This window comes from Thermocatellispora tengchongensis (assembly GCF_014202315.1).
GTDB lineage: Bacteria > Actinomycetota > Actinomycetes > Streptosporangiales > Streptosporangiaceae > Thermocatellispora > Thermocatellispora tengchongensis.
The window spans coordinates 285162-342157 of the sequence record NZ_JACHGN010000012.1 but is presented as its reverse complement, the minus strand read 5'-3'; the positions used below and the strand labels follow the sequence as shown (position 1 = coordinate 342157).

The 56996-nt window shown below is 73.2% G+C and carries 53 protein-coding genes (2 of these 53 cut by a window edge); 34 read left to right on the top strand and 19 right to left on the bottom strand.

What is annotated here, in order from left to right; genetic code table 11:
* The 7 genes from HNP84_RS28000 to HNP84_RS27970 form a co-directional block, all read left to right on the top strand.
* A protein-coding gene (locus HNP84_RS28000; protein WP_246518746.1) for a hypothetical protein crosses the window boundary here: on the top strand, positions 1 to 150 show its 3' end. The gene continues 795 nt to the left of window position 1, outside the view; only the last 150 of its 945 coding nucleotides appear in the window; its start codon lies off the left edge, out of view; it ends in the stop codon at positions 148 to 150.
* Between the two features lie 13 nt (positions 151 to 163).
* Positions 164 to 1843, top strand: a complete 1680-nt coding sequence (gene murJ / locus HNP84_RS27995) for a murein biosynthesis integral membrane protein MurJ (protein ID WP_185052896.1) — start codon at positions 164 to 166, stop codon at positions 1841 to 1843.
* The gene (locus HNP84_RS27990; protein ID WP_185052895.1) at positions 1836 to 2939 is read left to right on the top strand and encodes a glycosyltransferase family 4 protein; all 1104 of its coding nucleotides are present in this window, start codon (positions 1836 to 1838) and stop codon (positions 2937 to 2939) included. Before murJ ends, HNP84_RS27990 begins: the two co-directional genes overlap by 8 nt.
* 375 nt (positions 2940 to 3314) lie before the next feature.
* The gene (locus HNP84_RS27985) at positions 3315 to 4406 is read left to right on the top strand and encodes a TerC family protein (protein ID WP_185052894.1); all 1092 of its coding nucleotides are present in this window, start codon (positions 3315 to 3317) and stop codon (positions 4404 to 4406) included.
* 155 nt (positions 4407 to 4561) lie between these two features.
* Positions 4562 to 5173 (top strand): phosphatidylserine decarboxylase, encoded by a 612-nt coding sequence (locus HNP84_RS27980; protein WP_185052942.1) that lies wholly within the window; start codon positions 4562 to 4564, stop codon positions 5171 to 5173.
* Positions 5160 to 6017 (top strand): CDP-diacylglycerol--serine O-phosphatidyltransferase, encoded by an 858-nt coding sequence (pssA, locus tag HNP84_RS27975; RefSeq protein WP_185052893.1) that lies wholly within the window; start codon positions 5160 to 5162, stop codon positions 6015 to 6017. The genes HNP84_RS27980 and pssA overlap by 14 nt, the downstream gene beginning before the upstream one ends.
* A 401-nt stretch (positions 6018 to 6418) precedes the next feature.
* Positions 6419 to 6727 carry a hypothetical protein gene (locus tag HNP84_RS27970; protein WP_185052892.1) on the top strand — a complete coding sequence of 103 codons (309 nt, stop codon included), beginning with the start codon at positions 6419 to 6421 and terminating at the stop codon, positions 6725 to 6727.
* Positions 6728 to 7088: 361 nt separating this feature from the next.
* Here the strand turns inward: HNP84_RS27970 and HNP84_RS27965 are convergent, their stop codons facing one another.
* Positions 7089 to 7733, bottom strand: coding sequence for an MBL fold metallo-hydrolase (locus tag HNP84_RS27965; RefSeq protein WP_185052891.1), 645 nt, complete (start codon positions 7731 to 7733; stop codon positions 7089 to 7091).
* Positions 7730 to 8485, bottom strand: a complete 756-nt coding sequence (locus HNP84_RS27960; RefSeq protein ID WP_185052890.1) for a maleylpyruvate isomerase family mycothiol-dependent enzyme — start codon at positions 8483 to 8485, stop codon at positions 7730 to 7732. Before HNP84_RS27960 ends, HNP84_RS27965 begins: the two co-directional genes overlap by 4 nt.
* A gap of 198 nt (positions 8486 to 8683) precedes the next feature.
* Between HNP84_RS27960 and uvrA the strand changes: the two genes are divergently transcribed.
* The 13 genes from uvrA to HNP84_RS27895 all read left to right on the top strand — a co-directional run bounded on the left by uvrA (position 8684) and on the right by HNP84_RS27895 (position 23656).
* On the top strand, positions 8684 to 11524 hold the full coding sequence (gene uvrA / locus HNP84_RS27955; RefSeq protein WP_185052941.1) for an excinuclease ABC subunit UvrA: 2841 nt from the start codon (positions 8684 to 8686) through the stop codon (positions 11522 to 11524).
* Between the two features lie 1466 nt (positions 11525 to 12990).
* Positions 12991 to 13395: a Rieske (2Fe-2S) protein gene (locus HNP84_RS27950; protein WP_185052889.1), complete on the top strand. Its 405-nt coding sequence runs from the start codon at positions 12991 to 12993 to the stop codon at positions 13393 to 13395.
* Positions 13396 to 13540: 145 nt separating this feature from the next.
* Positions 13541 to 14044 carry a Rieske (2Fe-2S) protein gene (locus HNP84_RS27945; RefSeq protein ID WP_312925832.1) on the top strand — a complete coding sequence of 168 codons (504 nt, stop codon included), beginning with the start codon at positions 13541 to 13543 and terminating at the stop codon, positions 14042 to 14044.
* Between the two features lie 128 nt (positions 14045 to 14172).
* Positions 14173 to 14649 carry a Rieske (2Fe-2S) protein gene (locus HNP84_RS27940; RefSeq protein ID WP_185052888.1) on the top strand — a complete coding sequence of 159 codons (477 nt, stop codon included), beginning with the start codon at positions 14173 to 14175 and terminating at the stop codon, positions 14647 to 14649.
* A 137-nt stretch (positions 14650 to 14786) separates the two neighbouring features.
* Positions 14787 to 16718, top strand: a complete 1932-nt coding sequence (gene uvrC, locus HNP84_RS27935; RefSeq protein WP_376771969.1) for an excinuclease ABC subunit UvrC — start codon at positions 14787 to 14789, stop codon at positions 16716 to 16718.
* Between the two features lie 64 nt (positions 16719 to 16782).
* Positions 16783 to 17658, top strand: coding sequence for an RNase adapter RapZ (rapZ, locus tag HNP84_RS27930; protein ID WP_185052886.1), 876 nt, complete (start codon positions 16783 to 16785; stop codon positions 17656 to 17658).
* Between the two features lie 11 nt (positions 17659 to 17669).
* A complete protein-coding gene (locus tag HNP84_RS27925) occupies positions 17670 to 18614 on the top strand; it encodes a gluconeogenesis factor YvcK family protein (protein WP_185052885.1) in 945 nt (314 codons plus the stop codon).
* An 83-nt stretch (positions 18615 to 18697) separates the two neighbouring features.
* Positions 18698 to 19678, top strand: a complete 981-nt coding sequence (gene whiA, locus HNP84_RS27920; protein WP_185052884.1) for a DNA-binding protein WhiA — start codon at positions 18698 to 18700, stop codon at positions 19676 to 19678.
* A gap of 220 nt (positions 19679 to 19898) precedes the next feature.
* Positions 19899 to 20903, top strand: a complete 1005-nt coding sequence (gene gap, locus HNP84_RS27915) for a type I glyceraldehyde-3-phosphate dehydrogenase (protein ID WP_185052883.1) — start codon at positions 19899 to 19901, stop codon at positions 20901 to 20903.
* Positions 20903 to 22090 carry a phosphoglycerate kinase gene (locus HNP84_RS27910; protein ID WP_185052882.1) on the top strand — a complete coding sequence of 396 codons (1188 nt, stop codon included), beginning with the start codon at positions 20903 to 20905 and terminating at the stop codon, positions 22088 to 22090. Before gap ends, HNP84_RS27910 begins: the two co-directional genes overlap by 1 nt.
* Before the next feature lie 6 nt (positions 22091 to 22096).
* Positions 22097 to 22876 carry a triose-phosphate isomerase gene (gene tpiA, locus HNP84_RS27905; protein ID WP_221336802.1) on the top strand — a complete coding sequence of 260 codons (780 nt, stop codon included), beginning with the start codon at positions 22097 to 22099 and terminating at the stop codon, positions 22874 to 22876.
* Between the two features lie 132 nt (positions 22877 to 23008).
* Positions 23009 to 23239, top strand: coding sequence for a preprotein translocase subunit SecG (secG, locus tag HNP84_RS27900; RefSeq protein WP_185052881.1), 231 nt, complete (start codon positions 23009 to 23011; stop codon positions 23237 to 23239).
* A gap of 69 nt (positions 23240 to 23308) precedes the next feature.
* Positions 23309 to 23656: an RNA polymerase-binding protein RbpA gene (locus HNP84_RS27895; protein ID WP_185052880.1), complete on the top strand. Its 348-nt coding sequence runs from the start codon at positions 23309 to 23311 to the stop codon at positions 23654 to 23656.
* Positions 23657 to 23834: 178 nt separating this feature from the next.
* On the opposite strand, the gene HNP84_RS27890 is transcribed toward HNP84_RS27895, so the two are convergent.
* The 4 genes from HNP84_RS27890 to HNP84_RS27875 form a co-directional block, all read right to left on the bottom strand.
* Positions 23835 to 25283, bottom strand: coding sequence for a hypothetical protein (locus HNP84_RS27890; RefSeq protein ID WP_185052879.1), 1449 nt, complete (start codon positions 25281 to 25283; stop codon positions 23835 to 23837).
* Positions 25284 to 25605: 322 nt separating this feature from the next.
* Complete coding sequence (locus HNP84_RS27885; protein WP_185052878.1) at positions 25606 to 26343, bottom strand: response regulator; 738 nt, start codon at positions 26341 to 26343, stop codon at positions 25606 to 25608.
* Positions 26344 to 26420: 77 nt separating this feature from the next.
* On the bottom strand, positions 26421 to 28049 hold the full coding sequence (locus tag HNP84_RS27880; RefSeq protein ID WP_185052877.1) for an amidohydrolase: 1629 nt from the start codon (positions 28047 to 28049) through the stop codon (positions 26421 to 26423).
* A 141-nt stretch (positions 28050 to 28190) separates the two neighbouring features.
* Positions 28191 to 29615 (bottom strand): NAD(P)/FAD-dependent oxidoreductase, encoded by a 1425-nt coding sequence (locus tag HNP84_RS27875; RefSeq protein ID WP_185052876.1) that lies wholly within the window; start codon positions 29613 to 29615, stop codon positions 28191 to 28193.
* Positions 29616 to 29803: 188 nt separating this feature from the next.
* Here HNP84_RS27875 and HNP84_RS53515 point away from each other — a divergent pair, with 188 nt between their 5' ends.
* Positions 29804 to 31015 carry a GNAT family N-acetyltransferase gene (locus HNP84_RS53515; RefSeq protein WP_246518745.1) on the top strand — a complete coding sequence of 404 codons (1212 nt, stop codon included), beginning with the start codon at positions 29804 to 29806 and terminating at the stop codon, positions 31013 to 31015.
* Here HNP84_RS53515 and HNP84_RS27860 read toward each other — a convergent pair.
* Positions 31012 to 31227, bottom strand: a complete 216-nt coding sequence (locus HNP84_RS27860; RefSeq protein WP_185052875.1) for a hypothetical protein — start codon at positions 31225 to 31227, stop codon at positions 31012 to 31014. The two genes, HNP84_RS53515 and HNP84_RS27860, sit on opposite strands and share 4 nt — an antisense overlap.
* A gap of 321 nt (positions 31228 to 31548) precedes the next feature.
* Here HNP84_RS27860 and HNP84_RS55250 point away from each other — a divergent pair, with 321 nt between their 5' ends.
* The 6 genes from HNP84_RS55250 (at position 31549) to HNP84_RS27835 (ending at position 37189) form a co-directional block, all read left to right on the top strand.
* A complete protein-coding gene (locus HNP84_RS55250) occupies positions 31549 to 31671 on the top strand; it encodes a hypothetical protein (protein ID WP_281396281.1) in 123 nt (40 codons plus the stop codon).
* A 69-nt stretch (positions 31672 to 31740) separates the two neighbouring features.
* Positions 31741 to 32604: a shikimate dehydrogenase gene (locus tag HNP84_RS27855; protein ID WP_185052874.1), complete on the top strand. Its 864-nt coding sequence runs from the start codon at positions 31741 to 31743 to the stop codon at positions 32602 to 32604.
* Positions 32597 to 34330 carry a bifunctional sugar phosphate isomerase/epimerase/4-hydroxyphenylpyruvate dioxygenase family protein gene (locus HNP84_RS27850; RefSeq protein WP_185052873.1) on the top strand — a complete coding sequence of 578 codons (1734 nt, stop codon included), beginning with the start codon at positions 32597 to 32599 and terminating at the stop codon, positions 34328 to 34330. Before HNP84_RS27855 ends, HNP84_RS27850 begins: the two co-directional genes overlap by 8 nt.
* A 9-nt stretch (positions 34331 to 34339) precedes the next feature.
* Complete coding sequence (locus HNP84_RS27845) at positions 34340 to 35008, top strand: TetR/AcrR family transcriptional regulator (RefSeq protein ID WP_185052872.1); 669 nt, start codon at positions 34340 to 34342, stop codon at positions 35006 to 35008.
* A 100-nt stretch (positions 35009 to 35108) separates the two neighbouring features.
* Complete coding sequence (locus HNP84_RS27840) at positions 35109 to 36416, top strand: MFS transporter (RefSeq protein ID WP_185052871.1); 1308 nt, start codon at positions 35109 to 35111, stop codon at positions 36414 to 36416.
* Positions 36413 to 37189 (top strand): N-acyl homoserine lactonase family protein, encoded by a 777-nt coding sequence (locus HNP84_RS27835; protein WP_185052870.1) that lies wholly within the window; start codon positions 36413 to 36415, stop codon positions 37187 to 37189. The genes HNP84_RS27840 and HNP84_RS27835 overlap by 4 nt, the downstream gene beginning before the upstream one ends.
* Here HNP84_RS27835 and HNP84_RS51320 read toward each other — a convergent pair.
* Together HNP84_RS51320 and HNP84_RS51315 are read right to left on the bottom strand one after the other, a co-directional pair.
* Positions 37186 to 37488 (bottom strand): cupredoxin domain-containing protein, encoded by a 303-nt coding sequence (locus tag HNP84_RS51320; protein ID WP_221336801.1) that lies wholly within the window; start codon positions 37486 to 37488, stop codon positions 37186 to 37188. The two genes, HNP84_RS27835 and HNP84_RS51320, sit on opposite strands and share 4 nt — an antisense overlap.
* Complete coding sequence (locus tag HNP84_RS51315; RefSeq protein ID WP_221336800.1) at positions 37485 to 37808, bottom strand: hypothetical protein; 324 nt, start codon at positions 37806 to 37808, stop codon at positions 37485 to 37487. Before HNP84_RS51315 ends, HNP84_RS51320 begins: the two co-directional genes overlap by 4 nt.
* Between HNP84_RS51315 and HNP84_RS27825 the strand changes: the two genes are divergently transcribed.
* On the top strand, positions 37777 to 38394 hold the full coding sequence (locus HNP84_RS27825) for a ThuA domain-containing protein (protein WP_221336799.1): 618 nt from the start codon (positions 37777 to 37779) through the stop codon (positions 38392 to 38394). The two genes, HNP84_RS51315 and HNP84_RS27825, sit on opposite strands and share 32 nt — an antisense overlap.
* Before the next feature lie 130 nt (positions 38395 to 38524).
* Here HNP84_RS27825 and HNP84_RS27820 read toward each other — a convergent pair whose 3' ends face one another.
* Together HNP84_RS27820 and HNP84_RS27815 are read right to left on the bottom strand one after the other, a co-directional pair.
* A complete protein-coding gene (locus HNP84_RS27820) occupies positions 38525 to 38941 on the bottom strand; it encodes a hypothetical protein (protein WP_185052868.1) in 417 nt (138 codons plus the stop codon).
* A gap of 366 nt (positions 38942 to 39307) precedes the next feature.
* Complete coding sequence (locus HNP84_RS27815) at positions 39308 to 40147, bottom strand: hypothetical protein (RefSeq protein WP_185052867.1); 840 nt, start codon at positions 40145 to 40147, stop codon at positions 39308 to 39310.
* A 123-nt stretch (positions 40148 to 40270) separates the two neighbouring features.
* Between HNP84_RS27815 and add the strand changes: the two genes are divergently transcribed.
* Positions 40271 to 41371 carry an adenosine deaminase gene (gene add, locus HNP84_RS27810; protein WP_185052866.1) on the top strand — a complete coding sequence of 367 codons (1101 nt, stop codon included), beginning with the start codon at positions 40271 to 40273 and terminating at the stop codon, positions 41369 to 41371.
* 14 nt (positions 41372 to 41385) lie between these two features.
* On the opposite strand, the gene pgl is transcribed toward add, so the two are convergent.
* Genes pgl through tkt form a run of 6 tightly spaced genes read right to left on the bottom strand, consistent with a single transcriptional unit; the run spans position 41386 to position 49718 of the window.
* On the bottom strand, positions 41386 to 42159 hold the full coding sequence (pgl, locus tag HNP84_RS27805; protein ID WP_185052865.1) for a 6-phosphogluconolactonase: 774 nt from the start codon (positions 42157 to 42159) through the stop codon (positions 41386 to 41388).
* A gap of 48 nt (positions 42160 to 42207) precedes the next feature.
* Entirely contained in the window at positions 42208 to 43113 is a 906-nt protein-coding gene (locus tag HNP84_RS27800) for a glucose-6-phosphate dehydrogenase assembly protein OpcA (protein ID WP_185052864.1), read from the bottom strand.
* Complete coding sequence (gene zwf, locus HNP84_RS27795; RefSeq protein ID WP_246518743.1) at positions 43114 to 44868, bottom strand: glucose-6-phosphate dehydrogenase; 1755 nt, start codon at positions 44866 to 44868, stop codon at positions 43114 to 43116.
* Positions 44869 to 44886: 18 nt separating this feature from the next.
* Positions 44887 to 46506, bottom strand: coding sequence for a phosphoglucose isomerase-related protein (locus HNP84_RS27790; protein ID WP_185052863.1), 1620 nt, complete (start codon positions 46504 to 46506; stop codon positions 44887 to 44889).
* A 6-nt stretch (positions 46507 to 46512) separates the two neighbouring features.
* Positions 46513 to 47616: a transaldolase gene (tal, locus tag HNP84_RS27785; protein ID WP_185052862.1), complete on the bottom strand. Its 1104-nt coding sequence runs from the start codon at positions 47614 to 47616 to the stop codon at positions 46513 to 46515.
* Positions 47617 to 47621: 5 nt separating this feature from the next.
* A complete protein-coding gene (gene tkt, locus HNP84_RS27780; protein WP_312925823.1) occupies positions 47622 to 49718 on the bottom strand; it encodes a transketolase in 2097 nt (698 codons plus the stop codon).
* Positions 49719 to 50094: 376 nt separating this feature from the next.
* Between tkt and HNP84_RS27775 the strand changes: the two genes are divergently transcribed.
* Positions 50095 to 51036, top strand: coding sequence for a heme o synthase (locus HNP84_RS27775; RefSeq protein WP_185052937.1), 942 nt, complete (start codon positions 50095 to 50097; stop codon positions 51034 to 51036).
* A gap of 103 nt (positions 51037 to 51139) precedes the next feature.
* Positions 51140 to 52429: a PrsW family intramembrane metalloprotease gene (locus HNP84_RS27770; RefSeq protein ID WP_185052860.1), complete on the top strand. Its 1290-nt coding sequence runs from the start codon at positions 51140 to 51142 to the stop codon at positions 52427 to 52429.
* On the opposite strand, the gene HNP84_RS27765 is transcribed toward HNP84_RS27770, so the two are convergent.
* Both HNP84_RS27765 and HNP84_RS27760 read right to left on the bottom strand, forming a co-directional pair.
* Positions 52414 to 53067: a SanA/YdcF family protein gene (locus tag HNP84_RS27765; RefSeq protein WP_312925821.1), complete on the bottom strand. Its 654-nt coding sequence runs from the start codon at positions 53065 to 53067 to the stop codon at positions 52414 to 52416. The two genes, HNP84_RS27770 and HNP84_RS27765, sit on opposite strands and share 16 nt — an antisense overlap.
* 181 nt (positions 53068 to 53248) lie before the next feature.
* Positions 53249 to 54262, bottom strand: coding sequence for a COX15/CtaA family protein (locus HNP84_RS27760; RefSeq protein ID WP_185052859.1), 1014 nt, complete (start codon positions 54260 to 54262; stop codon positions 53249 to 53251).
* A 162-nt stretch (positions 54263 to 54424) separates the two neighbouring features.
* Here HNP84_RS27760 and HNP84_RS27755 point away from each other — a divergent pair, with 162 nt between their 5' ends.
* The 3 genes in view from HNP84_RS27755 to HNP84_RS56220 are tightly spaced (each overlapping or abutting the next) and all read left to right on the top strand, a layout consistent with a single transcriptional unit that may run on beyond the window.
* Positions 54425 to 55588 (top strand): NAD(P)/FAD-dependent oxidoreductase, encoded by a 1164-nt coding sequence (locus HNP84_RS27755; protein WP_185052858.1) that lies wholly within the window; start codon positions 54425 to 54427, stop codon positions 55586 to 55588.
* Entirely contained in the window at positions 55585 to 55863 is a 279-nt protein-coding gene (locus HNP84_RS27750) for a (2Fe-2S)-binding protein (protein ID WP_185052857.1), read from the top strand. Before HNP84_RS27755 ends, HNP84_RS27750 begins: the two co-directional genes overlap by 4 nt.
* Positions 55860 to 56996, top strand: the 5' portion of a protein-coding gene (locus HNP84_RS56220; protein WP_185052856.1) for an FAD/NAD(P)-dependent oxidoreductase. The gene runs 261 nt beyond the window's last position; only the first 1137 of its 1398 coding nucleotides appear in the window; it begins with the start codon at positions 55860 to 55862; its stop codon lies beyond the right edge, outside the window. The genes HNP84_RS27750 and HNP84_RS56220 overlap by 4 nt, the downstream gene beginning before the upstream one ends.

The following is a 56996-nucleotide window of genomic DNA, read 5'->3' as shown; positions in this document are numbered from 1 at the left end:
ACGGCGGCGTCCGAGAAGATCAGCTTCACCAAGGTGATCGCGGGCAACCCGCTGCTGAACCGCATCGACATGCTGGGCCGCCGCCCCGCCCCGGCGCCGCAGGCCCCCGTGGTCGCCGCCGCCCCCGAGCCCGCCGAGGCGGGAGCCTGAGCGAGCCGCGCCCGTGACCAAACGCCTCGGGCAGGGGCTCGCCGGGGCGGCGGTGCTGATCGCCGTGATCACGGTCGCCGCGCGCGTGACCGGGTTCGGCAAGCAGCTCGCGTTCGCGCGCACGGTGGGCACCAACTGCCTGTCCACCGCCTACTTCACCGCCAACCAGATCCCCAACCTGGTCTTCGAGATCGTCGTGGGCGGCGCGCTGGCGGGCATGGTCGTGCCCGTGCTGGCCGGGGCCGCCGCGCGCTCGGCCGCCGAGGACGCCGCGGCGGCCGAGCGGGAGGAGGCGCGGCGGCAGGTCGGGTGGATCACCTCGGCCCTGCTGACCTGGGTCGTGATCGTGCTGGTGCCGCTGGCCGTGCTCACCGCGCTGGCCGCCGGGCCGGTGATCGCGCTGTTCGTCGGCCCCGAGCTGCGCGGCTGCAACACCGGCGACGTGCTCGCCGTCGCCACCCGCATGCTGGTCGTCTTCGCCCCGCAGATCCCCCTGTACGGCCTGGCCGTGGTCCTGTACGGCGTCCTCCAGGCGCACCGCCGCTTCGCCGCGCCCGCGCTGGCCCCGCTGGTCTCCAGCCTCGTGGTGATCGTGGCCTACCTGGCGTTCGTGCCGCTGAGCGGCGGCGTCACCGACCCGGGCACGGTTCCCGGGGCCGCCGAGCTGGCCCTGTCCGTCGGCACGACCCTGGGCGTGCTGGCCCTGGTGGTCACGGTGCTCGGCCCGGCGGGCGGGCTGCGGCTGCGCCTGCGGCCCGCGCTGCGTTTCCCGCCGGGCGTGGCGGCCCAGGTCCGGCGGCTGGCCGTGGCCGGGCTGGCCGCGCTGCTGGCCCAGCAGGCGGCGACGGCCCTGGTCGTGGTGCTGGCCAACCGGGCCGTGGGCGAGGGCGCCATCGCCGCGTACAACTACGCCTGGGCGATCTACCAGGTGCCGTACGCCGTGCTGGCGGTGCCCATCGCCACCAGCGCGTTCCCCGTCCTGTCGCAGCGCGCCGCGGAGGATGAGGCGTTCGCCGAGGTCAGCGCCCGGACGAGCCGGGCCGTCATCCTCGTCTCCGGCCTGGCCGCCGGGCTGCTCGCCGCGGTGGCCGTGCCGGTCGCGGCGGTGTTCGTCGAGGGGGCGGCGAGCGCGGTGCCCGCCACGGAGCTGGGCGCGGCCATCGCGCTGTTCGCCCCGGGCCTGGTCGGCTACGGCCTGATCGCGCACCTGAGCCGGGTCCTGTACGCCGCGGGCCGCGGCCGGGCCGCCGCGGCGGGCACGGTCGCGGGCTGGGTGGCGGTGATGGCCGCCCAGACGGCGCTGGTGCTCACCCTGCCCGCCGACTGGCGCATCGGCGGGCTCGGCCTGGGCAGCGCGCTGGGCATGACGGTGGGCGGGGCGGTGCTCGCGCTCGCGGTGGCGCGCGCCCGGGGCGCGGCGGCGCTGCGCGGCGCGTGGCGGGCCACCGCGGCGGCCGTGCTCGGCGGCGGCCTGGCGTGGGCGGCCGGCGCCGGGGTCGTGGCCGCCGCGGGCGCCTGGACCGGACCGGAGGGCGTGTGGCAGGCCCTGGCCGTGGCGTGCCTGGCGGCCGTCGCGGCGCTGGCGGCCGGAGGTGCCGGGATCGTGCTGGTGGCGAGACGGGACGCCGAGGCCCTGCTCGCGAGGCTGCCGCTGCCCCGGGCGCGGCGGGGAAGGGAGCGCGTGGATGGCTGAGCGAAGGCAGGAGGGCCGGCGCATCCTGCTCGTGCTGGGCACGAGCACCGGAGGGGTCGGGCGGCACGTGCGCATGCTCGCCGCCGGCTTCGCCGACACGGGGCACCGGGTGGTGGTGGCGGGGCCGCGCGCCACGGAGGACGCCTTCGGCTTCACCGGGGCCGGGGCCGTGTTCGCCGAGGTCCCGATCTCCGAGCGGCCCAGCCCGGCGGGCGATGTACGGGCGGTCGCCGCGCTGCGCCGCCTCGCCCGCGGGGCCGACGTCGTGCACGCCCACGGCCTGCGCGCCGGCGCGCTGGCGGGCCTGGCCCGCACCCTGCCCGTCCGCAGCACCGGTACGCCGCTGGTGGTGACGCTGCACAACGCCCGCACGGCCGGCGGGGCCGTCGGCGCGGTCTTCGCCGCGCTGGAGCGGGTCGTGGCCGCGACGGCGACCACCGTCCTGGCCGTCTCGCCCGACCTGGCCGCCCGCATGGCCGCGCTCGGCGCCCCCCGCGTCGGGCACGCCGTCGTCCCCGCGCCGCCGCTGCGCCCGCCCGCCCGCACCCCCGCCGAGGTGCGCGCCGAGCTGGGCCTGGCCCCCGGCCGGCCGCTGCTGCTCACGATCGCCAGGCTGGCCCAGCAGAAGGGCCTGGAGACCCTCCTGGACGCCGCCGCCTCCGCCCGCTCCGGGGCCCTGTTCGCCATCGCCGGAGACGGGCCGCTGCGCGAGCCGCTGCGGCGCAGGATCGAGGCGGACAAGCTGCCGGTGGCGCTGCTCGGCGACCGCGGCGACGTGCCCGACCTGCTCGCCGCGGCCGACGCCGTCGTGGTCGCCAGCCGGTGGGAGGGCCAGCCGCTGAGCGTGCAGGAGGCCCTGCGCGCCGGCCGCCCCATCGTCGCCACCGACGTCGGCGGGCTCCCGGCCATGGTCGCCGACGGCGCCGGGCTGCTCGTCCCGTACGGCGACGCCGCCGCCCTGCGCGACGCCGTGGACCGGGTGCTCGCCGACCCCGCCCTCGCCCGCGCCCTGTCCGAGGCCGCCGCCCGGCGCGGCCGGAACCTGCCCGGCGAGCGCAAGGCCGCCGCCTCGGCGCTGACCGCGTACGGCCTGTGAGCCCCTGAGCCTGAGCCCCTGAGCCTGCGAGCTGTGAGCGCTGAACCCGTGAGCCCCCGTGAGCCTGTGAGCCCTGAGCCTGTGAGCCTTGAGCCCCTGAGCTTGTGAGGCTGTGAACCGCGCGCCGGTCGCCCCCGCGATTTAGAGTGGAGGGCGGTTGATCAGGGAGTATCCGCCCAGCGCCGGGGAAGATTAGGTAGCGCCACGGCGTTAACCTATACTGCCTTGATTAGGGGGGGAGTATCCCTTCGCGACAGTCTCGTCATCACGGTGCCGCCTCATCGTGCGAGGCCCCCGGGGCTGTCGGTCCGTACCGTTACGCGGGCGGGAGAGACCTCCGGCCATCTGTCATGCGCGCCGGAGGTTTATACAAAAGTGGACGTATCCGTGTGGGCTTGGGCCGCCGTTATCGGCGGCCTTCTTGTGGTGCTGGCATTCGACCTGTGGATCGTCGATCGCGGGGAGCCGAGGGAGTTCTCCCTGCGGCAGGCCGGCTTCTGGGTGGGGTTCTATGTCACCCTGGCGGTGCTGTTCGGCATCGGGATGTGGGTGGTGGCCGGGCCGACCCCGGCCGGGCAGTTCTTCGCGGGCTACCTGACGGAATACAGCCTCAGCGTCGACAACCTCTTCGTCTTCTACCTGATCATGGCCCGCTTCGCGGTGCCCCGGATGTACCAGCACAAGGTGCTGCTCGTGGGCATCCTGATGGCGCTGGTCATGCGCGGCATCTTCATCGCCATCGGCGCCGCCGCCCTGGCCAACTTCAGCTGGCTGTTCTACGTCTTCGGCGTCTTCCTCATCTACACCGCGGTCAACCTCGTGCGCCAGCACGGCAAGGAGGAGGACCTGGAGGAGAACGTCGTGCTGCGCTGGGCCCGCCGCGCCCTGCCCACCACCCCGGGTTACGTCGGCTCCAAGGTCACCGTCAAGATCGACGGCAAGCGCATGGTCACGCCGATGCTCATCGTGATGATCGCGATCGGCACCACCGACCTGCTGTTCGCGATCGACTCCATCCCGGCGATCTTCGGGCTCACGCAGGACGCGTTCATCGTCTTCACCGCCAACGCCTTCGCCCTGATGGGCCTGCGGCAGCTCTACTTCCTGCTCGGCGGGCTGCTGCAGCGGCTGGTCTACCTCAGCTACGGCCTGGCGTTCATCCTCGGCTTCATCGGCGTCAAGCTGATCTTGGAGGCGCTGCACGCCGGTGGGGTCTCCTGGGCCCCCGAGGTGCCGATCTGGCTGTCCCTCGGCGTCATCATCGTCTCCATGACCGTCACCACGATCGCCAGCCTGCTCAAGTCGCGCCGCGACGCCCGTACGGGGCAGGTGGCCGCCGAGCCGGGCGCGCCCGGCGCTCCGGCGGAGGAGGCCGCGGCCGTGACCGCCGGCGAGGACCGCCAGGAGCAGGCGTCCGGCCCGCAGGAGCACATCGCGAGCCGCGGCCAGGGGCCGGCACAGGGATAACCGATCCGGGACCGGGGCCGGCCGCTTGTCCCGTTGTGCCTAATAACCGGCGCGGGATAGGTAACATCCTCCAGCAAGGCGGCAAACATTTAGCCGGAAGTCATCACAAAAGGTTTCCCGTGTCCCACGATTCAGCAGGGTTCGACACCGGCCGCATGCGGCTGGCACGAGGCGTGTCCCCATGGCTCGCCCCGACCGCGGCGGCCGCCGCGGTGACCTCGCTCCTCGCCACCCGCGACCGGCGCTGGGCGATCGCCGCGGCTCCGCTCGCCGCCCTCACCGGCGGCATGCTCTGGTTCTTCCGCGACCCCGAGCGCACCCCCGGCCCGGGTCGGGTGCTCGCTCCCGCCGACGGCGTGGTGCAGAGCATCGACCCGTGGCCCGACGGCCGCACCCGGGTCGCGATCTTCATGAACCCGCTCAACGTGCACGTCAACCGGGCACCTCTTGCCGGAACGGTCACGTCGGTGCAGCATGTGGCTGGTGGATTCCTTCCGGCTTTCAACAAGGACAGCGACCAGAACGAGCGTGTCGTCTGGCACTTCGACACCGCCCTCGGCGACCTCGAACTGGTGCAGATCGCGGGCGCGGTGGCGCGCCGGATCGTGCCTTACCTGAGGGCGGGCGCCAAGGTGGCGCGCGCGGAGAGGATCGGCCTCATCCGGCTGGGGTCGCGGGTGGACGTCTACCTTCCCGAAGGCATCACCCCCGCCGTGACCGTCGGGCAGCGTACTGTTGCGGGGGTGACCGGCCTTGACAACGGCTGACGCGAGCTGGCCCGTCAACAACCTCGACGGCGCCGCCGACGCCGCGCAGGTGGACGACGAGCCCAAGGGGCCGGTCGGCAAGGCGTTCCGCCTGTCCGCGGCCGACTCCCTGTCGCTGGGCAACGCCCTGTGCGGGTTCCTCGCCGTCTGCGTCCTCGCCTGGTCGGCGATCAGCCAGCTCCAGGCGGGCTTCAAGTTCACGCCCGACCCGCGCTACTTCGCCACCGCGGTCGTCCTGCTGCTCATCGGCGCGACCTGCGACCTGTTCGACGGCCTGGTCGCGCGCCGGTTCCGCGCCTCGGCCATGGGCGCCGAGCTGGACAACCTCGCCGACGTGATCAGCTTCGGCTTCGCGCCGGCGTTCATGGTGGTCATCTGGGCGGGGTTCTCCTCGAACCTCCCGCTGTGGGTGGTGCTGTGCGCGGCCGCCTCGGTGCTGCTCGCCGGCGTCGTACGCCTGGCGCGCTTCGCCTGCGTCAAGACCAAGAGCGGCGACTTCATGGGCCTGCCCATCCCGATGGGCGCCATGACCGTCGTGGCGGTCGTGCTGCTGTTCCAGCCCTCGCCGATCTCCCTGGCCGCGATCTTCGCGACGGCGTGGCTGATGGTCAGCCGCATCGAGTACCCCAAGCCCAAGGGCCAGCTCGCCGCGATCGTGCTCGCCTGGATCATGATGAACGTCGCCTGCCTGACCGTGTGGGCCGCCTGGCCCGAGGGCGGCGACAACCTGATCAAGGTCGGCGCCAGCATGCAGATCGCCCTCGTGACCGCGATCCCGCTGCGCGTGCTGATGTTCAAGCGCTCCCAGCGCAAGGAGCGCCGCGAGCAGCAGCGCGCCTCCTGACGCGCACCCCGCTCCCGAGCGCCCGGCCCACGCCGGCCACCGCCCGCGCCCGGCGCTCCGGCGTGGCCTGGCCTACGGACCTGTGGCGCTCGGGCGTACCGGTGTGAGCCTGCCGGGCCGGTGCGCGGTCGCGGTCGCGCACGCCCGGCTTCCGGGCGTCACCGGTGCGGGCGTGGCCGGGGCCGGGGCACGGTCGCCGAGCATGCCCGAGGCCGGTCGTACGGCGTGAGGCGCGACCGGCCGCGCCCCGCCGCGGGCCCGCCGGTCATGCCGGGTGCGGGGGAGCAGGGTCTCTGCCCGCGTCCCCCTGAGTGGCCCCTGCCGGCAGGCGCGGAGGCCCAGGGCACGGCCGGTCGGGGGGTGACCTGACAGCGTGACCGCGGTGACGTTTGAATGGAGCCATGCCGGCCACGCCGCGGGAGCACACCCGCACCTATTTCCTCGGCAAGCTCGCCCGTGAGCTGGAGCTGCGCGGCCTGACGGCCACCCTGCGGCCGGGCGATCCGCCCTCGCTGCGGGTCAGCGGCCCCGACGCCGCGCTGCTCACCGAGACCGTCGACTGCGTCCCGCTCGCCGAGGGATGGTTCTACCGCTGGTCCTGGGGTGAGGTCCTGGAACGCGTCGAGAACCCCGAGGGCGCGGCCGACCGCGTCACCCGCCTCTTCGCCGGCCCCGACCGCGCCACCGGCCCCCACGGAACACCCGGCTGACCGCACCCACCCCGGTCTCCGGCACCTGTTTGTCCCCACCGGGCCCTGCACGTCCCCGGGCCGGTCAGGAGCTGATCTTCGTGACCGGCCCTCTTCCGATGGCGGCCCGCGCCGGCGGGCAGGCACCGCCGGCGGCGTTGTGGCCGGCCGCCTTCCTCGGCCTGGCCGGCACCCTGGTCGTGGCCTGCGTGTCCCCACTACCCGCGCCTGCGTGTCTCCCGACCCTGCGCGTCCCCAAGGGCCCCGGGCGTCCCCGAAGGGGCCGCGCGTCTCCGGGTCGGCGTCCCCGCACCGGCCCTGCGCGTCCGGGCTGCGCCCCGTAGGCCGGGGCCTGCCTGCGTGTCCCTCGATCGGGGATGCGTTACCAGCCGCGGGCCTCCCACTCCGGGAGGCTGGGGCGCTCGGCGCCCAGGGTGGTGTCCTTGCCGTGGCCCGGATACACCCAGGTGTGGTCGGGCAGCCGGTCGAAGACGCGCTCCTTGACGTCGCCGAACAACTGGGCGAAGCGGGCCGGGTCCTTCTGGGTGTTGCCGACCCCGCCCGGGAAGAGCGAGTCGCCGGTGAAGATGTGGCCGTCCTGGTAGAGCAGGGCGATCGAGCCCGGCGTGTGGCCGCGCAGGTGGATCACCTCCAGCGTGACCACCCCGACCGTGATCCGGTCGCCGTGCTCGACCTGCTGATCGACGGGCACGGGAAGTTCGGGGGCGTCGAGCGGGTGGGCGATCACGGTGGCGCCGGTGGCGCGGGCGACGTCCTCCAGCGCCATCCAGTGGTCCTGGTGCCGGTGGGTGGTGACGATCTTGCTGATCGGGCGGTCGCCGATCAGGGCGAGCAGCCGCTCCGGCTCGGCCGCGGCGTCGATGAGCAGGCCGTCGCCGGTCTCGGTGCACCGCAGCAGGTAGGCGTTGTTGCCGAAGTCACCCACCTCGATCTTGCTGATGGTGAGGTCCGGCAGCTCGCGCACGTCTGCGGGGCCGTCCTTGGTGACATCGCCGGTGTAGCTCACGGATACTCCTTCGGAGGCGTCGCGGGCAGGCGCGGCGGGGCCGGCATGGTCAGCCACGGCGGCGGCGCGACCGCGCCCTCAGGGATCACCTTAAGACCCGTGCCGGGGGCGCGGCCCGTCAGCCAGGCCAGCACCTCGGCCGGGGCGCCGTGCACGGCGGGGCCCGCGCCGAGGCCGGTCCAGCGGCGCCCGCCCGCGTGGATCTCGCCGATCGACGTGTCGTGGGCCTGCGGCCAGCAGGCGAGCGCGTCGTGCAGCTCACGGCGTACGAAGGGCTCGGGCCAGTCGGTCCAGTCGTAGCCGGCGTCCAGATCGACGTGGTGGACCTCCACCTCGCGCACCCGGCGTACCAGGACGTACCAGGCGGGGTGCTCGGGCGGGCCCAGCCCGCGCACGCGCGCCCGCCAGGCGTACGCGGGCATGCCGCGCACCGCTGCCGCGAAGCGCGCCGCGCTCTCCTCCAGGTCGGCGAGCTGCTCGGCGGCGGGGCGCCGCGCGCCCGCCTCGATCGCGGCGGCACGGGCCTCGTGGTCCGGATACTGCGGCGTCTCCACCCCGGTGCGCGCCCACGTCAGCAGGTTGAGGTGGCTGTCGGCGTTGCGGGCGATGTGCGCGAGCACGTGGCCGCGGGTCCAGCCGGGGAGCCGGGACGGCGCGGTCACGTCGGAGTCGGCGAGCCCGGCGACGGTGGCGAGCAGCCGGTTGGTCGCCGCCGCGAGCTCGGCGGTGAGCGCGTCGAGGACGTCGGTCATGGTCGCTCCCTTCACCCCATCCCATCATCGCCGCCCCGGGCATAACTCTCGTCTTCGAGGTTGTTGACCCATGTGACCTGCGGAGGCCCTACTCTGGACGGTGACCGAGACTCCGGTCGCCGGTTTTTGTCGCACCCCCCGGCTACTCTGCCCGTGCAGCAGGTATTGACCTTTTCGACCTTGGACATCGGGACCGCCGTGGCTGACCGCCTGATCGTGCGTGGCGCACGTGAACACAATCTCAAAGACGTCTCGCTGGACCTCCCGCGCGACTCGTTGATCGTCTTCACCGGGCTGTCCGGCTCGGGGAAGTCGAGCCTTGCCTTCGACACGATCTTCGCCGAGGGGCAGCGCCGTTACGTGGAGTCGCTGTCGGCGTACGCGCGTCAGTTCCTCGGGCAGATGGACAAGCCCGACGTCGACTTCATCGAGGGCCTGTCGCCCGCGGTGTCCATCGACCAGAAGTCCACCAGCCGCAACCCCAGGTCGACCGTCGGCACCATCACCGAGGTCTACGACTACCTGCGGCTGCTGTGGGCCCGCATCGGCAAGCCGCACTGCCCCAAGTGCTCCCGGCCCATCGCCAGGCAGACCCCGCAGCAGATCGTGGACCGGGTGCTGGAGCTCCCCGAGGGCACCCGGTTCCAGGTGCTGGCCCCGGTGGTGCGCGGGCGCAAGGGCGAGTACGCCGAGCTGTTCGCCCAGCTCCAGACCAAGGGCTTCGCCCGCGCCCGGGTCGATGGCACGGTGGTCCGGCTGGAAGAGCCGCCCGTGCTGAAGAAGTACGAAAAGCACGACATCGAGGTCATCGTCGACCGGCTCTCGGTCAAGGACTCCGCCCGGCGCAGGCTCACCGACTCGGTGGAGACGGCGCTGCAGTTGTCCGGCGGCACCATCACCCTCGACTTCGTCGACCTGCCCGACGACGACCCCAACCGCGAGCGGTTCTACTCCGAGCACCTGTACTGCCCCTACGACGACCTGTCGTTCGAGGAGCTGGAGCCGCGCTCGTTCTCCTTCAACTCCCCCTTCGGCGCCTGCCCCGAGTGCACCGGCCTCGGCACCCGCATGGAGGTCGATCCCGACCTCGTCGTGCCCGACCCGTCCAAGCCCCTGGGCGAGGGGGCGCTGAGCCCGTGGTCGGGGGGCCACACCAGCGAGTACTTCGAGCGCATGATCGAGGCGCTGGGCCACGTGCTCGGCTTCACGCTCGACACCCCGTGGGAGCGGCTGTCGAAGCGGGCGCAGAAGGCGCTGCTGTACGGCCACGACGAGCAGGTCAACATCCGCTACAGCAACCGCTACGGCCGCCAGCGCTCCTACTACACCACCTTCGAGGGCGTCATCACCTGGGTGCAGAAGCGCCACGCCGACGCCGAGAGCGACGCCACCCGCGAGCGCTTCGAGGGCTACATGCGCGAGATCCCCTGCCCCGCCTGCAAGGGGGCCAGGCTCAAGCCGGTCTCGCTGGCGGTCACGGTGGGCGAGCGGTCCATCGCCGACGTCTCCGCGATGTCGATCGGCGAGTGCGCCAGGTTCCTGTCGGAGCTGAAGCTGTCCGACCGCGACATGCACATCGCCGAGCGGGTGGTCAAGGAGATCAACGCCCGCCTGGGCTTCCTGCTCGACGTCGGGCTCGACTACCTGACCATGGACCGCGCGGCCGGCACCCTCGCCGGCGGCGAGGCCCAGCGCATCCGCCTGGCCACCCAGATCGGCTCCGGCCTGGTCGGCGTCCTGTACGTCCTGGACGAGCCGTCCATCGGCCTGCACCAGCGCGACAACCAGCGGCTGCTGGAGACACTGCTCCGGCTGCGCGACATGGGCAACACCCTCATCGTCGTCGAGCACGACGAGGACACCATCGCCGCCGCCGACTGGGTGGTGGACATCGGGCCGGGCGCGGGCGAGCACGGCGGCCAGGTGGTCGTCTCCGGCACCGTGGACGAGCTGCTGGCCAGCGAGACCTCGCTGACGGGGGCGTACCTGTCGGGGCGGCGCACCATCGCGGTGCCGCAGACCAGGCGCAAGCGCGACCGCAAGCGCCAGCTCGTGGTCAAGGGCGCGCGCGAGCACAACCTCAAGGGCGTCGACGTCGAGTTCCCCCTCGGCGTGTTCACCGCCGTCACCGGCGTGTCCGGGTCGGGCAAGTCCACCCTGGTCAACGACATCCTCTACAGCGCCCTGGCCAAGGAGCTGCACGGCGCCCGCACGGTCCCGGGGCGGCACTCCCGGGTCAACGGCATCGACCTGGTCGACAAGGTCGTGCACGTCGACCAGTCGCCCATCGGCCGCACCCCGCGCTCCAACCCGGCCACCTACACCGGCGTGTTCGACCACGTGCGCAAGCTGTTCGCGGCCACGACCGAGGCCAAGGTCCGCGGCTACCAGCCGGGCCGCTTCAGCTTCAACGTCAAGGGCGGACGCTGCGAGGCGTGCGCGGGCGACGGAACCATCAAGATCGAGATGAACTTCCTGCCCGACGTGTACGTCCCGTGCGAGGTCTGCCACGGGGCCCGCTACAACCGCGAGACGCTGGAGGTCCACTACAAGGGCCGCACGATCGCCGAGGTCCTCGACATGCCGATCGAGGAGGCCCTGGAGTTCTTCGACGCGATCCCGGCCATCAAGCGCCACCTCAAGACGCTCAACGACGTGGGGCTCGGCTACGTCCGCCTGGGCCAGCCCGCCACCACCCTGTCGGGCGGCGAGGCGCAGCGGGTCAAGCTCGCCTCCGAACTCCAGCGCCGCTCCACCGGCCGCACCGTCTACGTCCTGGACGAGCCCACCACCGGCCTGCACTTCGAGGACATCCGCCGCCTGCTAGGCGTCCTCGGCCGCCTGGTGGACGGCGGCAACACGGTGATCGTCATCGAGCACAACCTCGACGTCATCAAGACCGCCGACTGGATCATCGACATGGGCCCCGAGGGCGGCTCCCGAGGCGGCACCGTCGTCGCCACCGGCACCCCCGAGGAAGTGGCCCTGGTGGAGGACAGCCACACCGGCCGCTTCCTCCGCAAGATCCTCGGCTCCTGACGCCGCAAGGCCACCTGACGCGCCCCCGCCCCACCTCGGGGCAGGGGCGCGTCCCAGCCGGCCGGAACGCGCCCATGGACGCGTAGACGGCGGCTGCCGTGCGCGGCCACCGGCAGGCACACGAAGCGTGTAGGCGGGCACACGAAGCGCGTAGGCGGGCGTGTGGTTCGGTCTTGGCGTTCCGCCGCCGCTCCCTCCCTCTGACTGCGACCGAGGGGCGGCGCTGGGCGTGGTCCGGCCACGCGCAGGGCCAGCGGGGCGCAGGTGGTGTCCGTGTTCGGGCGCAGGTGGCGGGAGGGCGTCGCGTGCGCGCAGCTTCCGGCACCCGCCCTCATCCTGTCTTGCGGCTGATCCACGGTTGCCTGGGCACGTCCGTCCGGGCCGCTGTGCAGCGGGCCGGGGCTGGGCGGCGGGCCTGATCGGCGGCGTGCGGGCGGGCGAGGGCGGCGCTCTGCTCTGGCCGCGACCAGGAGGGCTGCCAGGCGGGAAAGGAGCGGAGTGGGCGGGTGCCGCATCCGGCCACGCGTAGAGCGCGGGGTCCGGCGCGTATGGGGGCGTGCGCGTCCACGGCAGGGCGCGTGGGGCGGGTAGGCAACCAGCCCAGTGACGACGGGCGCCATGACCACCAGCGTGGTGGCGAGCGGTGTGGTGGTGGGCGGTGTGGTGGTGGGCGGTGTGGTGGTGGGCGGTGTGGTGGTGGGCGGCGTGATGGCGAGCGGCGTGGCGATGATCGGCGTGGCGACCATCGGCCCTGGCGGGGCCGCGTTCGGGAGGGGCGCGAGGGCGTCGCGGTCGCGCAGGTTCCATTATCCGCCCCCATCCTGTCTGGTGGAGGATTCACCACTGCCTGGACACCTGGCACCTGGGCCGATGCCCGGTGGGCCGGGCCGGTCGGCGGGTCTGATCGGGCGGCGTGCGGGCGGACGAGGGCGCGCTCTGGCCGTGACCAGGGGCCTGCCAGGCGCAGGGAGGCGCGCGTCGGCGCGTGGGTGCCCACGCGCATAGCGCGCGTGCTTGGGTCCTCCGTGGGTGGGCGGGCGGCGGGGTTCCGGGCGCCGCGGCCGGTGCATCCGCGCGGGCCCCGAAGGCGTGGCGCGCCGGCGGGGGTTCGGGGCTTTCGCTTCGGCCGCTGCTGCTCCGGGGGCCGAGGGGATGGGCGGTGGGGAGCCTCGCATTGGCGTCTAAGGCGGCTGGGGGCGGTTGGCGGGCATGTGCTGAGCGCGCAGACGGGTGTGCGCGGTCGGGAGGAGGCGGTGGGTGGGGGCGCTGTCGCGTACTCGCCCTCATCCGTCTTGCGGAAGATCCGCCAGTGGCCTGGACGCCTTCCGGCCGGGCCGCTGTGCAGCGGGCCGGGGAAGGCGGGGAGTGTTCGGGCGGACGGGTGGGGTGGGGGCGGGACCGGGGGTGGGGGTTAATACGCTGGGCGTTCTGTTCGTGAGCCAGGGATATGGAGGCGAGGCAGCGTCATGGGGGTCGGGCGGCGGCAGGTGCTGGGGGTTGTGGCGGGGGCGGCGGGGGCCGTGGTCGTCTCGGGGTGTGCGGCGGGGCGGTCGGGGCCGCCGGTGGTGCCGGAGGAGTTGAAGGGGAAGGTGGTCGCGCGTACCGGGGAGATTCCGGTGGGGGGCGGGAAGGTGGTCGGGGACCGGGCCGTTGTGATCACGCAGCCGTCGGCGGGGGTGTTCAAGGCGTTCACGGCGAAGTGCCCGCACCAGGGGTGCCCGGTGGACCGGTTCCGGGCGGGGGTGGTGGTGTGCCCGTGTCACGGCAGCGAGTTCGCGCTGGACTCCGGAGCATGCCTGAAGGGGCCCGCGGAGGGGCCGCTGGTGGAGTTTCCGGTGCGTGTGCAGGGGGACGGGATCATCCTGACCTGACCGGTCGAGGGGGTAAATGTTCATAGTCCCGGGGGACGCGGGTGCGTCATGCTGAACCGGCGCCACGCGCCGGCCGTACGTCTAGGAGAAGACAACCCCCGGGAGGGTGACCGTGTATTTCGACGCTGAGCGCCGGAAGGCTGTTGTGAGTGAGGACGCGCCCCCGGCGTCCGACACGACCCGTAGGACGATGCTGCTCGGGGCGGGCGGCGCGGGTCTGGTCGCCGTGCTGACGGCGTGCTCCGGGTACGGGCAGCCGGCCGCGCAGGACGGCGCGGTGATCGACACCGCCACCTCCACCGCGCCCCAGGACTCCGCCGAGGAGTCGGCGCCCGCCGATCAGGAGCAGGCCGACGGGGGCGGCGGGGGGTTCGCCACGACCGCCGACATCCCCGAGGGCGGCGGCAAGGTCTTCGAGTCGGAGAAGGTCGTGGTGACCCAGCCCTCGGCGGGGCAGTTCAAGGCGTTCGACATCACCTGCACCCACCAGGGGTGCCCGGTGGACGCCGTCGCCGACGGGACGATCAACTGCCCCTGTCACGGCAGCAAGTTCAGCATCTCCGACGGCTCGGTGCAGGGCGGACCGGCGACCAAGCCGCTGGCCGAGAAGAAGATCAAGGTGTCGGGCGACTCCATTTCCCTGGCCTGACGCCCCGCGAGCCACCCGCCGTCCGCCCCTCCCACCCGGCGGGCGGCGGGTTTTCGCGCTGCCAGGGCGGTTTGCCGCGGTGAGAAGGTCTCATATCTTTCTCAGGACGACCTGGTTTTTTTTACCGTATGGCAGAGATCGATAACGCGACGCGGCGTACTGTGATCATGGGTGTGGGCGCGGGCGGCCTCGCGGCCGTGCTGGCGGCCTGCGGTGGGTCCGGCGAGACCACGGCCGCGCCCGCCGGCGACGGCCAGAGCTCCGCTCCCGCGGCCGAGACCTCGGCGCCGGCGGCGGAGTCCTCGGCGCCCGCGGCGGACGGGGCCCTGGCCGCCACCGCCGACATCCCCGAGGGCGGCGGCAAGATCTTCGAGGCGCAGAAGGTCGTGGTGACCCAGCCTTCCGCGGGACAGTTCAAGGCGTTCAACGCCATGTGCACGCACAAGGGGTGCCCGGTCGGGTCCGTGGAGGGCGGATCCATCGTGTGCCCGTGCCACAACAGCAAGTTCAGCATCTCCGACGGCTCCGTGCAGGGCGGCCCGGCGACCCAGCCGCTGGCCGAAGTCAAGATCAACGTTTCCGGGGACCAGATCACGCTCGCCTGAGCGGTACGGGCCGCCGGTCCGCGCCCCGATCGCTCGCCTGTCCGGTGGGGGTTCGTGCTCGCTCTCGCGGGCTGTGCTCTTGCGGTCCCCTGCTCGGACGGCCCTGGTCTGTCGGTGCGGGCGGATAGGCTTTGGGCGTGGCGAGATCGGCGGTGAGTCCCCTCAGTTTCCGGCCCGCGGCAGGGTCGATCCCCGAGTCGCCCGGCGTCTACCGGTTCAAGGACGCCGGGGGCCGGGTCATCTACGTGGGCAAGGCCAAGAGCCTGCGCCAGCGGCTGAACTCCTACTTCGCCGACTTCGCCGGGCTGCACCCGCGTACCCGCACCATGCTCGAGACGGCGGCGGGGGTCGATTGGACCGTCGTCGGCACCGAGGTCGAGGCGCTGCAGCTCGAATACTCCTGGATCAAGGAGTTCGACCCCCGGTTCAACGTCAAGTACCGCGACGACAAGTCCTACCCCTACCTCGCCGTCACCATGGACGAGGAATTCCCGCGGGTGCAGGTCATGCGGGGGGCCAAGCGCAAGGGCACCCGCTACTTCGGGCCCTACTCCCACGCCTGGGCGATCCGCGAGACCGTCGACCTGCTGCTGCGCGTCTTCCCGGTGCGCACCTGCTCGGCGGGGGTGTTCAAGCGGGCCGGCCAGATCGGCAGGCCCTGCCTGCTCGGCTACATCGACAAGTGCTCCGCGCCGTGCGTGGGCCGGGTGACCGAGCAGGAGCACCGGGCGCTGGCCGAGGACTTCTGCGACTTCATGGCCGGCAACACCAGCCGGTTCATCAAGCGGCTGGAGCGCGAGATGCGCGAGGCCGCGGCCGAGGAGGAGTACGAGCGCGCCGCCCGGCTCCGCGACGACGTGCAGGCGCTGCAGCGCGCGCTGGAGAAGCAGGCCGTGGTGCTGGGCGAGGCCACCGACTGCGACGTGATCGCCCTGGCCGAGGACCAGCTCGAAGCCGCGGTCCAGGTCTTCTACGTGCGCGGCGGGCGCATCCGCGGCCAGCGCGGCTGGGTGGTGGACAAGGTCGAGGAGACCACCCCCGGCGAGCTGGTCGAGCACTTCCTGCTGCAGATCTACGGCGACGCCGCCCCCGAGTCGCTGCCCCGCGAGGTGCTCGTGCCCGCGCTGCCGCCCGACGCCGAGGCGGTCACCGAGCTGCTCGGCGAGCACCGCCGCGGCCGGGTCGAGCTGCGGGTGCCGCAGCGCGGCGACAAGAGGTCGCTGCTGGAGACGGTCGAGCGCAACGCCAAGGAGTCGCTGGCCCAGCACAAGCTGCGCCGGGCCAGCGACCTGACCACGCGCAGCAAGGCTCTGCAGGAGATCGCCGACGCGCTCGACCTGGACCAGGCGCCGCTGCGGATCGAGTGCTACGACGTGTCCCACACCATGGGCGACGACGTGGTGGCGTCCATGGTCGTCTTCGAGGACGGCCTGGCCCGCAAGAGCGAGTACCGCCGCTTCTCCATCCGCGGCATGTCCGGCCAGGGCGACGTCGCCTCCATCCACGAGGTGATCCTGCGCCGGTTCCGCAGATACCTTGAGGAGCGCAGCGCCACGGGCGAACTCGACGCCGAGCCGGGCGGCGGCGAGCCCATCGACCCCGAGACCGGTAAGCCGCGCAAGTTCGCCTACCCGCCCAACCTGGTGGTCGTGGACGGCGGCCCGGCCCAGGTGGCGGCGGCCCAGCGGGCCCTGGACGAGCTGGGCGTGGACGACGTGTCGGTGTGCGGCCTGGCCAAGCGGCTGGAGGAGGTCTGGCTCCCCGGCGACGACCAGCCGGTCATCCTGCCCCGGACCAGCGAAGGGCTTTATCTACTGCAGCGGGTGCGAGACGAGGCCCACAGGTTCGCCATCACCTACCATCGAGCCAAGCGCTCCAAGAGTGCCAAGGAAAGCGCCCTGGACAGCGTTCCAGGGCTGGGCCCGGCGCGCAGGCAGGCACTGCTACGGCACTTCGGCTCGGTCAAACGGCTGCGGGCCGCCACGACGGCCGAGATCTGCGAGGTCCCGGGCATCGGCCCCGCGCTGGCAGAGGTGATCGTGTCGGCGTTGAAGGGGGAGGATGCATGACCGAGCGGATCGAGGCGACCAGAGGGCACGGCACCACCATGGTGTGCCCGGCGAAGGAGGGGCCGTGACCGCCGAGCGGGCGGAGCCGGCGTTCGTCATCGTCACCGGGATGTCCGGTGCGGGGCGGAGCACGGCCGCGAAGGCGCTTGAGGACATGGGCTGGTTCGTCATCGACAACCTGCCGCCCGGCATGTTGTTCTCGCTGGCCGAGGAGGCCGGGCGGGTGCGGCCGCCGGCGGGCAAGGTGGCGGCGGTCGTCGATGTGCGCAGCCTGGCCTTCACCACCGATCTGAACGCCGCGATCGAGGAGCTGGAGGGGCGCGGCCTCGACGTGCGGGTGGCGTTCCTGGAGGCCAGCGACGAGGAGCTGGTGCGCCGGTTCGAGAACGTCCGCCGTCCCCACCCGCTGCAGGGCGAGGGGCGGCTGGTCGACGGCATCGCCCGCGAGCGGGGCATCCTGCGCGAGGTGCGGGCCAACGCCGACCTGGTGATCGACACCTCCTCGCTGAACGTGCACGAGCTGCGCAGCAAGATCGCCGCGTTCTTCGGCGGCGAGGACCGTCCGGGCCTGCGGGTCAACGTGGTCTCCTTCGGCTACAAGTACGGCCTGCCGGTCGATGCCGACCTGGTCGTCGACTGCCGGTTCCTGCCCAACCCGCACTGGGTGCCCGAGCTGCGCCCGATGAACGGGCTGGACGTGCCGGTGCGCGACTACGTGCTGAGCCAGCCGGGCGCCAAGGAGTTTCTGGACGCCTACGAGGAGGTCCTGGGCGTGGTCGCCGCGGGCTACACCCGCGAGGGCAAGAGTTACGTCACGCTGGCCGTGGGCTGCACGGGCGGCAAGCACCGCAGCGTGGCCATGGCCGAGCAGATCGGCGCCAGGCTGCGCGAGCGCTCGATGGAAGTGCAGGTGAGTCACCGGGATGTCGGCCGGGAGTGAGAAAGCCTGGCATGCTGCCGGCTAACGAGGGGCCCAGCGTCGTCGCGCTCGGCGGCGGCCACGGGCTCTACGCGTCCTTATCGGCCCTGCGCCGGGTCACCTCCGAGCTGACCGCGGTGGTCACCGTGGCCGACGACGGCGGGTCCAGCGGACGGCTCCGCCGTGAGCTCGGCGTGCTGCCGCCCGGCGACCTGCGCATGGCGCTGGCCGCGCTGTGCGGCGACGACGAGTGGGGCCGCACCTGGAGCAAGGTGGTGCAGCACCGCTTCCGCAGCGAGGGCGAGCTGCACGGCCACGCCGTCGGCAACCTGCTCATCGTCGCCCTGTGGGAGCTGCTGGACGACCCGGTGGCGGCGCTCGACTGGGTGGGCAGGCTGCTCGGCGCCCACGGCAGGGTGCTGCCCATGGCGTCGGTGCCGCTGGACATCGTCGCCGAGGTCGAGCTCGACGGCGAGGTCACGATCGTGCGCGGCCAGGTCGCGTGCGCGGTCACCCCCGGCCGGGTGCGGGCCATCTCGCTGGTGCCGCCCGACCCGCCCGCCTCCCCCGAGGCGATCGAGGCGGTGCACGCCGCCGACTGGGTGGTCTTCGGCCCCGGCTCCTGGTTCACCAGCGTGCTGCCGCACCTGAAGGTGCCCCGCCTCGCCGAGGCCCTGCACACCACCAGGGCCAAGCGGCTCGTGGCGCTCAACCTCGCCCCGCAGCCGGGCGAGACCGACGGCTTCTCCCCCCAAAAGCACCTGGAGGTCCTCCGGCAGCACGCCCCCGGCCTGGCCATCGACGTCGTCCTCGCCGACACGCGGGTGGTCGATGACCGGGAGGAGCTGGAGAAGGCCACCGTCGCGCTCGGCGGGCGACTGGTCACCGCCGACGTGGCGATGGCCGACGGCTCGCCGAGGCACGATACGCAACGTCTTGCCTCGGTCCTGGACGAGATTTTCCACGAGAAGCGTTGATCCTGGTCAGGCGGCTCTGTGAGTGCGAGACACTGCTGTGAGCCGGCTTGTACGGAGTCTTGAGTGGGGGAGGACTGACGCACATGGCGATGACGGGTGTGGTGAAGGACGAGCTGAGCCGCCTCTCGGTGCTCAAGCCTTGCTGCCGCAAGGCCGAGGTCTCGACGCTGCTGCGGTTCGCCAGCGGTCTGCATCTGGTGGGCGGGCGGATCGTGATCGAGGCCGAGCTCGACACCAACGTGACGGCGCGCAGGCTGATCAGGGACATCGGCGAGGTGTTCGGGCACAAGGCCGAGGTCCTGGTCCTCGCGCCCGCGGGCCTGCGCAAGGGCTCGCGCTACGTCGTGCGCGTCTACCGCGACGGTGAGGCCCTGGCCCGGCAGACGGGCCTGATCGACAACCACGGCCGCCCGGTGCGCGGCCTGCCCCGCCAGGTCGTGGCCGGGGCCACCTGCGACGCCGAGGCGGCCTGGCGCGGGGCGTTCCTGGCGCACGGCTCGCTCACCGAGCCCGGACGCTCCATGTCGCTGGAGGTCACCTGCCCGGGGCCCGAGGCCGCGCTGGCCCTGGTCGGCTCCGCGCGCCGGCTGAAGATCCACGCCAAGGCCCGCGAGGTGCGCGGGGTGGACCGGGTCGTGGTCCGCGACGGCGACGCCATCAGCGCCCTGCTGACCCGCCTGGGCGCCCACGACAGCGTCCTGGCCTGGGAGGAGCGCCGCATGCGGCGCGAGGTCCGCGCCACCGCCAACCGCCTGGCCAACTTCGACGACGCCAACCTGCGCCGTTCGGCCCGCGCGGCGGTCGCCGCGGGCGCCCGGGTGCAGCGCGCCCTGGAGATCCTGGGCGAGGACGCCCCCGAGCACCTGGTGGTGGCCGGCCGGCTGCGCGTGGAGCACAAGCAGGCGTCGCTGGAGGAGCTGGGCCAGCTCGCCGACCCGCCGCTCACCAAGGACGCCATCGCCGGCCGCATCCGCCGCCTGCTCGCCATGGCCGACAAGCGCGCCGGCGACCTCGGCATCCCCAACACCGAGGCCAACCTCACCCTCGACATGCTCGCCCCCTGAGCCCGACGGCACGCGGCGCCGCCTGCCGTGACGTGGGGGCGTGGCCGGGGCGGGGGCGTGCCGGGAGAGGATTGGGGGAGTGGAGGGGGGCCCTTGGTGTGCGCTTGGGGAGTCGTGTGGTCTACACCAATTTGGGTCCTATAAGGTTCATGTTTGAGGTTCAAGCCCGTCATCGCGCCGGCAGGGGCCGGCGCACCCGACGTACGAGGAGATCGGTGCCGTGAGCATCCGCGTAGGCGTCAACGGCTTCGGCCGCATCGGCCGCAACTTCTGGCGCGCTGTGGCGGCCAGCGGTAAGGACATCGAGATCGTTGCGGTCAACGACCTGACCGACAACGCCACGCTGGCCCATCTGCTGAAGTACGACAGCATCCTCGGCCGCCTGCCGTACGAGGTGAAGGCGACGGCCGACGAGATCACCGTCGACGGCAAGTCGATCAAGGTGTTCGCGGAGCGCGACCCCGGCAAGCTGCCCTGGGGCGACCTGGGCGTGGACGTGGTGCTGGAGTCCACCGGCCTGTTCACCGACGCCAACAAGGCCAAGGTGCACGCCGAGAACGGCGCGAAGAAGGTCATCATCTCCGCGCCGGCCAAGAACGAGGACGTCACGATCGTGATCGGCGTCAACCAGGGTTCGTACGACCCGGCCAAGCACACGATCATCTCCAACGCGTCCTGCACCACCAACTGCCTGGCCCCGATGGCGAAGGTCCTCAACGACACCTTCGGCATCGAGAAGGGCCTGATGACCACGATCCACGCCTACACGCAGGACCAGAACCTGCAGGACGGCCCGCACAAGGACCTGCGCCGCGCCCGCGCCGCCGCGCTGAACGTCGTGCCGACCTCCACCGGCGCCGCCAAGGCCATCGGCCTGGTGCTGCCCGAGCTCAAGGGCCGCCTCGACGGGTTCGCCATGCGCGTGCCGATCCCGACCGGCTCGGCCACCGACCTGACCGTGGACGTCTCCCGCGAGGTGAGCGTCGAGGAGGTCAACGCGGCGATGAAGGAGGCCGCCGAGGGCCCGCTGAAGGGCATCCTGTCCTACACCGAGGACGAGATCGTCTCCGCCGACATCGTCACCGACCCGGCCTCGTGCATCTTCGACGCCGGCCTGACCCGTGTCATCGGCAACCAGGTCAAGGTCGTCGGCTGGTACGACAACGAGTGGGGCTACTCCAACCGCCTCGCGGACCTCATCGAGCTGGTCGGCGCGGACCTGTGATGCGAGAGGCGGGCGAACTCGACGTCAAGGGGCGGCGCGTCCTGGTGCGCGCCGACCTCAACGTGCCGCTCGACGGTGAGACCATCACCGACGACGGCCGCATCCGGGCGTCTCTGCCCACGATCCGCGACCTCGCCGAGCGCGGGGCGCGGGTCGTCGTGTGCGCCCACCTCGGCCGCCCCAAGGGCACCGTCACGCCCAAGTACTCCCTCAAGCCGGTCGCGCGCCGGCTTGAGGAGCTGTACGGCTCCCCGGTGCTGTTCGCCACCGACGTGGTGGGCGAGTCCGCGGCCGACCTGGTGCACAACCTCCAGGACGGCCAGGTCGCGCTGTTGGAGAACCTGCGCTTCGAGCCGGGCGAGGAGTCCAAGGACGACGCCGTGCGCGGCGCGTTCGCCGAGAAGCTGGCCGCCCTGGCCGAGCTGTACGTCGGCGACGGCTTCGGCGCGGTGCACCGCAAGCACGCCAGCGTCTACGACGTGCCCCGCCTGCTGCCGCACGCCGCGGGCGGGCTGGTCCTGGCCGAGGTCACCGTGCTCAAGCGGCTCACCGAGGAGCCGGAGCGCCCGTACGTCGTGGTGCTCGGCGGCGCGAAGGTCTCCGACAAGCTGGGCGTGATCGCCAACCTGCTCGGCAAGGTGGACCGCCTGCTCATCGGCGGCGGCATGGCCTACACCTTCCTCAAGGCCCAGGGCCACGAGGTGGGCCGCTCGCTGCTGCAGGAGGACCAGCTCGACCAGGTGCGCGGCTTCCTCGACGAGGCGGCCAAGCGCAACGTCGAGCTGGTGCTCCCGGTGGACGTGCTGGCGGCGACCCACTTCGCCGAGGACGCCCCGCACGAGGTGGTCGAGGCCACCGCGATCCCGGCCGACCGCGAGGGACTCGACATCGGCCCGCGCACCCGCGAGCTGTTCGCGGCCAAGCTGGCCGACGCCAGGACGGTGTTCTGGAACGGCCCGATGGGCGTGTTCGAGTTCGACGCGTTCGCCGGGGGAACCAGGGCCGTCGCCGAGGCGTTGGCAGGGTCGGAGGCGTTCACCGTCGTCGGCGGTGGCGACTCCGCCGCCGCCGTGCGCAGGCTGGGCCTGCCCGAGGACGGCTTCTCGCACATCTCCACGGGTGGCGGCGCCAGCCTGGAGTACCTGGAGGGCAAGACACTGCCCGGCCTCGCCGCGCTGGAGGACTGACTGATCATGGGGCGCACGCCGCTCATCGCCGGCAACTGGAAGATGAACCTCAACCACTTGGAGGCCATCAACCACGTCCAGAAGCTGGCCTTCTCCCTCAACGACAAGGACTTCAACGCGGTCGAGGTGGCGGTGCTGCCGCCGTTCACCGACCTGCGCAGCGTGCAGACGCTGGTCGACGGCGACAAGCTGCGCATCGTGTACGGCGCGCAGGACCTCTCGCCGCACGACTCCGGCGCCTACACCGGCGAGGTCTCCGGGGCGATGCTGGCCAAGCTCGGCTGCACGTACGTCCTGGCGGGCCACTCCGAGCGCAGGCAGTACCACGCCGAGGACGACCAGGTGGTCAACTCCAAGGTGCTGGCCGCCTACCGGCACGGGGTGACGCCGATCCTGTGCGTGGGCGAGGGGCTGCCGGTCCGCCAGGCCGGCGGGCACGTCGCCCACACGCTCGCGCAGCTCGACGGCGCGCTGCAGAAGGTGACCGCCGAGCAGGCCAAGTCGATCGTCATCGCCTATGAGCCGGTGTGGGCGATCGGCACCGGCGAGGTGGCCACGCCCGAGGACGCCCAGGAGGTCTGCGGGGCGGTGCGCACGCGACTCGCCGAGCTGTACGACGGCGAGGTGGCGGAGGCCGTACGTATCCTCTACGGAGGATCGGTGAAGTCCGGCAACATCGCGGGCATCATGAGCAAGCCCGACATCGACGGCGCCCTCGTCGGCGGCGCCAGCCTCGACCCGGCGGAGTTCGTGAAGATCTGCCGGTTCGGGGAAATGTCTGGCTAACTCGGCCGTTCGGAGGGTGCGATTTGACAGCAGGTCGTACCCTCTTAGAGCAAGTTTGAATCGTCACGCCGACGACGTCGTGCAGGAGCCGTGCCCGGACGCGGGCACGCGAGACAAGAGAACAGGTCTACGGTGACTATCGGAATCTCCATCGCCCTCATCCTGTCGAGCGCCCTCATGGTGCTGCTCGTGCTGCTTCACAAGGGCAAGGGCGGCGGCCTCTCCGACATGTTCGGCGGTGGGTTCTCATCGTCGTTCGGGGGGTCGTCGGTGGTCGAGCGCAACCTCGACCGGCTCACCATCATCACGGGCGTGGTCTGGTTCGTCTGCATCGTCGCCCTGGGCCTGCTTCTCAAGCCCTGACGGCCCTAGGCGGCGTGACAGTGATTCTCCCCCCGCCGCGCGCGGGGCGATCGAGCGAGGAGTTCATCCGTGGGTAGTGGCAACGCGATCCGTGGCAGCCGTGTCGGCGCCGGCCCGATGGGGGAGGCCGAGCGCGGCGAGGCAGCTCCACGTGTTCGGGTCCCGTTCTGGTGCGCCAACATGCACGAGACGCGGCCCAGCTTCGCCAGCGACGCGGCCGTGCCTGAGCTGTGGGACTGCCCCCGATGCGGTCTCCCGGCCGGGCAGGACGAGCACAATCCGCCGGCCCCGCCGAAGAACGAGCCGTACAAGACGCACCTTGCCTATGTGAAGGAGCGGCGCAGCGACAAGGACGGCGCCGCGATCCTCGCCGAGGCCCTGGAGCGCCTGCGCACTTCCTCGCGCCCGATCTACTGACCCGCCGCCGGCCGGTCGCCGGCCCGGACCGCCGATCCCCCGTGCGCGTGCCGCGCGGGGGATCGTTCGTCTGCGCCCCGGCCGTGGGCATGCGGCACCGCAGTCTCGACGTCCTCCACCGTCTCGCAGCGCCACGGGGGTCTCCATACCCGCTCCGGCCCGGCGTATGTCCCGGATCTCATGATGTGGACGCTTTCGGGGGAGCCGGCTGGTTCGGGGCCGTCTGTTTCAGGGCGGCCATGCGCTCGTGCACCAGGGCCAGGCGGCGCTCGATCTCGGGCAGGAACGCCGGGACGATGACGTCGCGCCGGGTGCGCAGCCGCTCCGCGGCCTCCTGGGCCGCCCGCTCGACCAGCCCCAGCACCTCCGCCCGGCCGGTGCGGAAGCCGTCGGCCACGGCGGCGTCGTGCTCGCGGGCGAGCGCCTGGGCCAGGGCGGCGCCGTCGCGCTCCAGCGAGTCGCGCACGCCCGAGGCGCCGACCGTGAACGCCAGCGGCCACACCAGCGCCGAGAGCCCCTCCCAGCCCACCGGCACGGGCTGGAACAGCGCCACCGCGGTGATCGGCACCGCCGCCAGGTACGCCGCGGCGGCCACCCGCGCCAGGGGCGCGAGGTCGCGCAGGTACATCGCGGTCAGCGGCCCGCACCACAGCAGGAAGTGCAGGGACGGGATGCGGGGCAGCCCGCCCGAGTACAGGTGCTCGAACTCGGCCGTGGCCACGAAGGAGACCAGGCCGCCGTGCGCGAGCGCGACGGCCAGGACCGTGCCGTGCGCGGCCGGGCCGCGCCGGGCGATCCGCAGGTGCGCGAACCAGGCCAGGACCAGGGCCAGCCCCGCGAGGGGGACGGTGGCGGCGAGCGGCACGCCGTCCATCTGCGGCCAGGAGTGCGCCAGGGTCCCCGGCGCCGCGATGGCCAGGATCGGCGCGCCGAGGTCGAACGCCGGGGCCGCGGGTCTGGGGTCGGCGGGCAGCAGCACCCGGTGCGGGCCGACCCGCAGTTCCTGCTCCAGGCCCGGTGGCGCGCTCCGTACGGCGCGTACGGGCACGTGCCCGGTCAGGCCGAGGGAGTCCAGCCGGGCGTACAGCGCGGCGACCTGCCGGGCCGACAGCAGCAGCGTGCCGTCGGCGATCGGGCCGAAGGCGACGTCGCGCGACAGGTCGGGACCGGCCGAGTTGTGCCGCTCCTCCCAGCGCAGCAGCGCCGTGCGCAGGTACGCGGCCTGCCCGGCGGTCTCCTCGGCCATGCGGCGCCGCCAGGCCGCCAGCGGCGCCCCGGCCGGCTCGCCCGGCGCCGCCAGCAGCGGCCAGGTGCGGGTGAGCACGTCCACCACCGTGTCGGCTCCGGCGGCGACGCTGTTGCGGCCCGCCAGTACGGCCTGCGCCCGCGCCGCCTGCCGTTCGATCTCCGCCAGCCGCAGCCGCCGGTGCGTGCGCGGCTCCCAGTAGCGGCGGATCAGCGCCCCGCCCAGCAGCCCGAACACCGGCCACACGAACGCGCTCAGCGTCACCGGGCGCCCGGCCAGCAGCAGCGCGGCGGCCGTCGCGGTCCCCACCGCCAGCGGCACGGCCACCGCCCGGCGCCCCCGGGTGGCCGCGGCCTCGGCCGCCAGCGGCGCGGCCAGCATGGCGGGGAGTCGGACGGCTGCCCGAGGGCCAGCGACCAGGCGGCCACGTCGGCGCAGTCCAGCGCCAGCCGCAGCCGGGCGGGGAGCGGGCGGCGGGAGCCGGGGCGCATCAGGGCGTACAGGAGCACGTCGTAGCCGCAGCACAGGGCTCCGGCGGCCAGCGCGGCGGCGGGCGGCAGCACGCCGAGCGCCAGCGCCGTCACCACGCAGGCCGCGCGGGTGGCCAGGCGGAGGTTGAGGAACAGGCGGCGGAAGATGTACCGGCTCGACTCGGCCGCCACCGCGGTGATGGGCGGCAGTCCGGCCGGGTGCGTCGGGACGCTCAGCGTTCCGGCTCCCGATCCTCGGCCGGCAGCGGTGGCGGGCGGCGGGTCTTGACCCGGGTGGCCCAGGCCAGGAAGCGGGCGATCTGCGGCAGCGACGGCTCGCGCTGCGGCCGGTCGGGGGTGCGTCCGTCGGCGGTCATCGCGGTCAGCCGGGCGTGCCGGTTGAACTCGCGGCGCAGCCTGCCCCAGGAGCGGGACCGGGGATCGCGCCGCTCGGCGATGCGCGCGGGCAGGTCCTCGGCCAGCGCGTGCCGTACGGCCGCGTTGACCCGGCTGTCGCGGGACACGCCGTGCAGGATCTCCTCCTCGGCGTCCTCCGGCCCGGGGACCGGCCTCCCGCCGTGACCGAGCACGGCGGCGCGCAGCGTGGCCGCCTCGGCCAGCTCGCTGCGGTGGTAGAAGAAGTCGGCGCCGGCCTCGCGCATGCGGCGGCGTACGGCGCCGTCGAAGAAGTGCCCGGTCAGCACCACGACCCTGGTACGCCCGCCGGCGGCGCGTATCCGCTCGACCACCTCCACCCCGGGGAAGTGGTCGTCCGCGCGGCGCTCGTCGGCGGCGTCGACCAGGGCGACGTCCACCCCGGCCCACTCGCCCGGCCACGCCAGCGCCGCCCGGTGGTCCATGGCGGCCACCACCTCGCTGGAGCCGTCGCCAGGCTCGCCGAGGATGGCGGCGATGCCGCGCAGCGAGATCTCGTCGTCGTCCACGATCACGACCCGCGTCGCCCGGCCCACCCGGACCTCCTCCGCACCCGGAGACTTCGACCAGATTCATGGAGCAAGGTCAAGTCTGTCACGGGTGCCCGCGGGGGTCAGCCGCCGAAGACGGGCTCTCCGTCCAGGAACGTCATCGCCACCCGGGTCGTCCAGATCTCGCCCGGATCGAGGGCGAACGGGTCGCGGTCGAGCACGACCAGGTCGGCGGGCCGGCCCGGCTCGATCGCGCCGGCGGGGGAGCGGTTGATCCACGCCGACCCCGCCGTGTACGCCGTGAGCACCGTGGCCAGGTCCAGCGCCTGGCCGGGCAGGAACGGCGTCTGCGCGGTCGGGTAGGAGGCGTGCACCGACCCGCCCGGCTCGGTGCGGTTGACCGCCACGTGCATCGCCTGCAGCGGGTCGGCGGTGGACACCGGCCAGTCGCTGCCCGCGCAGATCCGGGTGCCGAACCGCAGCAGGTCGGCGAAGGGATACTGCCAGGAGGAGCGTTCCTCGCCCAGGAACGGCAGGGTCAGCTCGTCCATCTGGGCGTGGTGGGTGGCCCACAGCGGTTGCAGGTTGGCGGTCACCCCAAGCGCGGCGAACCTGGGCAGGTCGGACGGCTCGATGATCTGCAGGTGGGCGATGTGGTGCCGGTTGGCCGGGTCGGTGCCCTCCAGCGCGTCCAGGGCCTCGCGCACGGCCCGCTCGCCGATGGCGTGGAAGTGCACCTGGAAGCCGTGCCGGTCCAGCTCGGCGACGTACCCGCCCAGCTTGGCCGGATCGACGTACGACAGCCCGGTGCCGCCGCACCGGCAGTACGGCTCGATGACGGCCGCGGTGAAGTTCTCCGTGATCCCGTCCTGCATGATCTTGACCGAGGTGGCCCGGAACCGGTCCAGCCCCGCGGCCCGCGCCCGGCGCTCCAGCAGGTCCTCGATCTGCTCCGCGCCGCGCCCGCGGTCCCACCACAGCGCGCCCACCACGCGGGCGCGCAGCTTCCCGGACGCCGCGGCGGCGAGGTAGACGGGGAGCTGGTCGTCCGAGCCCGCGTAGGAGCCCACGATCGCGTCCTGCCAGCCGGTGATGCCCAGCGAGAGCAGGTACGCCTGCGCGTCCAGCAGCGCCGCCTCCAGATCGGCGGCCGTCGGGCGCGGGGTGAGCAGCCCGACCAGGTCCATCGCGCCCTCGTGCAGCACTCCGCTCGGCGTGCCGTCGGGGTCGCGCTCGATCCGCCCGTCGGCCGGGTCGGGGGTGTCACGGGTGATGCCGGCGATCTCCAGCGCCCGGGTGTTGACCCAGGCGGCGTGGTGGTCGCGCTGGATGAGGTACGCGGGCCGGTCCAGGAAGTCCAGGTCGCGGCGGTGTGGCAGCCCGCCGGGGAAGGCGGACATGTCCCAGCCGCCCCCGTCGATCCACTGCTTGCCCGGGTGCGCCTCGGCGTAGGCGCGCACCCGCTCGCGGTAGGCGTCGGGGCCGTACACCTCCGACAGGTCGCATCGGGCCCGCTCCAGCCCGGCCTGCACGGGATGCATGTGCGCGTCGGTGAACGACGGCGTCAGCAGCCTGCCCGCGAGGTCCACGGTGTCGTGCCCGGGAGAGGCCAGGCGGGTCACGTCGCGCTCGGCGCCCACGGCGGCGATCACGCCGTCGCGGACGAGCACGGCCTCTGCGGGCTGGGCGGGCTCTGCCGGCTCGGCGGTCGCGGTGAAGATCCGCCCGCCGCGGAAGAGGATCTCGGTCATGGGTCGCCTATCTGCCGGTGGTCGCCGGCCGGTGGTGTGCCGTCTGGTTCGCCGTCTGCGGTGGTGTGCCGTCTGCGGTTGGTTTGCCGTCTGCGGATGGTCTGCCGTCTGCGGGGGATTCCGCCGTCGGCCGGTGGTCGCCTATCTGCCGGTGATGGTGTCGGCGATGCGGGCCAGCGCGGACGTGCGCGCGCCGGGCGCGCGGTTCTCCCGGGCGTCGGCCATCCGGTAGAGACGGTACATCGCGTGCACGCCCAGCCAGCGCAGCGGCTCGGGCTCCCAGCCCCGCACCCGCCGGCCCACCCAGGGCAGCGCGGTCAGCTCGGTCTCCTCGCCCAGGATCAGGTCCCGCAGCGTGCGCCCGGCGAGGTTGGCGGTGGCCACGCCGTGCCCGGTGTACCCGCCCGCCCAGCCCAGGCCGGTCGCCGGGTCCACGTGCACGGTCGCGCACCAGTCGCGCGGCACGCCGAGCACCCCGGACCAGGTGTGCGCGATTCCCGCTCCGCTCGCGCGGACGGCGGGGAACATGCCGGTGAGCAGGTCCCACAACGCGCCGACGGTCCAGGCGGGGGTGCGCCCGCGCTCGTCGATTCGTGAACCGTACCGGTAGGGACGGCCCCGGCCGCCGAAGGCGATGCGGTCGTCGGCGGTGCGCTGGGCGTACATGTAGTAGTGGGCGAGGTCGCCGAGCAGCTCGCGGCCCTCCCAGCCGATCGCCTCCCACACCTTGGCCGGCAGCGGCTCGGTGACGATCATGGAGCTGTTCATCGGCAGCCAGGTGCGCCGCTTGCCGGGGAGCCCGGCGGTGAACCCCTCGGTGGCGCGGATCACGTGCCCGGCGCGGACGGTCCCGTACGGCGTGACGGCGCGGCCGGGCTCGATCGCGGTCACGGGGGTGGCCTCGAAGACCTGTACGCCGAGGCCGCGCACGGCGCGCAGCAGGCCGCGTACCAGCCGGGCGGGCTGGATGCGGGCGCAGTGCGGCGACCACAGCATGCCCTGGGCCCCGGCCACCCGCAGCCGCGCCTCGCGCTCGGCGTCGTCCAGCGGGCGCAGGTCCTCCTCGCCCCAGCCCCACTCGCGCTCGTGGGCCAGCATGTGCCGGGCGCGGGCGAGCTGCGCGCGGTTGGTGGCGACGTGCAGCAGGCCGCTCTTGACGATCCCGGCGTCGATGCCCTCGGCCGCCGCCACCGCGATGACCTCGTCGATCGTGGCGAACATGGCGCGTTGCAGCGCCCTGGCGGCCTCGGCCCCGTGCGTCGCGGCGTACCGCTCCGGGATTCCGGCCAGGTCGGCGGTCAGCCAGCCGCCGTTGCGGCCCGACGCGCCGTACCCGGCGAACTCGCGCTCCAGCACGGCCACCCGCAGCCCCGGGCGGGCCCGCTTCAGGTAGTAGGCGGTCCACAGGCCGGTGTAGCCCGCGCCGACGATCGCCACGTCGGCGTCGAGGTCGCCGCCGAGGGCATCCCCGGGCTCCGGTACGCCGCCGAGGTCGCGGTACCAGAAGGAGACCTCGCCGTTGACGAATCCGCCGGCGAGGGGAGCGGTGGGGGCGGGCGCGTTCATGGGCACATCCTGCTATATCCGTGTATGGTGCCGCACACTGCTACGGATTGCGCGGTGATAAGCGGCGAAGTGTGGATGAATCCGCATGAACGATATGAAGCAGGATGAAACGGTGGGCTCACCGTTGTGTAGCAGCCGTGTAACAGTCGTACGGCACCCTTGGGGGCAACGGAGGGAACGGAGCGACGATGGGATTTCTGCGGATTCGTACGACGGTGGACGAGCGTCCCGGCCGTCTGGCGTCCCTGGCCGCCGCGCTGGCGGGCCGGGGCGGCAACATCCTGGGGATGAGCGTCCAGACCGACACGGACGGCACCGTTGACGAGTTCATGGCCGACATCCCCGCTTCGCCGGAGGCGGTGCGCGAGGCGCTGGAGGGCGCGGGCGGCCGGCGGGTGCAGGTCGTCCCCGCCACCGCGCACGAGCTGACCGACGAGCCCACCCGGGCGCTGCTGCTGGCCGCCCGGCTGCGCGCCGCCCCGTGGCGGCTGCCGGAGTTCCTGGGCGAGCTGCTGCGCGCGGACGACGCCCGCTGGGTGTACGGTGCGGCCGTGAGCGATTCGGGGGAACGCGCCGCGACGGCGAACGGGCACGACGGCGCCGCGGACGACAGCACAGGCGAGACCGGTGGGATCAACGGCGAGATCGGCGGGATCCATGGCGAGATCGGCGGGATCAATGGCGAGATCGGCGGGATCAATGGCGAGATCGGCGGCGACGTCAACGGCGAGATCGAGCAGGCCGTCCGGCTGCCCGACCCGACCCTGCTGACCGTGCCCGTGGCGCCGCGGCGCTTCGTGCGGCTGCGCCGGTCCGAACTGCCCTTCACCCTCACCGAGGCCGCCAGAGCCGCCGCGTTCGTCCGGCTGGCCCAGCCCCCGGCCGACCCGGTCGGCTCCGAGCGTCCGGTGCGGCTCGCCGACGGCGCCGAGGTGATCGTCAGGCAGCTCACCCCCATCTACCGCGACGCGGTGCGCGACCTGCACGAGCGCTGCTCGCCCGAGACCCGCAGGTTCCGCTACTTCACCGCGATGCCCACCCTGCCGCCGCGCGTCTTCGACCGCCTGTGCGACCGCGGCAGGGGCCACTCCCTCGTCGGCGGGCACGACGGCCAGGTCGTGGCCCTGGCCAACCTGATGTTCACCGCCGACCCGGGCATCGCCGAGATGGCCTTCCTGATCGAGGACCGCTGGCAGGGCCGCGGCCTGGGCGGCAGCATGGCCCGCATGCTGGTCCGCGAGGCCCGCGACCTGGGCTTCGCCGAGGTCAGGGCCACCATGCTCTCCGACAACGTCCGGATGCGCCGCCTGATGCTCTCGCTCGGCGCCACCCTGTCCTACACCGAGGACCCGGGTGTCCTGGAGGCCCGCCTCCCGGTCGGCGTCATGGAGCCCTGCTAGGACTCATCCTCCTCCGGGCGCTCGCCCGGCTCGCCGTCCTCACCCGCGGGGAACGCGAACCCGTACGGATGCCGCAGTCCGTGCGGGGCCGGGCCGGCGGGCAGGCCCAGGGAGTCCCGGCGGCGTTCGCTCCGGCTCAGACCCTCCGCCAGGCACCTCATCCGGCGTTCGAGGCGCCGCAGGTACTCCAGCATGGCCGGCGGCGAGGCCATCCGTCCCGGCCCCGGCATTCGCACCGGCCCCCGGCATCCCACTGGCCCCTGGCATTCGCACCGGCCCCGGCATCCGCTTTGACGGCTCCGGGATCGCCGCCACCACCCGGCCCGCAACTCGCCCGGCGCGCCCGCCACGTCGGGCGCAGGCGGCTCGCCGGGCGCGGTCGGCTCGGCCTGCTCCTCTGCCCCGGCGGCGAACCAGGCCAACGCGATCGTGGTGCGCAACCCGATCCCCGACGCGCCGGCCGTCTGGGTCGGCCGCGACTGCGACGACATCCCGAGCTGTGGGGCCCGGCCGACGGGCTGCGGTTCAGCGGCGTGCGCATCCGCAACACGTACGCCGACGGCATCGCCTTCAGCGACGGGACGCGCAACTCGCGCGTGTTCGACTCCACCTTCCGCACCACCGGCGACGGCAGGGGAACCCGGAGGCGTGTCTAGCCTGCTAACTCACTAGTACGTACATTAGGGGTACGCGCGCCGCCCGCATCCGCTGGAAAGGACGAAACGATGGCCTCGTTCCTGGTCGGACTCATCGGCTCGGGCATCGGCCCCTCCCTGAGCCCGCCGCTGCACGAGCAGGAGGCCGTGCACCACGGCCTGCACTACGTCTACCGGCTGCTCGACACCGACAGGCTCGGGCTCGACGTGGGCGATCTGGTGCGCACGGCGCGGCGGTTCGGCTTCGACGGGCTCAACATCACCCACCCGTGCAAGCAGAGCGTCATCCCGCACCTGGACGAGCTGTCGCCGGACGCCCGCATGCTGGGCGCGGTCAACACCGTCGTCTTCGACGGAGACCGGGCCGTCGGCCACAACACCGACTGGACCGGCTTCGCCGAGTCGTTCGCCCGGGGCCTGCCCGACGCGCCCACCCACCACGTCGTGCAGCTCGGCGCCGGGGGCGCGGGGGCCGCAGTGGCGCACGCGCTGCTCACCCTGGGCGCCGACCTGGTCACGGTCGTGGACGCCGACCCGGCGCGGGCAGGCGGGCTGGCCGGCGAGCTGACCGGACGCTTCGGCGCCGGGCGCGCGCGGCACGCGGCCCCGCCGGAGCTGCCGGGGCTCCTCGCGGCGGCCGACGGCCTGGTGCACGCGACCCCCACCGGGATGGCCCACCATCCGGGGATGCCGCTGCCCGCCGGGCTGCTGCGTCCGGGCCTGTGGGTGGCCGACATCGTGTACCGGCCGCTGGAGACCGAGCTGCTGCGGCACGCGCGGTCGCTGGGCTGCCGCACCCTCGACGGCGGCGGCATGGTCGTCTTCCAGGCCGCGCACGCCTTCCGGCTGTTCACCGGCCGGGAGCCGGACGCCGAGCGCATGCTCGCCCACCTGACCGATCTCATCGCCGTCCGGAGGAGGAGCGGTGCGTAAGTCCATCGCCACCGTGTCGGTGAGCGGCACACTGACCGAGAAGCTGGAGGCGATCGCCGCCGCAGGCTTCGACGGTGTGGAGATCTTCGAGAGCGACCTGCTGGTCTGCCCCCTGCCGCCGGAGGAGATCCGGGCCCGTGCCGCCGACCTCGGCCTGACGATCGACCTCTACCAGCCCTTTCGCGACTTCGAGTCGGTGCCGGACGACGTGCTGACCCGGAACCTGCGGCGGGCCGAGCACAAGTTCCGGCTGATGGAGCGCCTGGGCGCGGACCTGCTGCTGGTCTGCTCCAACGTCTCCCCGGGCGCGATCGGCGACGACGACCTCGCCGCCGGGCAGCTCCGGCTGCTGGCCGAACGGGCCGCCGAGCACGGCATCCGCATCGCCTACGAGGCTCTGGCCTGGGGCAGGCACGTCAACGAGTACCTGCACGCCTGGCGTCTGGTGCGCCTGGCCGGCCACCCCGGCCTGGGCGTGTGCCTGGACAGCTTCCACATCCTCTCGCGCGGCTCCGACCCGATCGGCATCGAGGCCATCCCGGGCGAGAAGATCTTCTTCCTCCAGCTCGCCGACGCGCCGCGGCTGGCCATGGACGTCCTGCAGTGGAGCCGCCATCACCGCTGCTTCCCCGGCCAGGGCACCTTCGACGTGGCGGGGGTGGCGGAGCACGCGCTGAACGCCGGGTACGCCGGTCCGCTGTCGCTGGAGGTGTTCAACGACCACTTCCGTCAGGCCGACGCCAGGCGGACCGCGCGCGACGGCATGCGCTCGCTCATCGCGCTGGAGAGCACCCTGGAGCACGGCGGGCCCGCGCGTCCGATCGTCCCGACCGGGTTCGCCTTCGCCGAGCTGGCCGGCACCGGCGAGCTCGGCGGGATGCTGACCGCGCTCGGCTTCGCGCGTACCGGGAGGCATCCCACGAAACCGGTCGAGCTGTGGGAGCAGGGCGGGGCGAGGCTGCTGCTCAACGCCACCGGCGGCGAGCCCGCCCTGATCGCGATCGGGCTGGACAGCCCCGACCCCGCCGGGGCCGTCGAGCACGCCGAGTCACTGCTGTCACCGGTCCTGCCCCGCAGGCGGGGGCCGGGCGAGGCCCGGCTGGACGCCATCGCCGCCCCGGACGGCACCCAGATCTTCTTCTGCGACGACTCCTGGCTGTCCGACTTCGCCCCGGACGGGCGGGCAGGGGGAGAGATCACCGGCATCGACCACGTGGCACTCGCCCAGCCGCGGCACTACTTCGACGAGGCCGAGCTGTTCTACCGCACCGTGCTCGGCCTGAGCCCGCAGCCCGGCCTGGAGCTGCCCGACCCGTACGGGCTGCTGCGCAGCAAGGCGATGTCGTCCCCCGGCGGCGGCGTGCGCATGGTGGTCAACATCGCCCAGGTCGGCGCCGAGGGCGTCCCGTGGCAGCACGTCGCGCTGGCCTGCCGGGACGTCCTGGCCGTGGCCCGCAGGCTGCGCGCGGAGCATCCCGGCCTGCTGCTGCCGATCCCCGGCAACTACTACGACGACCTGGAGGCCCGCCACGATGCCGATCCCGAGCTGCGCCGTCTCGGCGTGCTGTACGACCGCGACGAGGACGGCGGCGAGTTCCTGCACCTCTACACCGTCACGGTGGGCCGGGTCTTCTTCGAGCTGGTCCAGCGGATCGGAGGCTACGACGGTTACGGGGCCGTCAACGCGCCCATCCGGCTCGCGGTGCGGCATTCCGGCGGTGGCTAAGATGAGCGCGTGACCGTCTCCGCCTCCTCACCCTCCGGCGCGGCCGATCGCCAGCGCGACGCCGAGCGCACCAAGGCGGAGATCCTGGAGGTCGCCCAGCAGGAGTTCGCGCGCCACGGCTACGCGGGCGCGCGGGTCGATGAGATCGCCGCGCGCATGCGCACCACCAAGCGCATGATCTACTACTACTTCGGCAGCAAGGAGCGGCTCTACATCGCGGTGCTGGAGAAGGCGTACGCCGAGGTCAGGGCGGTCGAGCGCACGGTCGACGTGCAGCACCTCGCCCCGGTCGAGGCCATCCGCACCCTCGCCGAGCTGACCTTCGACCACCACGACGCCCATCGCGACTTCATCAAGCTGGTCGCGATCGAGAACATCCACCAGGCCGAGCACATCCGCAAGTCGCAGGCGCTGGCCGGCCTGGGCACCCCCGTGCTCGACCTGATCGAGTCGATCCTCGACGCGGGCACGGCGAGCGGCGAGTTCGTCACCGAGGCCGACGCCATCGACGTGCACATGCTCATCAGCTCGTTCTGCTTCTTCCGCGTGGCCAACCAGCACACCTTCCAGGCGCTGTTCGGGCGCGACATGACCGCGCCCGAACACCGCGACCGGCAGCGCCGGATGGTGGGGGAGATGATCGTCGCCTACCTCCGCGGCCAGGGTCCCGCCGCCTGATCCGGAGACCCGGCCAGGTAACCGATCGGCAACACCCTTGTAGTGTACGAACCAGTGAGTTAGTTTCCTGTCACCGCATCTCCCCCGTGAGGAGCTTAATGTGACGGTGCACGGCAAACCTCGTAAAGCGGCTGTAGCAGCCTGGATCGGCAGCGCGCTGGAGTACTACGACTTCTTCATCTACGGCACCGCCGCCGCCCTGGTCTTCAACAAGATCTTCTTTCCCTCCTCCTCGCCCGCCACGGGGACCCTGCTCGCGCTGGCCACGTTCGGCGTCGGCTACCTGGCCCGCCCCGTGGGCGCCTTCGTGCTGGGGCACGTGGGCGACAGGTTCGGCCGCAAGCGGGTGCTGGTGACCACGCTGGTGATGATGGGCGGCTCGACGTTCCTGGTGGGCTGCCTGCCCACCTACGACCAGGCCGGCCTGCTCGCGCCGGTCCTGCTCGTGGTGCTGCGCCTGATCCAGGGCTTCTCGGTCTCCGGCGAGCAGGCCGGCGCCAACTCCATGACCCTGGAGCACGCCCCCGAGAACCGGCGCGCCTACTACACCAGCTTCACCCTCAACGGCACCCAGGCCGGCCAGATCATCGCCACGGCGATCTTCCTGCCCATCGCCGCGCTGCCCGAGGACCAGTTGCTGAGCTGGGGCTGGCGGGTGCCGTTCTGGCTGAGCGTCGCGGTGGCGGTGGCGGGGCTGGTCATCCGGCGCACGCTGGAGGAGACGCCCGCCTTCGAGCGGGAGGTCGCCGGCCACACCGTGGCGAAGATGCCCCTCGCGGTGCTGTTCCGGGAGCAGTGGCGCGACGTGCTGCGCGTGGTGGTGGCCGCGGTCATCGCCTCGGTCAGCACCATCTTCACCGTGCACGCCCTGTCGTACGCCGTCAACACGATCGGCCTGGAGCGCGGCCCGATGCTCTGGGTGGGCGTCCTGGCCAACGTCGCCGCGGTGATCACCATCCCGCTCTGGGGCAGGTTGTCCGACCGGATCGGCCGCAAGCCGGTGTTCGCCGGCGGGTCGCTCGGCTGCGCGGTGCTGATGTTCGCCTACCTGTGGTCCATCTCCGTCGGCGACTACCTGCTGATCTTCATCGCGGGCATCGTGATGTTCGGCGTCGTGCACAGCGCCACCAGCGCCGTGTGGCCGTCGTTCTACGGGGAGATGTTCCCCACCCGGGTGCGCCTGTCCGGCATGGCGATCGGCACCCAGATCGGGTTCGCGATCGCGGGGTTCGCGCCCACCGTGGCCACCGCCGTGGCGGGCACCGGCCCCGGGAGCTGGCTCGGCGTCTCGGTCATCACGGCCATGCTGTGCCTGATCAACGTGGCCGCGGTCCTCACCGCCCGGGAGACCTACAAGGTGCCGACCGCCGAGCTGGGGCTCAGGCCCGCCGAGCGGGTGACCGTGTGAGCGGCTTCCGGGTCCTCGCCGTGCGCTACGCCCAGCGCGACGCCCGGCGCGGCGAGCACTTCCACGGCTACGAGCCCGGCGGGGACAGCCCCCATCCGACCGCGTACTACGTCTGGGCGGCCGTCTCCGACCGGCACACGGTGGTGATCGACACCGGCATCGCACCGGAACGGGCGGCGCGCGCCGAAGGTCTCCGCTACCGCTGCTCGCCCGTGCAGGCCCTGGCAGAGGCGGGCGTGGCCGCCGAGTCGGTGGACCACGTGGTGCTGACCCACCTGCACTACGATCACACCGGCACCGCGCACCTGTTCCCCCGGGCCCGTTACGTCGTGCAGCGGGCCGAGCTGGCCTACTGGACCGGCCCCTGGGCGGAGCGGATCGCCCGCGAGCGCTGGTTGCTCGACGAGCACGACCTCGCCCGCCTCCTGTCGGCCAGGGAGCGGGGCCGGGTGCGGGTGGTGGACGGCGACGCGCCCGTGCTGCCGGGCCTGAGCGTGCACCTGGTCGGCGGGCACACGGCGGGCATGCAGGTGGTGCGGGCCGAGACGGCCCGCGGCCCCGTCGTGCTGGCCTCCGACGCCAGTCACTTCTACGAGAACCTGGAAACCGACCGGCCGTTCCCGATCCTGCACAGCATGACCGGCGTGTACGGCGCCTTCGACCGCATCAGGGAACTGGCCGGCGACCCCGGACTGGTGGTCGCCGGCCACGATCCCCTGGTGCTCGAACGCTTCCCGCTGCTGGGCGCCGACGTCGCCGTGATCGCGCCCTAGGCGGGCAGGACCTCGATCTTGCCCGTGGGGCGCGGGCTGTGGCAGTCGTTGAAGAAGTACTCGCCCGGCCGGGTGAAGGTGTACTGGAACGACTCGCCCGGCTTGAGCCGCACGTCGAACAGGCCCTCGAAGAACTGCGTGGCCCCGTGCACGTGCACGTTGTCCGCGGGGTTGACGAACGTGACCGTGGTCCCGGCCGGAACCCGCAGGTGGGTCGGGGCCATGGCGTTGACCGCCGACTCGACGGTCCCGACCTGTCCGTTGTCGTAGGTGCGGGCGAGCACCACCGTGTTGTTCACGGCGCTGCCGTCCACCGGGGCCCCGAGACCGGACGGCGGACCACCGGGGCGGGCGGGGTGGCGGCCGGGGGCACGCGCCCGCCCACCTTGAACGCCCACAGGTGGTCGCCGCGCGGCGCCGAGTTCCCGTACGGGATGCCGGTGCCGCCGGCGTAGACCGCGATGTACTGCTCGCCGTCGATCTCGTAGGCGATGGGGCTGCTGCTGACGGCGGCCCCGGTCTGCCAGCGCCACAGCTCGCGCCCGTTCCTGGCGTCCAGGCACAGCAGGTTGCCGTCGGGCTGCCCGATGAACAGCAGATCGGTGGCGGAGGACGTCACCCAGCTCTCCTCGGCCGGACGGCTCCTGTCGTACAACGCCGTGATGTTCCTCAGCACCACCCGCGACGCGTTCGACGAGTCCGCCCAGACCGCGCTGCGCCAGTACATCCGGGCCGGCGGCGGGTTCGTCGGCGTGCACAACGCCTTCGGCACCGAGTACAACTGGCCCTGGTACGAGGGCCTGCTCGGCAACGCCAACTTCTACGACCACAGCGCCAACCAGCCCGGCACCGTGGTCACCGTCGGCCGCCGCGACGCATCCACCCAGGGGCTGCCCCGCACCTGGACCTTCTCCGACGAGTGGTACAACCTCGTCCCGGCGCCGACCCGCGTCCGCGTGCTCGCCGAGGTGGACGAGAGCACCCTGGCCCGGGGCGTGCGCGGCAACCTCGGCCACCCCGGCCACGGCGAGCACCACCCGGTGAGCTGGTGCCAGTACTACGACGGCGGCAAGGCGTGGCTCACCACCCTCGGCCACGACGTCCGGGCGTGGACCGACGAGCCCATGGAGGGCGACCGGTTCTTCGTCCAGCATCTGCTTGGCGGCGTGAAGTCCGTGCTGGGCATGGCCCCCTTCTGCCGCTGAGACCGGCCGCCCCCTGGCCGGCCGCCCACGACGAGGAGATCCGACCGCCGCCCCCGTGCGGCGGTCGTCCCATCAGGGCCGCGCCCGCCTTCCCCGGGCGCGGGTCAGCGGCACGTGACGGGCGCCACCTTCAGGCCGATGAGGGCGTCGATGAGCCCCGTCGCAGCGAGCCCGCGGCGTGCCCGCCCGGGGTCCAGGCCGTGGTCCAGCAGGACGCCCGCGGCCGGGCCCTCTCGGCGGCGAACACCCCGGGCAGCAGGTGGTCGCTGTCGATCGCGGCCTGGCTGTCGATCTCGGCCTGGCCGAGCCGCCTCGCCTCGTCCTGGGCCGCCACCACGGCACATCGGGCACGATCGTCGAAGCGCTCGAACACCGAGATCTCCCGGCAGGCAGGCGGAGCCGGCTCTGCTTGGCAGTCGAAGTCGGGCAGCGGGAGGAACTCCTGGTGCACGTGGCCCTCGGCGCCGTACCCGCCGGGCGTGGCGAACTCCCCGCCGGGCGTGACCACCCGCAACGCGACGCCCTCCCCACACACCACCCACACCATCACCCCCGGCACCCCAACACGCCCCAACGACCGCAACTCACCCGACCACCCACACCACCGCCCCACCCCTCCCCAACACGCCCTGACGGCCGGAGGTCGTGGGGCATCGACGGCCCGCGCGGCATACGCTCCTACATCAGCAAACCGCTGCTCGGCATTCGGGTGGGGTCGTGGTCGCCGGGGCGTGTTGGCGTGGGTTGGGGTGGTGTGGGTGGTGTGTTCGGTGGTTCCTGGTTGTTGTGGTGTGTCCGCGTGGGCTGGGTGGTGGTGTGGGTGCTGTGTGCCGCACGACCCCCGGCCCTCAGCGCGCCTTCGTGCGGGCAGGAGCGGTGGTGTGGGGGACGTGTGCCGCGTGGCTCCCGGTCGTCAGCGTGTCTTCGCGCGGGCGGTCGCGGCGGTGCGGGCGGCTCGGCGTTCCTCGCGTTCGGCCACCTCGCGCCGGTGGGCGGCGGTGGCCAGTTGCTGCCGGGCCTTGGCGAGCTTGCCGGACAGCCGTTCCACCTTCTCCGTGAGCCGGTCGTGCTCGGCCACGGCGGCCTCCAGTTCGGCCCGCCACTCGGCGTGGTCGCGCTCGGCCTCCTGGGCCGCCCGCTCGGCCTCGCGTGCGGCCCGCTCGGCGGCTTCGCGTGCCTCCCGCTCCGCGGCCTCGCGCGCCTGCCGGTCATCGGCCTTCTTGCGCGGCTGGGCCGGGCGCTTGGGGCGGGGGCCGGCCGGGGCCGCGGGCGCCGGGGTGAACCCGGCGTAGCTCAGCGGGCGGACCAGGCGCCCGCGGCGCACCTGCTCGGCCGCGTCCTCGTCCACCGTCGCCGCGTCCAGCGTCTGCTCGATCTCGGCCGGAGCCGAGCCCGACAGCGCCTGCCCGGCCGCCTCGGCGGTCTCGCGGATCAGCCGCAGCAGCCGCCCGCTCGCCGCGCCGCGCCTGCGGGTCAGCTCGGCCAGCGCTTCGACGTCCTGCTCCTGCCACACCCGGCGCAGCTCCGCGCCCAGCTCCAGCAGCTCGGTCAGCTCGTCGGGATGCCGCCGGGACGCCTGGTTCACCGCCCACGCCGCGACCGTGGGCCGCCGCAGCGTGCGGATCTCGCGGGCGAGCGCCGCGTCGCCCGCCTCCTTGGCCGCACGCGCCGCCGCGTCGCGCTCGGCCGTGAAGTCACCCGGCGCCAGACCGTACAGCCGCCCGGCCACCTCGTCGAGGTCCACGATCCACAACTACCCCCTCGCGGGCGCCCTCGTCCATCGCCACGCCCCATTCGCGGAGGAACCTGACACGATTGTGTGAGATATCGGCCGGAAGGGTGTCTCCGAGGCCGCGAGCGTGCGTATGGTCCCGGCATGACCCAGCCAGTGTCCGAGACTGTGTCCCCGTCTTTGTCCCCGTCTTCGTCCCCGTCTTCGTCCCCGTCCTCGTCCCGGCCTTCGGCCGAGTTCATCGCCGCGCTGCCCAAGGTGGAGCTGCACGTCCACCTGATCGGCTCCGCGTCGGTGCCGACGGTGCTGGAACTGGCCCGGCGCCACCCCGGCAGCCGGGTGCCCGGCACCGAGGCGGAGTTGCGGGCCTTCTACACCTTCCGCGACTTCCCCCACTTCGCCGAGGTCTACCAGGCCGTCAACGACGTGGTGCGCGAGCCGGAGGACATCGCCACCCTCGTCACCGGCCTCGCCCGCGACCTGGCCGCGCAGAACTGCCGCTACGTCGAGCTCCAGGTGACGCCGTACGCCCACCACACGCGCGGCCTGCCCATGCGGGCGGTCACCGAGGCCCTGGACGTCGCCGCCCGGGAGTCGGCGGCCGAGCACGGCGTGCGCATGGCCTACATCTTCGACATCCCCGGTGAGTACGGCGGCGAGGCGGCGGCGGTCACCGTGCGCCACGCCCTCGACGAGCCGCCGGAGGCCCTGGTCGGGTTCGGGCTGGCCGGGATCGAGCAGCACCGCCCGGCGTACCGGGAGGAGTTCCGCGACGCCTTCCGCGCCGCCCGCGCCGCCGGCCTGCGCAGCCTCCCGCACGCCGGCGAGATGACGGGGCCGGAGACCATCTGGGAGGCCATCGAGGGCCTGGGCGCCGAGCGCGTCGGCCACGGCATCTCCTGCCTGGACGATCCCCGCCTGGTCGCCCACCTGCGCGAGACCTGGCTGCCGCTGGAGGTGTGCCCGACCTCCAACGTGTGCACCGGCCAGGTGCGCGACATCGCCGCGCACCCCCTGCCCCGCATGCTCAAGGAGGGCCTGAACGTCACCCTGAACAGCGACGACCCGCCCATGTTCAACACCACGCTGACCCGCGAGTACGAGATCGCCGCCGAGGTCTTCGGCCTGGACCGCGCCGCACTCGCCGAGCTGGCCCGCAACGCCGTACGGGCCTCCAGCCTGGACCGCCCGGCCCAGGACGCCCTTGTGGCCGAGATCGACACGGTGCTGCGCGCCGCGGAGTAGCGGAGCAGGGCCCGTCAGGGGCTGGCGGGGCGCACCAGGGACGCGGGGATCTTGGCGGCGGCGGCGCGGTCCAGCAGGAACAGCGTGCGGCTCTGGCCGCGGGCGCCCGCGGCCGGCACCTGGACCGGGCCCGCGTCGGACAGGGCCAGCCGGACGGCGCCGGCCTTCTCCGCGCCGGCGGCCACCACCCACACCTCGCGGGCCGCGTGGATGGAGCTCATGGTGAGCGTGATGCGCGTGGGCGGGGGCTTGGGAGCGCCGTGCACGGCGGCGGTGGGCCGCTCGTCGTACAGGGCGGGCATCTCCGGGAACAGGGAGGCCACGTGGGCGTCGGGGCCCATGCCGAGCAGGAGCACGTCGAAGCGGGGGACCGGACCGTGGTCCTCGGGACGGGCCGCGGCGCGCAGCTCCTCGGCGTAGCGGGCGGCGGACTCCTCGGCGGTCAGGCCGGAGTCGGGGCCGAGCATGACGTGCACCCGGGCGGGGTCGAGATCGACCTTGTCCAGCAGCGCCTTGCGGGCCCCGGTCTCGTTGCGCTCGGGGTCGCCGGTGGGCAGGAAGCGTTCATCGCCCCACCACACGTCGAGCCGCCGCCAGTCGACGGCGTCCCTGGCCGGGGTGGCGGCGACCTCGGCCAGGGTGGCGTGACCGACCGTGCCTCCGGTGAGGACCAGCGACGCCGAGCCCTTGGCGGACTGCACGTCCACCAGCCGGGTGATCAGGCGTGCGGCCACTGCCTTGGCGAGCACGTCGGCGTCGCGGTGGACGACAACGCTGGGGACGGTCACGTCGGTGCCTTTCGGGATCGGGTGTGATTCGTGATCGGGTGTGCAGGGTCAGCCGGTCGCGGCGAGCTGCTGCAGCGCCTCGGCGTAGATCTCGTCGGGGTCGAGGCGGCGCAGCTCCTCGGCCAGCAGCTCCGAGGTGTGCCGCCGCGCCAGCGCGACGTGCCGGTCGGGCTGGCCGGGCCGGCGCAGGGTGGCGAGCCTGGCGTCGGTCCTGGTCACCGAGACCTCGCCCTCGTCGGTGTTCAGGCGTACGGCCGTCAGCCCCGGCCCGCCCGACTCGGCGACGCCGATGGGCACGCCCACGCGCCTGGACAGCCAGGCGGCCAGCAGCGGACCGCTGGCGTTGCCGGCCGCGGCCTCCACCAGGCCGCCGCCGACCCGGCCCACCGGCTGGTCGAACGCCGCGGCCAGCAGGCTGCGCCACGGTGTCAGGCGGGTCCAGGCCATGTCGGTGTCGCCCGCGACGTACCCGCGGGACCGGCCGACGATCGCCGCCACGGAGTCGGTGTCGGCCCGCGCGTCGGTGATGCGCCGCTGCGCGAGCTGGCCGATCGGGTCCTTGGACGGGACCTCCGGGCACGGGCCCGGCCACCACGCCACCACCGGGGTGTCGGGCAGCAGCAGCGGGCTGACCACCGAGTCGGCGTGCCGGGTCAGCTCGCCGTACAGGCGCAGCAGGACGACCTCGCCCGGGGTGGACTCGCCGATGCGCAGCTCGGCGTCGAGCCGGTTGGCCTCCTCCGGGTCGCGGTTGATCACCACGAGGATGCGCGAGGGGTGCTCGCGCGCCGCGTCGGTCGCCGCGCGGGTCGCGTCGTACTGGTTGCTCTCGTCGCACACCACGACCAGCGTCAGCACCATGCCGATCGCGGGCGCGCCCATCTGGTGGCGCAGGTGGGTCAGATGAGAGCTGATCTTGGACGCGTTGGTGCCGCTGAGCATGAAGCTGGTCATCTACAGCCTCCTCCAGACCCGGCCGTCGCGGGCCATCATCGCGTCGGCCGAGGGCGGGCCCCAGGTGCCGGCGGGGTAGCCCTCCGGCTGGCCCTGCGTGGCCCAGAACTCCTCGATCGGGTCGAGGATGCGCCAGGACAGCTCCACCTCCCGCTGGTGCGGGAACAGCGGCGGGTCGCCGATGAGCACGTCCAGCAGCAGCCGCTCGTACGCCTCGGGCGAGGACTCCATGAACGACTCGCCGTAGGCGAAGTCCATGCTGACGTCGCGGACCTCCATCGCGGTGCCCGGCACCTTCGAGCCGAACCTGACCGTGATCCCCTCATCCGGCTGCACCCGGATGACCAGGGCGTTCTGCCCCAGGATCTCGGTGTCGGTCTTGCTGAAGGGCAGGTGGGGCGCCCGCTGGAACACCACGGCGACCTCGGTCACGCGCCGCCCGAGCCGCTTGCCGGTGCGCAGGTAGAACGGCACGCCCGCCCAGCGCCGGTTGGCGATCTCCAGCTTGATCGCGGCGTAGGTCTCGGTGATGGAGTCGGCGGGGATGCCCTCCTCCTCCAGGTAGCCGACCACCGGCTCGCCGCCCTGCCAGCCCGCGGTGTAGGCGCCGCGGGCGGTGCCGAGGCTCAGGTCCTGCGGCAGGCGCACGGCCTTGAGCACCTTCTCCTTCTCCCGGCGCAGCGCGTCGGCGTCGAAGGAGGTCGGGTCCTCCATGCCGACCAGCGCGAGGAGCTGGAGCAGGTGGTTCTGGATCACGTCGCGGGCCGCGCCGATGCCGTCGTAGTAGCCGGCCCGGCCGCCGATGCCGATGTCCTCGGCCATCGTGATCTGCACGTGGTCCACGTAGCTGCGGTTCCAGATCGGCTCGAACAGGTTGTTGGCGAACCGCAGCGCCATGATGTTCTGGACGGTCTCCTTGCCGAGGTAGTGGTCGATCCGGAAGACCGAGCTCTCGGGGAAGACCGCGCTGGTGATCTCGTTCAGCTCCTGGGCGCTGGCCAGGTCGTGCCCGAACGGCTTTTCGATCACGACCCGCCGCCACGCGCCGTGGGGCGCGTTGGCCAGGCCGGTGCGCTTGAGCTGCTGCACCACCAGCGGGAAGAACTTCGGCGGCACCGAGAGGTAGAAGGCGTAGTTGCCGCCGGTGCCGCGGGTCTCGTCGATCTCCTTCAGCGCCATCGCCAGCGCGTCGAACGCGCCGTCGTCGTGGAACTCGCCGGGGACGAAGTGGATGCCCTCGCGAAGCTGCTTCCACACCTCCTCGCGGAAGGGGGTGCGCGCGTTCTCCTTGATCGCGTCATGGGTGACCTGGGCGAAGTCCTGGGCCGCCCAGTCGCGCCGGGCGAAGCCGACCAGGGAGAAGCCCGGGGGCAGCAGGCCCCGGTTGCCCAGGTCGTAGATCGCGGGCAGGAGCTTGCGCTTGGCGAGGTCGCCGGTGACGCCGAACAGCACCAGCACGCACGGCCCGGCCACACGGGGCAGGCGCTTGTCGCGCGGGTCGCGCAGCGGGTTGGCCGTCAGCGCCTCTCTCGTCGTCGCCGCGGTCGCCGCCTGCGCCGCGACCACCGCGGCCTCGTCGGACGGCCGCGTCGCGGCGGGGTACAGGTCGGCGCCGGTCCCCGCGCTGGGGCTCGTGTCGGCGCCGGCCGCCGCGGTGGGGCTCGTGTCGGCGCCCGTCGCCGCGGTGGGGCCCGCGGCCTCGTCGGGAGCCGCGGCCTCCGGGCCGCTCGGCTCCGGCTGTGCCGGACTAGTCATGATGGGGTTCCCCCGTCTTCATACCTGGCGGGCGGCGGCGAGCAGGTGGGTCACGCCGGCCACCCGGTCGGTCAGATGCACGCGCACGGCGGGCCGGCCCCTCTTGACGAGGGCGCCGAAGTCGCCGAGGGCCTGGGCGAGCTGTAGCGCGCCCAGCGTGTAGGGCTTACCCGGCACCTCGATGTCGGCGCCGTCGGGGATCGCGCCGGTGATCTGCAGGAACACGCCGTACTGCGGGCCGCCCTTGTGGAACTGCCCGGTGGAGTGCAGATACCGCGGTCCCCAGCCGAAGGTCACCGGCCGGTCGGTGCGCGCCGCGAGCAGCGGGCGCAGCGTGGCCGGGTCGGCGGCGGCCCACGCCTCGGTCAGTTCGTCGAGCGCCGCGTCCTCGGGCGTCGGCACGTCGAAGGCGGACCAGCGGTCCAGGAAGGCCAGGATCGCGAGGTAGCCGTCGTCGGGGATCGCCTTGAGCAGGCCGGTCAGCACGCCGGAAAGGTCGTGCGCGGGACCGGCGAGCTCGCCGTAGACCTCGACCGGGCCGTCGACCAGGACCGGTTTCTCCTGGGGTACGCCGGCCGCGAGCAGCGCCGCGGTGTTCTCCTTGGACTCGGCCACGTTCGGCTGGTCGAACGGGTTGATCCCGAGCATCCGGCCCGCGACGGCGGTGGCGTACTCCCAGATCAGGAACTGCGCGCCCAGCGGCGCGGACACCTCGATCGCGCCCTCGCCGTCGATGGACGCCACGATCTCGTCATCGGCGCCGGTGGGGTCGGCGTCGACCACCGGCAGGATGCCGGTGCCGGACTTGCCGGTGGACTCGGCGACGAGCTGCTCGATCCAGTCGGGCAGCCCGTTGATCTGCGACAGGCCGTCCTCCAGGATCAGCTTGTCGCGCCCGGCCGCCGCCGCGGCGCCGAGCGCCGCGCCCAGCTCCAGGCCCGGGTTGCCCTCGCCCTCGGCCAGCAGCCCGCGCACCGAGGCGGCCTCGTCGAGCAGCCGCTCGACGTCGGCGCCCGCCAGCGCGCTGGGCACCAGGCCGAAGGCCGACAGGGCGCTGTAGCGCCCGCCCACGTCCGGGTCGGCGAGCACCAGCGGGTAGCCCGCCTCGCGCGCGACCGCCTCCAGCGGGGAGCCGGGGTCGGTGACCACGACGATCCGCCCCGCCGGGTCGATGCCCGCGTCGCGGAACGCCTTGTCATAGATGCGCCGGTGGCTGTCGGTCTCGACCGTGCCGCCGCTCTTGCTCGCGACCACGACGATCGTGCGGTCGAGCCGGTCCTCCAGCGCCCGGCGCACCTGGCCGGGGTCGGTGGTGTCCAGGACCGTCAGCGGCGCGTCGGCCGTGTCGCAGATCACCTCCGGCGCGAGCGAGGAGCCGCCCATCCCGGCCAGCACGACGTGGTCCAGGCCCTCGGCGCGGGCCCGCTCCACCAGCCGGGTGATCTCGGGCAGCAGCTCGCGGCTCGTCTCCGGCAGCCTGAGCCAGCCCAGGCGCCTGGCCGCCTCGTCGGCGGCCTCGGGACCCCACAGGGAGGCGTCGCCCGCCGCCAGCGCGGCGGGCACGCCCTCCCGGACGAGGGTCCCGACGGCGGAGGCGGCGGCCTCGGCCGCCGTCTCGTCACCGAAGGAAACGGTCATGAACGCTCACGCCTTCTTGAGCTCTGCGGAGACGGTTTCGAGCAGTTCGTTCCAGGACGCCTCGAACTTCTCCACGCCCTCGTCCTCCAGCACCCGCACGACGTCGTCGTAGTCGATGCCGGCCTCCTTCAGCGCCGCCATGGTGTTCCAGGCGTCCTCGTAGAAGGAGCGGACGGTGTCGCCCTTGATCTGGCCGTGGTCGGCGGTGGCGTCGAGGGTCTTCTCGGGCATGGTGTTGACCGTGCCCGCGGTGACCAGCTCATCGACGTACAGGGTGTCGGGGTAGGCCGGGTTCTTGGTGCCGGTGGAGGCCCACAGCGGGCGCTGCGGGCGGGCGCCGGCCGAGCGCAGCGCCTGCCAGCGGGCGCTGTTGACGACGTCCTCGAACGCCGCGTACGCCAGCCGCGCGTTGGCGACGGCCGCCTTGCCCTTCAGCGCCTTGGCGGCGTCGGTGCCGATCGCGTCGAGACGCTTGTCGATCTCGGTGTCGACCCGGCTGACGAAGAAGGAGGCCACCGACTCCACCGCGGACAGGTCCAGGCCCTTGGCCTTGGCGCCCTCCAGGCCGGCCAGCCAGGCGTCCATGACCGCGCGGTAGCGCTCCAGCGAGAAGATCAGCGTCACGTTCACGCTGATGCCCTCGGACAGGGCGGCGGTGATCGCCGGCAGGCCCTCGACCGTGGCCGGGATCTTGATGAACAGGTTGGGCCGGTCCACCAGCCACCACAGCGCCCGCGCCTCGGCGATCGTGCGCTCGGTGTCGCGGGCCAGGCGCGGATCGACCTCGATGGACACCCGGCCGTCCACGCCGCCGGAGGCGTCGTAGACCGGGCGCAGCACGTCGCACGCCCAGCGGATGTCGTAGGTGGTGATGGCGCGCACCGCCTCGCCTACGTCCACTCCGCGCACCTTCAGGTCGTGGAGCTGGTCGGCGTACGCGTCGCCCTTGCTCAGCGCGGAGGCGAAGATCGTGGGATTGGACGTGACGCCGACCACATGCTTGTCGCGCACGAGCTGGGCCAGGTTGCCGCTGCGCAGGCGCTCACGGCTGATGTCGTCCAGCCAGATCGACACGCCCTGCTCGGTAAGTCGCTTCAGATTCTCGGTCATGATATTCAGTTTCCCGTCGTCTCGCCCTTGTCGGCCCCGGTCCTGGCGAGGCTGGCGTTCGCAGCCGCGACCACGCGGTCGGCCGTCAGACCGAACTGCTCGAACAGGGTCCGGTACGGAGCTGAGGCACCGAAGTGCTCCAAACTCAGCACTTCCCCGTCCTCTCCCACGAACTCCCGCCAGCCAAGAGCGATTCCCGCCTCGACGGCCACACGGGCGCGCACCGACGGGGGGATCACCGACTGCCGGTAGGCGGGCTCCTGGGCCCGGAACCACTCCACGCACGGCATCGAGACCACGCGGGTGGGAACGCCCCTGGCCTCCAGGGTCTCGCGGGCCTCGACGGCGAGCTGGACCTCGCTGCCGGTGGCGATCAGGATCACCCGCGGGCACCCGTCGGATGCCTCCTGCAGGACGTAGCCGCCCTTGGCGACCTTGGCCGGGTCGGCGGTGCCCTCGTAGACCGGCAGGTTCTGCCGGGTCAGCGCGAGCGCGGCGGGCCGGTCGGTGTGCTCCAGCACGACCTTCCAGGCGGCGGCGGTCTCGTTGGCGTCGGCCGGGCGGACGACGTCGAGCCCGGGGATCGCGCGCAGCGACCACAGGTGCTCCACCGGCTGGTGGGTGGGGCCGTCCTCGCCCAGGCCGATCGAGTCGTGGGTCCACACGTAGACGACCGGCAGCTTCATCAGCGCCGCCAGGCGGACCGCCGGGCGCATGTAGTCGCTGAAGACCAGGAAGGTGCCGCCGTAGGGGCGGGTGCCGCCGTGCAGGGCGATGCCGTTGAGGATCGCGCCCATGCCGTGCTCGCGGATGCCGAAGTGCAGGGTGCGGCCGTACTTGTGACCCGGGAACTCGCGGGTCTGGTACTCCTCGGGGATGAAGGACGGCTCGCCCTTCATCGTGGTGTTGTTCGACTCGGCGAGGTCGGCCGAGCCGCCCCACAGCTCGGGCAGCACCGGCGCGAGCGCGGTCAGCACCTCGCCCGACGCCTTGCGGGTGGCGATCGAGGCGCCGGTCTCGAACGTCGGCAGCGCGTGGTCCCAGCCCTCGGGCAGCTTGCGCGCGTCGATGCGGTCGAACTCCGCGGCGCGCTCGGCGTTGGCCACGCGCCACTCCTGGAAGGACTTCTCCCACTCGGCGTGGGCCTCACGGCCCCGGCCGATGACCTTGCGGGAGTGCTCCAGCACCTCCTCGGGAACCACGAAGGTGGCCGTGGGGTCCATGCCCATCAGCTCCTTGGTGGCCGCGACCTCGGCGGCGCCGAGCGCCGAGCCGTGGATCTTGCCGGTGTTGCGCTTGTTGGGCGCCGGCCACCCGATGATCGTGCGCAGCTTGATCAGGGTGGGCCGGTCGGTCTCGGCGCGCGACTCCTCCAGCGCGGCGTACAGCTCCTGGACGTCCTCGACGTAGTCGCCGGTCTTGGTCCAGTCGACCGAGATGACCTGCCAGCCGTACGCCTCGTAGCGCTTGGCGACGTCCTCCGACAGCGCGATCTGGGTGTCGTCCTCGATCGAGATGTGGTTGCTGTCGTAGACGACGGTCAGGTTGCCCAGCTTCTGGTGCCCGGCCAGGGCGCTGACCTCGTGGCTGATGCCCTCCTCGATGTCGCCGTCGGAGGCGAAGCACCAGATGTGGTGGTCGAACGGGCTGGTGCCGGGCTCGGCGTCGGGGTCGAACAGGCCGCGCTCGCGGCGGGCGGCCATGGCCATGCCGACCGCGTTGCCGATGCCCTGGCCGAGCGGGCCGGTGGTGGTCTCGACGCCCAGCGTGTGGCCGTGCTCCGGGTGGCCCGGGGTGAGGCTGTCCCACTGCCGCAGCGACTGCAGGTCGTGCAGCGTCAGGCCGTAGCCGGACAGGAAGAGCTGGATGTACAGGGTGAGGCTGGAGTGGCCGCACGACAGCACGAAGCGGTCGCGGCCGGTCCAGGACGGGTCGGTCGGGTCATGGCGCATGACGCGCTGGAAAAGCAGGTACGCGGCGGGAGCGAGGCTCATGGCCGTGCCCGGGTGCCCCGAGCCGGCCTTCTCAACCGCGTCCATCGCCAGGGCACGGACGACGTCGACCGCGCGCCGGTCGAGGTCGGTCCACTCAAGGGCTGGCACGAGTTCGCTGCTCAACTGCTCGATCTCCGGATCTAGTTGGATTGATGGCGCCGGTTGGCGTTTCCCGCCCACACCGGACCCTAACGGGTCGGCCTGGTCGGCGGGGCGCAGGCCGCCCTGAGTACACTCGCGGAGTTCACCGCCCGCGGACAAACCGCCCTATACAGAGCAACTCGCCGCACGGTTCGCCCCCCATGCCGGGACCGGCCCCCCCACGGACTACAGTGAGTCTCCAAGCTGGCTGGTGCCCGCATTTTACGGATCCGCTCTTAACCAGAGGTTACGCGTTGACCCCGCACGTCCTGGAAGCCCCTTGACGCTGACGAACCACACAACGTTCCGGCGGCCGGCCGAATCGCCCGGCACGCCCCCGGCGATCGCGCCGGCGACCCCGCAGCCCGACCTCGCTCAGGAGGCCGGGCCGCCGCCGCGCACGATCGGCGCGCTCGTCAAGGCGTACATCGCGCTGACCAAGCCGCGGATCATCGAGCTCCTGCTGATCACCACGCTCCCCGTCATGTTCCTGGCGGCGCGCGGCCTGCCGGACCCGTGGCTGGCCATCGCCACCCTCGTGTTCGGTACCCTCTCGGCGGGCAGTGCCAACGCGCTCAACTGCTACATCGACCGCGACATCGACGCCGCCATGCGCCGCACCCGGCGCAGGCCGCTGGCCCGGCACCAGGTCTCGCCGCGCGGCGCGCTCGTCTTCGGCGTCGCCCTGGGCGCGATCTCCACCGCGGGCCTGGGCCTGACGGTGAACTGGCTGGCCGCGCTGCTGTCGCTGGCGGCCAACCTGTTCTACGTCTTCGTCTACTCGATGTACCTCAAGCGGCGCACCGCCCAGAACGTCGTGTGGGGCGGCATCGCCGGCTGCATGCCGGTGCTGATCGGCTGGGCGGGCATCACCGGCGGCCTCGACTGGGCCCCGGTCGTGCTGTTCGGCGTGGTGTTCTTCTGGACCCCGCCGCACACCTGGACCCTGGCCATGCGCTACCGCGAGGACTACGCCGCCGCGTCGGTGCCCATGCTGCCCGTCGTCGCCACCGAGCGCCGCGTGGTGCTGGAGAGCATCGCCTACACCTGGGCCACCGTGCTGTGCTCGCTGCTGCTGTGGCCGGTCGCCGGCACCACCCTGCTCTACCCGGTGGTGGCGCTCGCGCTCGGCGCGGCCTGCCTGTGGGAGGTGCACCGCCTGCTCGGCCGGGTCAACGCCGGCAAGACCGGCGTGGCCCTGCGGCCCATGCGGTTCTTTCACTGGTCCAACGCCTACCTGGCGCTGCTGTTCCTGACCGTCGCCATCGATTCCCTGCTGGTATGACCCCTGGTACGCCCGCCGTCGCCGCGGGCGCCGCCCTGTCCTGACCCGGACGACCGGGCAGCGCGGGGCGGACAGGTGGTACCTGATCGGTTACGCTCGCCACATGACGATCCGTGATCCTCGATGGGTGTTCAAGGAGCGCCCCTCGGTCGGACTGATCGTCGGCCTCGTCCTGGCCGGGCTGTGCGCGCTCGCCTCGTTCTCCTTCGACCTGCTCGACGGCGAGCCGGTCAGGTTCGTGATCGCGCTGATCCTGGCCATCGCCCCGGTGCCGCTGCTGCTGGCCGCGGTGCTCGGCCTGGACCGCCTGGAGCCCGAGCCGCGCAGCAACCTGATCTTCGCCTTCGCCTGGGGCGCGGGCATCGCCGTGCTGGCCGCCGGGATCATCAACTCGGTCGGCCTGCTGTACATCTCCCACGCCGCCAACCTGGAGCTCGACGACGCCCGGGGCATCGCGGCGACCTTCGGCGCGCCGCTGGTCGAGGAGACCATGAAGGGCCTGGTGCTGCTCGGCCTGCTCAGGTTCCGCAGGCAGGAGCTCGACGGCCCCACCGACGGCATCATCTACGCCAGCATGGTCGGCCTGGGCTTCGCGATGTCCGAGAACGTCAGCTACTACGTCGCCGCGCAGAGCGGGCCGGTGGCGGTGCAGAGCCTGGCCGTCACCGTGGTGCTGCGCGGGGTGCTCTCGCCCTTCGCGCACCCGCTGTTCACTTCGATGATCGGCGTGGCCGTCGCGTGGGCGGCCCATCGCCACGGCCCCGGCCGGGTGTTCATCCTGCTGGCCGGGTGGGTCGGCGCGATGCTGCTGCACGGGCTGTGGAACGGCCTGGCCACCTACGGCGGCTTCCCCGGGCTGGTCGTGGCCTACCTGGTGCTGATGGCCGTGCTGTTCACCCTGATCGGCCTGGTGATCCGCGACCGGCGGCGGATCGTGGCGCTGCTGCAGCGCTACCTGCCGCCGTACGAGCCGACCGGGCTGATCAGCGGGGCCGACGTGACCATGCTGTCCTCGCTGCCCGCGCGGCGGCACGCCCGGCAGTGGAGCAAGGCCCACGGCGGGCGGGCCGGGCTGCGCGCGATGAGCGACTACCAGCTCGCCGCGACCGAGCTGGGCCTGCTGCACGAGCGTGCCTCACGCGGCGGGGTCGGCGAGTCCGTGTTCTACGAGGAGCAGCGCGCGCTGCTGGAGTGCATGCGGGCGGCGCGGGCCAGCCTGCCGGCCCCGCCGTCGCGGGTCGTCCGGTTCGGCCCGCAGCAGCCGCCCCAGGCGCCCCCCGGGCAGTGGCCGCAGCAGCCGTCCCAGCCGCCTCCCGGGCAGTGGCCGCAGCGCCCGTCGCACGGGCCGTACGGCGCGGGCCCGTACGGCGGGCCGGGTCAGCCGCCGCGCTGACCCGGCGAGCCCGCGAGCGCCCGCTCCAGCGTGGTCTCGCGGGGGCCGGGGAAGCGCGGGCGCGAGTCCAGCACCACCGAGTCCAGGAACCCCTTGGCGGAGGCCAGGAACTCCCTGGCGCCGTAGACGTAGGTCGCGGCGGCGAACCGCTCGGCGGAGTCGTCGCCCACGCCGTGCGCGTCCAGGCCGGCCGTACGGCACAGCGTGACCGCCCGCGGCAGGTGGAACGCCTGGGTGACCACGGTCACCTTGCGCGCCCCGAACACCTCACGGGCGCGGACGCAGGAGTCCCAGGTGTCGAATCCGGCGTAGTCGAGCACCATCGCCTCCGCGGGCACCCGCCGGGCGGCCAGGTAGTCGCGCATGACCGTGGGCTCGTCGTAGCCCGCCCGGCTGTTGTCGCCCGACAGCAGCACGGCCCGCACCCTGCCCGCGCGGTACAGCTCGGCGGTGATGTCGAGCCGCCGGGCCAGCATCGGCGTGGGCGCCCCGTCGCGGATGCCCGCGCCGAGCACCAGCGCGACCGGCGCCTCGGGCACCGCGGCGGCCCAGCCGGGCCGCGCCTCGGCGACGGTGCGGTGGCCGGAGCTGGACAGCCAGGCCCAGGTCTGCGGAGCCATGGCCAGCACGCTGAGCACGACGAGCCCTTGGAACCCCAGCCGCAGGGCACGCCGCGAGGGCCGGGGGAGGGGCAGCGACAGCTTTCGCGAAATATCCGGCAGTTGGCACCTCCGGCCGGTGGGGGAGTGGCGGACCTACTCTCCCATAAGACCCCATTTCCATCGCGTGTGCTCGATGGGACGCCTGGGGGAGGGGGTGTCAGGCGGAGGCGCTGAGAGGGGTCCGCTCGTCGTCGGTCTCGCGGGGCGGGGCCGGGGTGCCGAGGGGGCCGCGGGAGCGCATCATGTACACGACCCGGAGGGTGGCGATCCAGACCAGGGTGGCGCCCAGGACGTGCGCGGCCACCAGGGCGGCCGGGACGGCGGTGAAGTACTGCACGTAGCCGATCACGCCCTGGGCCAGCTCGACGCCGAACAGCACCAGCGCGGCGCGCCGGGCGCGGCCGGGGGCGTCGGTGACGTGCAGGGCGAACAGCAGCGAGAACGTCAGGCCGATCACGATCCACACGGTGTCGGCGTGGATGCGGGCCACGGTCTCGATGTCGAAGGGGAACCGGCCGGCCAGCTCGTCGCCGGAGTGGGGGCCGGTGCCGGTGACCACCATGCCGGCCACGATCAGCACCAGCACCGCGGCCACGAGCACGAAGCCGAGGGTGCGGATGTCGCGGTGCACCAGCCGCTGCGGCGCGCCGTCGCCCTCGACCGAGCGGGCGTACAGGGCGTAGGCGGCGGCGATGAGCCCGATCGAGAACAGGAAGTGCAGGTTGACCGTGACCGGGTTCAGCAGGGTCTGCACCACGACGCCGCCCCACAGGGCCTGGAGCAGCACGCCCGCGACCTGGAGCCAGGCAAGGTGGACCAGGTCGCGGCGGCGCTCGCGCAGGCGCAGCGCGGCCAGCACGCAGACCACGGCCACGGCCCCCACCAGGCCCGTCAGGGTCCGGTTGCCGAACTCGATCAGCATGTTCACCACGGAGACGTCGGGGTGGGGCACCGGGGTGAAGCTGTCGGGGGTGCAGCGCGGCCAGGTGGGGCAGCCCAGGCCGGAGCCGGTGACCCGTACGGTGGCGCCCGTCACGGTGATGAGCACGTTGACGGCGACCGCGACCACCGCCCACCGGCGCATGGTGTCGGGGGTCGGCGTCCAGAACGAGTGGAACAGGGCGGTCGCGCGGGCGCGCACCTGGTCGATGATGCGGGTCACGGCACACATGGTAGGCGCGGATACGACCGGTTCCCCCTTCACCCCGTCTCCCCGGTATGGAGCCGATATGGACGCGCTGTGGAGTGATACGCGTGCCCGGGTGGCCGGATGCGGCCAGGCGGGTGGCACGTGGTGTGATGTGACATATTATTGAGAGGGAAGGAGGCGGGAGTGCCGGATGTCGTGGTGATCGGGGCGGGGGTCGTCGGGGCCGCCTGCGCCTACTATGCGGCGCGCGCCGGGCTGGACGTGACCGTCGTCGAGCGGGGCTCGGTGGCCGGCGGCACCACCGGCGCCGGCGAGGGCAACGTCCTGGTCTCCGACAAGGAACCGGGGCCGGAGCTGGAGCTCGCCCTGCTGTCCAACCGGCTGTGGCGGGAGCTGGACGCCGAGGTCGGCGGGTTCGAGTTCGAGGCCAAGGGCGGCCTGGTCGTCGCCGAGACCGACGAGGTCCTGGCCGCGCTGACCGGGCTGGCCCGCACCCAGCGCGGCGTCGAGCACACCGCGGTCTCCGCGGCCGGGCTGGCCGCGTACGAGCCGCATCTCACGCGCGACCTCGCGGGCGGCGTGTTCTACCCGCAGGACGCCCAGGTGCAGCCGATGCTGGCCGCCGCCCGCCTGCTGCGCGCGAGCGGGGCCCGGTTCCTTCCGGGCACCGAGGTCACCGGGTTCCTGACCTCCGGCGGCCGGATCACCGGCGTGCGCACCACCCGCGGCGACATCCCCGCCGGCGCCGTCGTCAACGCGGCCGGCACCTGGGGCGGCGAGGTCGCCGCGCTCGCCGGGGTGGACCTGCCGGTGCTGCCCAGGCGCGGCTTCATCCTGGTCACCGAACCGCTGCCCGAGCCGCTGATCCTGCACAAGGTCTACACCGCCGCGTACGTCACCAACGTCGCCAGCGACTCCTCCGGGCTGGAGACCAGCGCCGTGGTCGAGGGCACGCCCTCCGGCACCGTGCTGATCGGCGCCAGCCGCGAGCGGGTCGGCTTCGACCGCACCATGTCGGTCCCGGTGCTGCGGCGGCTCGCCGAGCAGGCGGTCGCGCTGTTCCCCGCCCTGGCCGAGCGCAAGGTGATCCGGGCGTACTGCGGGTTCCGCCCCTACTGCCCCGACCACCTGCCGGTCATCGGGCCCGACCCGCGCGCGCCCGGCCTGCACCACGCCTGCGGCCACGAGGGCGCGGGCATCGGCCTCGCGCCCGCCACCGGCCGCCTCGTCGCCGCGGCCATCACGGAGGCCCGCGACGGCCTCGCCGGCCTCCCCGGCCGCGACGGACTCGCCGACGTTGATCCCGGGCCGTTCGGGCCCGCCAGATTCGCCGCGGAGAACGCATGACACCCCAACGGCTGGTCGGCGCCCGGCCAGAGCCCGCCTTCGAGATCACCGTGGACGGCCGCCCGGTGCCGGTCGTGCCCGGCCAGAGCATCGGCGCCGCCATGCACGCCGCCGGCATCCGCTCCTGGCGCACCACCCGCTTCGAGGGCAGGCCCCGCGGCCTGTTCTGCGGCATCGGCGTGTGCTTCGACTGCCTGCTCACCGTCAACGGCACGCCGTCGCTGCGCGCCTGCTCCACCCAGGCACGCCCCGGGGATGAGGTGACCACCTCGTGAACGGGTACGATCTCGCCGTCGTCGGCGGCGGCCCCGCAGGGCTCGCCGGGGCCGCCGCCGCGGCTCGGGCCGGGCTGAGCGTGGTCCTGCTCGACTCCGGCGCGCGGCTCGGCGGCCAGTACTTCCGGCACCCGGCCGAGGGCTTCCACGCCGCCCGCCCCGGCGCGCTGCACCACGGCTTCGGCCGGTTCCTGCGCCTGGCCGCCGACGTCACCGCGCGCGCCGACGTGCGGCTGAACCACCGCGTCTGGTCGGTGGAGCGCGGCGCCGACGGGGTGGTGGTGCGCTGCCTGGCGGGCGACCGCGAGGAGCGGCCGGTCACCGTCACCGCCCGCAGGCTGCTGATCGCCACCGGCGCCTACGACCGGTCGCTGCCCTTCCCCGGCTGGGACCTGCCCGGCGTGCTCACCGCAGGCGGCGCGCAGGCGCTGCTCAAGGGCGACCTGGTGGCGGCCGGGCGGCGGATCGTGGTGGCGGGCACCGGGCCGTTCCTGCTGCCGGTGGGCGCGGGGCTCGCCGCCGCCGGCGCGGACGTGCTCGGCGTGTACGAGGCCAACCCCCTGGCCGCCATCGCGCTGCGGGCCCGGCCGCTGCCCGGCAAGGTCGCGGAGGCGGCGGCGTACGGGCTGGCGCTGCTGCGCCACCGCGTGCCCTTCCGGGGCGGCGTCGCCGTCGTCGCCGCCCACGGCGAGCGCGAGCTGACCGGCGTCACCCTCGCCCAGGTGGACGCGAACTGGCGGCCCCTGCGCACCCGCACGGTCGCCTGCGACACGCTCGCCGTCGGCTACGGCTTCGTGCCCCAGCTCGACCTGCCGGTCCAGCTCGGCTGCGCCACCGGACCCGGAGCCGACGGCGGCCCGGTCGTCACTGTGGACGCCGGCATGCGCACCAGCGTCCCCGGCGTGTACGCGGCGGGCGAGAGCACCGGGATCGGCGGCGCCGAGCTGGCCGAGCTGGAGGGCCTGATCGCGGGCCGCGCGGTGGCCGCCGACCTGGGCCGCCGCGTCGCCCCCGCGCCCGCGCTGCCGCGGCGCCGCGACCGGCTCGCGGCCTTCGCCGCCGCGCTCCAGCGCGCCTATCCCGTACGCGACGGCTGGCACTCCTGGCTGCGTCCCGGCACCATCGTGTGCCGC

Bases quoted from the DNA above. Each gene is read 5' to 3' on its own strand.
- HNP84_RS27990 (WP_185052895.1), top strand. From the start codon at position 1,836: ATGGCTGAGCGAAGGCAGGAGGGCCGGCGCATCCTGCTCGTGCTGGGC.
- HNP84_RS27980 (WP_185052942.1), top strand. From the start codon at position 4,562: ATGCGGCTGGCACGAGGCGTGTCCCCATGGCTCGCCCCGACCGCGGCG.
- HNP84_RS27970 (WP_185052892.1), top strand. From the start codon at position 6,419: ATGCCGGCCACGCCGCGGGAGCACACCCGCACCTATTTCCTCGGCAAG.
- HNP84_RS27960 (WP_185052890.1), bottom strand. From the start codon at position 8,485: ATGACCGACGTCCTCGACGCGCTCACCGCCGAGCTCGCGGCGGCGACC.
- HNP84_RS27950 (WP_185052889.1), top strand. From the start codon at position 12,991: ATGGGGGTCGGGCGGCGGCAGGTGCTGGGGGTTGTGGCGGGGGCGGCG.
- HNP84_RS27940 (WP_185052888.1), top strand. From the start codon at position 14,173: ATGGCAGAGATCGATAACGCGACGCGGCGTACTGTGATCATGGGTGTG.
- HNP84_RS27925 (WP_185052885.1), top strand. From the start codon at position 17,670: ATGCTGCCGGCTAACGAGGGGCCCAGCGTCGTCGCGCTCGGCGGCGGC.
- whiA (WP_185052884.1), top strand. From the start codon at position 18,698: ATGGCGATGACGGGTGTGGTGAAGGACGAGCTGAGCCGCCTCTCGGTG.
- HNP84_RS27910 (WP_185052882.1), top strand. From the start codon at position 20,903: ATGCGAGAGGCGGGCGAACTCGACGTCAAGGGGCGGCGCGTCCTGGTG.
- tpiA (WP_221336802.1), top strand. From the start codon at position 22,097: ATGGGGCGCACGCCGCTCATCGCCGGCAACTGGAAGATGAACCTCAAC.
- HNP84_RS27890 (WP_185052879.1), bottom strand. From the start codon at position 25,283: ATGCTGGCCGCGCCGCTGGCGGCCGAGGCCGCGGCCACCCGGGGGCGC.
- HNP84_RS27880 (WP_185052877.1), bottom strand. From the start codon at position 28,049: ATGACCGAGATCCTCTTCCGCGGCGGGCGGATCTTCACCGCGACCGCC.
- HNP84_RS27875 (WP_185052876.1), bottom strand. From the start codon at position 29,615: ATGAACGCGCCCGCCCCCACCGCTCCCCTCGCCGGCGGATTCGTCAAC.
- HNP84_RS53515 (WP_246518745.1), top strand. From the start codon at position 29,804: ATGGGATTTCTGCGGATTCGTACGACGGTGGACGAGCGTCCCGGCCGT.
- HNP84_RS27860 (WP_185052875.1), bottom strand. From the start codon at position 31,227: ATGGCCTCGCCGCCGGCCATGCTGGAGTACCTGCGGCGCCTCGAACGC.
- HNP84_RS27855 (WP_185052874.1), top strand. From the start codon at position 31,741: ATGGCCTCGTTCCTGGTCGGACTCATCGGCTCGGGCATCGGCCCCTCC.
- HNP84_RS27825 (WP_221336799.1), top strand. From the start codon at position 37,777: ATGAACAGCAGATCGGTGGCGGAGGACGTCACCCAGCTCTCCTCGGCC.
- HNP84_RS27820 (WP_185052868.1), bottom strand. From the start codon at position 38,941: ATGGTGTGGGTGGTGTGTGGGGAGGGCGTCGCGTTGCGGGTGGTCACG.
- add (WP_185052866.1), top strand. From the start codon at position 40,271: ATGACCCAGCCAGTGTCCGAGACTGTGTCCCCGTCTTTGTCCCCGTCT.
- HNP84_RS27800 (WP_185052864.1), bottom strand. From the start codon at position 43,113: ATGACCAGCTTCATGCTCAGCGGCACCAACGCGTCCAAGATCAGCTCT.
- zwf (WP_246518743.1), bottom strand. From the start codon at position 44,868: ATGACTAGTCCGGCACAGCCGGAGCCGAGCGGCCCGGAGGCCGCGGCT.
- HNP84_RS27790 (WP_185052863.1), bottom strand. From the start codon at position 46,506: ATGACCGTTTCCTTCGGTGACGAGACGGCGGCCGAGGCCGCCGCCTCC.
- tal (WP_185052862.1), bottom strand. From the start codon at position 47,616: ATGACCGAGAATCTGAAGCGACTTACCGAGCAGGGCGTGTCGATCTGG.
- HNP84_RS27770 (WP_185052860.1), top strand. From the start codon at position 51,140: ATGACGATCCGTGATCCTCGATGGGTGTTCAAGGAGCGCCCCTCGGTC.
- HNP84_RS27760 (WP_185052859.1), bottom strand. From the start codon at position 54,262: ATGTGTGCCGTGACCCGCATCATCGACCAGGTGCGCGCCCGCGCGACC.
- HNP84_RS27750 (WP_185052857.1), top strand. From the start codon at position 55,585: ATGACACCCCAACGGCTGGTCGGCGCCCGGCCAGAGCCCGCCTTCGAG.